This window comes from Streptomyces montanus (genome assembly GCF_005786655.1).
GTDB lineage: Bacteria > Actinomycetota > Actinomycetes > Streptomycetales > Streptomycetaceae > Streptomyces > Streptomyces sporangiiformans.
On sequence record NZ_VBZC01000004.1, the window covers coordinates 1 to 50,511 of the forward strand.

Sequence of the window (50,511 nt, forward strand, 5' to 3'; positions counted from 1 at the left end):
TCGCCCCAGACCCCGGACGTCGTATCTCGGCTGCGGGCCGGTTGTGGCCGGTTGCGCAGTTCCCCGCGCCCCTAAAAGCGTGGGTGCCCCCTTCTTTTCAGGGGCGCGGGGAACTGCGCGACCAGCCACCAACGACCCGCAGCCAACGTACGACCCGGGGGGCTTGGGGGGCGGAGCCCCCGTTTCGGGAAGGGGTGGGGTTGGGGAAAGAGAAACCGCCCACCGATAAGCTGCACCCATGGGTGATCTTGGCTTGGGGTTCGGCTACTTGGTGCAGGGGCAGCGGTGGGTGGCCCGGCACGGGAAGCAGTTCGGGGTCGGGCTGATTCCCGGACTGATCACCCTCGTGTTGTATGCCGCCGCACTGACCGCCCTGGCCCTGTGGGGCGCGGACTTCGTCACCTGGGCCACGCCGTTCGCCGACAGCTGGGACGACCCCTGGCTCGGCCTCTTCCGCGGGTTCCTGACGGTCGTCCTCTTCGCCCTCGCCCTGCTCCTCGCCGTGGTCACCTTCACCGCCGTGACCCTCCTCATCGGCCAGCCCTTCTACGAGAACCTCTCCGAGAAGGTCGACCGGGACGTCTCCCCGGACGGGACGGCGCCCGAGTCGGGACTGCCCCTGTGGCGGGAACTGCTGATCTCCGCGAGGGACAGCCTCCGGATCGTCGTCAGGGCCGCGGTGTGGGGCGTGCTGCTCTTCGGACTCGGGTTCATCCCGTTCGTCGGCCAGACCGTCGTCCCGGTGATCGGCTTCCTCGTCACCGGGTTCTTCCTCACCGAGGAGCTGACGGCCGTCGCGATGCAGCGCCGCCGTGTCGAACTCCGCGAACGCCTCACCCTGCTGCGCTCCCGCAAGACCCTGATCTGGGGCTTCGGCACACCCCTGGGTGTCGCCTTCCTCGTCCCGTTCGTCGCCGTCTTCCTGATGCCCGGCGCGGTCGCGGGTGCCACGCTGATGGCCCGCGACCTGCTGGGCGAGCAGACCGGAGAGGCTGAGGACGAGGGTCAGGTCCAGGACGACAGCGTCACTCGGTGACCTTCGAGGACGCGCCCGCGGCCACCGTCAGGATCGAGCGCACCTGCGCGATGATGTCCAGCCGGTTCTGGACGAACTGCGCGTCCGTGACCGTACCCGTCGCCGGGTCCGTGTTCCCCGTGCCGAACTGGAGCACCGGCGTGTGCACATGCCCGCCGGGCAGCGATCCGCGCAGGCCGAGCCGGTCACGCAGCAGCGTCGCACGGTACGCGATCTCGTTGGAGAGGTAGTTCCCGCCGCCTCCGGCCCGTGCCGTCGAGCCCGGAGTCGGGCCGTCGGGCCGTGTCACGGGCTCGGTGCCGCCCGCGGGGATCTCGGTCACCTCCGTGTTGTCGTACACCGGGAAGCGCCCCGTACTCGCGGCCACGATCTCCTTGTACGGCAACGTCGTCGACGTCCACTGCGGCTGCGAGCCCGGCTCGGTCACCGGGATGGTCCCGGTGACGGAGAGGTTCTCGTTGTCCGGGAAGCCGCCCCGCCACGCACCGTTGGTGCGCTCGACGTCGAAGCGGCCCACCCGTCCCTGGCTGACCGTCGTGAACAGATCCACGCGGGGCAGGTGCGGTCGCAGCGTGCGCTCCACCGTGCCGTCCGCGAAGTCCTGCCACCGCACCGGGAACACGGCCGTCTCGATGCGCGCGGGGCCATCCGCCGTCTCGATGACGGTGCCGTCGAGAGCGAGCGCCGTGGCACCGGAGGGGTTGGATATTCGGATGTCGCGGTCAAGCGTGAACGGGTCGAAGCCGGTGACGAGGATCCGCTTGACGCCTTTGCCGTGCGGGTAGCGAATGCCGTCCTGGCCCCGCGAGGTCCGCTCCAGTGAGGCGAGCAGCTTGGTGCGTCGGGCCTGTGTCAGGCCGAACTCCGGCTCCCACTGGCGCACCGCACGGGTCATACCGAGCCGCGACCAGTACAGCGGACGATCGTCGTCCCTGGCGAGGTCGCCACCTGCCGGGCCCCGGCCCTGGGCGCGGTCGACCGCGTGCCGCCACAGCCGCGCGCCGTGCCGCACGACCACCTGCTCGGCCTGCGCGTACGAGCGTGCCTCGCTCAGTGCCCGCGTGAACTCCGGCGCCACCCTGTCGAATCCGGAGCGGCGGAGGATCTCCTGGGGGGCCGCCTTGTCGAGGCGCTCTTCCTCCACGGTGAGCGCGGCCGAGGGCGACCCGGCCGCCATGGCGGGCGGCGCGGCGAGGCCTGCCAGCAGAGCCGCCAGCCCGAGGGTTCCGATCCGAACACGTAGGTGTGTCAAGGGAGTTCAGGTCCTTCCGTCACGCTGGGAACGCTGGTGTGGCCGAAGTATCGCGTGACGGGAGGGACGTACGCCATGGGACGCCATCGAACGTCACGGGACGTCAGGTACGTGCCCCCGGCGATCATGTGGCGGCAGTGGCTCAGTGATGTCGGGGCGTACGGACTCGGCGGCGAGCGCCGGGATCAGGAGGTGGTGAAGTTCGTAGCATGACCTTGGAGGTGCCGCGCCTGTTCAAGCCGGAGGCGCAGATCGAGGTCGAGGTCGTCGCCGCGGTCAGTCCTCGCTGACGCCAGGTGCTTCGCCGAGCAGCGTGAGGAAGTCCCGGAACGCCCCGGGCATGTCCACGTCCTCCGGCGCCAGCAGCCACTGGTACTGCAGCCCGTCCATCACCGCGACGAGCAGGGGAGCGGCCCGTTCCGGCGTGAGCCCGCTCGGCAGCCGTTCCCCGTACTCGGCGCGCAGCACCTGCGCCATGGTCGCGCGCACGGCCTCGTACCGCTGGGTGAAGAACTCGCGCGCCGGATGTTCCTCCGTGACGCTCTCGCCGAGCAGCGCCGAGAAGGTCTGCACGATGCCGGGTCGCATCGCGTTGTACTCGGTGAGCGAGGCGAGCAGATCGAGCCGCCATTGGGAGTCCGGCATCGCGTCCCACTTGTCGCGCTCGGCCAGCACGGCGACGAGCAGCGCCTCCTTGGTGGGGAAGTAGTGCAGCAGCCCCTGCTGGGTGAGCCCCACCCGCTCCGCGACCGCGGCCAGGCTCGCCCCCCGGTAGCCGCGCTCGGCGATCACCTCAAGGGCCGCCCGGAGAATCTCCGCACGCCGCTCCGCGCTTCTGATCGCCCTGGTCGTCATGACGTCACCGTACGACATGCGTGCGACGGCCAGAGGACCGTACGTCACGGAAATATAACCAAACCTACCGATCTACTGGTGAGCGATGCAGGATGGCGGGACGCAACGGACTTCAACGAGGAGGCACCGCGATGGCAGGAAGCTCTGCTCGCGCAGGGGGAACCCCCCTCACCCCGGCCGACCAGGCGCGCGAAGCGGTGGTCGAGGCCGCGCTCGGCGCACTCGACCTGGACGCCAAAGCGCGGCTGCTCGCGGGACAGAACATGTGGTCCCTGCCCGCACTGCCCGAGATCGGACTGAAGTCCCTGGTCATGTCCGACGGCCCGATCGGTGTACGGGGCGTGCGCTGGACCGCCGACGACCCGTCCATCGCACTGCCGTCCCCGACCGCGCTCGCCGCCACCTGGGACCCGGCCCTGGCCCGCCGCGCCGGCACACTCCTCGCGCAGGAGGCCCGCCGCAAGGGCGTCCACGTCCTCCTCGCGCCCACCGTCAACCTCCACCGCTCCCCGCTCGGCGGGCGCCACTTCGAGGCGTACAGCGAGGACCCGTATCTGACCGGGCGGATCGGTTCCGAGTACGTCAGCGGCGTACAGGAAGGCGGCGTCGGCACCACGGTCAAGCACTTCGTGGCGAACGACGCCGAGACCGAACGCTTCACGGTGAACAACGTGGTCTCCGAACGCGCCCTGCGCGAGCTCTACCTGGCCCCCTTCGAGACCATCGTCGCCGGCGCCCACCCCTGGGGCATCATGACCGCCTACAACTCGGTCAACGGCACGACGATGACCGAGCACCACCACCTCGTCAACGAAGTGCTGCGCGGCGAATGGGGCTTCGACGGCATCAACGTCTCCGACTGGACGGCCGCCCGGTCGACCACCGGCGCCGTCGAGGGCGGCCTGGACATCGCGATGCCCGGCCCGCGGACCGTGTACGGCGACGCGCTCGCGAGGGCCGTACGGGACGGCCAGGTCGAGGAGGCGAAGGTCGACGCGGCGGTACGGAACGTGCTGCGCCTCGCCGCCCGCGTCGGGATCCTGGAGGGCGCCGAACCGGTCGTGACCGAACTGCCCGGGAACATCGACGGCGAGGCGCTGGCCCGGGAGATCGCCCGCCGCTCCTTCGTCCTCGTCCGCAACGAAGGCGCCCTCCCGCTGCCCGCCGGGCACAAGGTGGCCCTCATCGGCGCCGCGGCCCGCGACGCCCGCGTCCTCGGCGGCGGCTCCGCCATCGTCTTCCCCGCCCGGATCGTCTCACCGCTCGACGGACTCACCGCCGCCCTGCCCGAAGGCACCCTGACCTACGCGCTCGGCGCCGACCCGAACGAGGAACTCGCCGTCGCCGACAAGGGGTTCGAGCTGCGCGCCGTCTGCCGGAACGCGGACGGCGACGTCATCGGCACCGGCTCCGCTCCAGGCGGCCACATCCAGTGGATGGGCGACGACCTGCCCGAGGGCGTCACCCATGCCACCCTGCACACGGTCGAGCTGACCGGCACCTACACCCCGCGCGTGAGCGGCCCTCACACCTTCGGCATCAAGGGCCTGGGCGCGTTCGCGCTCACGATCGGCGGCACGACGTACTTCGACGACGTCCAGCGCCCCGAGACCGACGACCGCTTCGAGGGGCTCTTCCGGGCTCCCACGCCCCACGCCCAGGTCGAACTGCTCGCGGGCGAGCCGGTCGACGTCTCCCTCACTCACGTCGTCTCCCTCCCCGAGAACATCCCCATGCCGGTCATCGGCTTCACGCTCGCCCACCAGGAACCGCAGCGCGACCCCGACGAGCTGATCGCCGAGGCCGTCGAGACCGCCCGCGCCGCCGACACCGCGGTCGTCGTGGTCGCCACCACCGAGCGCGTCGAGTCCGAGGGCTTCGACCGGTCGGACCTCCGGCTCCCCGGCCGCCAGGACGACCTGGTCCGCGCGGTCGCCGCCGCCAACCCGAACACCGTCGTGGTCGTGAACTCCGGCTCCCCGGTGGAACTCCCTTGGCGCGACGAGGTCGCCGCCGTGCTGCTCGGCTGGTTCCCCGGCCAGGAAGGCGGCGACGCCCTCGCCGATGTGCTCACCGGCGCGCACGAGCCGGGCGGCCGGCTGCCCACCACCTGGGGCACGTTCGAGGAGGCCCCGGTCACTCAGGTCACCCCGGCCGACGGCCGTCTCGACTACGGCGAGGGCGTGTTCATCGGCTACAGCGCCTGGGAGAAGGAGGGCAGGACGCCCTCGTACGCCTTCGGGCACGGACTCGGCTACACGGACTGGACGTACGACTCGATCGAGGTCGAGGGCACCACGGTCACCGTCCGCGTCACCAACTCCGGTGCGCGTGCGGGCCGCGAGGTCGTCCAGGTCTACCTCGCGCCGACGGACGCCGACGCCGAGCGGCCTGCCCGTCGGCTCGCCGGTTTCGCCGGTGTCGAGGCCGGCCCCGGCGAGAGCGCCGAGGTCACGGTCGAACTCCCGCGCCGCGCCTTCGAGATCTGGGACGAGACCTCGAACGCGTGGGCGTTCGTGAAGGGTGCGTACGAGGTGCAGGCCGGCTGCTCGATCGCGGACCGCCGCGTCACGGCGACGATCACCGTCTGACCGGGCGCCGGGACACTCGCGGCTTTTTCCGCCCCCGCCGCCCCTACCCGTCCCATCCCAAGGGGCTCCGCCCCTTCGACCCGGGGGGGGGTCTCGGGTGCGGGTTGGGCGTGGCTGGTCGCGCAGTTCCCCGCGCCCCTTTAGGGGCGCGGCCGAGCCACCCAGGGGCGGCGGGGGCGGAACGACTCGTCAGTCGGACGGCTTTGTCGCCGTGACCGCGCGGTACGCCATCTCCGCGAGCCGTGCCTGTCCGTTCTTGCTCGGGTGGAACCAGTCCCAGTGGCTCAACTGCGCGGTGCCGAAGCGGAAGTCGAAGACCGCCCCGCCGTCGAAGCGGCAACGCAGGTCCTTCTCGCACACCTCTTCCAGCACCTCGTTGTACGCCTCCACGCGGTCCTGCACCGTGTCGCGCCGTAGCTTCGCCGCCGAGTCCAGGGCGTCCGCGTCGCCCAGCATCGACGGACAGATGCCCAGCTTCCAGATCTGCTTGCCGAGCTCGTTGGTCCGCCCCTCGGACCACAGCCGCTTCAGGTCGGGCACGCTCGACACATACACCTGTGTCTTGGGCAGCGCCTCGCGCAGCGTGGTCATCGCGTCCTCGAACTGGGCGCGGAAGTCCGACACCGATGTCATCGCGGACACCGACGCACGGCAGGCGTCATTGGCGCCGGCCATCACCGTGACCAGCTCCGGCTTCCGCGTCGCCGCCTGTGCCATCTGGCCGGGCAGGTCGGCCATCCGGGAGCCGGACACCGCGTAGTTCCAACTGCGCCGGGCCGCCCCGGTCTTTCCGAGCAGCCGCACCGCGAGGCTGTTGACCTGCGCGTCACTGCCGGTCGCCCAGGACGACTCGGGGCAGTCGGCCAGGACCGAACACGCGTCGAAGCCACGCGTGATGGAGTCACCGACCGCCGCCAGCGAGCGAGGGCTGCGGTCCCAGGTGGGAGTGGGCTTCGGGGACGGTTTCGACGATGTGGAGCTGCCCTGCGGGCCTGGGGCGTTGCCGCCGCTCGCGTCGCACGCGGCCCACCCGGCGACACCCAGCAGCACCGCCGCCGCGGTCGCGACGACGGTGCGTGAACGGTGGCCGCGCTTCCACATCCCCAAGATCCCCTCGCTCGTCGTGCAACGGCAGGCACCCGCCGTGGCGTCCCCCTGGATGGCTGTGTTTGTCCGCCAGGACAACTCCCGAGCGCCCGGCTGGGTGCCCGGCACGCGTCCCGCCGGGTGAAACCTCCGGGTTTCCCGGCGCTTGGACCGACGGTACGTCACACTCCTTGCGCCGTCGCACGGTAGCCTCGCCCCGTGGCCGCCCTGCCACAGACGTTCCGCTAAGTTACAAGATGTCCCCCTTGCCCGGAGGTCCCAGTGACGACACGTGGAGTTCTCTACCTGCACTCCGCGCCGCGCGCGCTGTGCCCGCACGTCGAATGGGCCATCGCGGGTGTGCTCGGCACACGCGTCAACCTCGACTGGATCCGGCAGCCCGCCTCTCCGGGCACATGGCGGTCCGAGTTCTCCTGGCAGGGCGAGGCCGGCACCGCCTCCAAGCTCGCCTCCGCGCTGCGCGGCTGGCAGATGCTGCGCTTCGAGGTCACCGCCGAGCCGTGCGCCGCGGCCGAGGGCGAGCGCTACAGCTGCACCCCTGACCTGGGCATCTTCCACGCCGTGACGGGCATCCACGGCGACATCCTCATCCCCGAGGACCGGCTGCGCGCCGCCCTCGCCCGCTCCCAGAGCGGCGAGACGGACCTGGAGTCCGAACTCACCAAGCTGCTGGGCAAGCCCTGGGACGACGAGCTGGAGCCCTTCCGGTACGCGGGCGAGGGTGCTCCGGTGCGCTGGCTCCACCAGGTCGTCTGAAGCCGCCCACGCAACGACGAAGGCCCACCCGGTGTATCGGGTGGGCCTTCGTCGTAGGCGGTGTGCCGTCGTCGTAGACGCCGGTTCAGGCGCATCAAACAGTACGGAACGCCAGTACCACGTTGTGCCCGCCGAAGCCGAACGAGTCGTTCAGCGCGGCGATACGGCCCTCGACGGGAAGCTTGCGCGCCTCGCCGCGGACGACGTCGGCGTTGGCCTCGGCCTCCGGGTCCAGGTTCTCGACGTTGATGGTCGGCGGAGCCACCCGGTGGTACAGGGCGAGCACCGTCGCGACCGACTCCACGCCGCCCGCGCCACCGAGGAGGTGACCGGTCATCGACTTGGTGCCGGAGACCGCGAAGTGGTCGGTGTCGTCGCCGAAGACCTTGCGCAGCGCCTTCAGTTCGGCGATGTCGCCGGCCGGGGTCGAGGTGGCGTGCGCGTTGACGTGCACGATCTCGGCCGGGTCCAGATCGGTGTTGTCGAGCAGGTTCTGCAGCGCGTGCGAGATGCCCTGTCCCTCGGGCTCCGGCTGCACGATGTCGTGGCTGTCGGCGGAGATGCCCTGGCCGACCGCCTCCGCGTAGACGCGGGCACCGCGCCGGGCGGCGTGCTCGGCCGACTCCAGGACGATGACGCCGGCGCCCTCACCGAGGACGAAGCCGTCGCGCCCGGTGTCGTAGGGACGCGAGGCACCCTGCGGGTCGTCGTTGTTCTTGGACATCGCCATCATGTTGCCGAACGCGGCGATCGGCAGCGGGTGGATGGCCGCTTCCGTGCCACCGGCGACGACGACGTCGGCGCGGCCCGTGCGGATCATCTCGATCGCGTAGCCGATGGCCTCGGCGCCCGACGCGCAGGCGGAGACCGGGGTGTGCACGCCCGCGCGGGCGCCCACCGCCAAACCCACGTTGGCGGACGGGCCGTTCGGCATCAGCATCGGCACGGTGTGCGGGGAGACCCGGCGTACGCCCTTCTCCTTGAGCACGTCGTACTGGTCGAGCAGGGTGGTGACGCCGCCGATGCCGGAGGCGATGACCGCGCCCAGCCGACCCGGGTCGACGTCCGCGCCCTCGCCCGCCTTGTCGGTGTAACCGGCGTCCGCCCAGGCCTCCTTGGCCGCGATCAGCGCGAACTGCGCCGAGCGGTCCAGGCGGCGGGCCTGCGGGCGAGGGATGACCTCACCCGGCTCCACGGCGATCTGCGCCGCGATACGGACCGCCTGCTCGGCGGCCCAATCCTGCTCCAGAGGGCGGACACCGGAACGTCCGGCGATCAGGCCCTCCCAGGTCGAGGCCGCGTCGCCACCCAGCGGTGTGGTTGCGCCGATACCGGTGACGACCACGGTGCGATTGGTCGAGTTCACGGGAATTCTTTCTCCAACGGATACGAGGAGGACAACCCCCGCGGAGGCGGGGACAACGGCGCCACCGCCGGGTGGCGGGGACTGCAGCGCCCGGGCGGAGGGGTGCTCAGCCCTGGTGCTTGAGGATGTATTCGGTCGCGTCGCCGACGGTCTTGAGGTTCTTGACGTCGTCGTCCGGGATCTTCACGTCGAAGCGCTCTTCGGCGGCGACGACGACCTCGACCATGGACAGCGAGTCGACGTCCAGGTCGTCGGTGAAGGACTTGTCCAGCTGGACGTCCTCGGTGGGGATCCCGGCGATCTCGTTCACGATGTCGGCGAGTCCGGCGACGATCTCTTCCTGCGTGGCGGCCATGTGAGGCGCTCCTTTGTAGATATCCAGAGGGTGTGGCGCCCGCCGCGTCAGCGGCAGGTGTTGCAGGGCCCGCACCGGACCCGAAGATCCGGCACGGAGTGCCTAGGGGAGGGTAACGACCGTCGCGGCGTACACGAGACCCGCCCCGAAGCCGATGACGAGCGCGGTGTCGCCGCTCTTCGCCTCGCCGGTCGCCAGGAGCCGCTCCATCGCGAGCGGGATCGAGGCGGCCGAGGTGTTGCCGGTGGTGCGCACATCGCGGGCGACCGTGACGTGCTCCGGCAGTTTCAGCGTCTTCACCATCGAGTCGATGATCCGCTCGTTGGCCTGGTGGGGAATGAAGACGTCCAGGTCGTCCGCGGTGACTCCGGCCGCGTCCAGCGCCTGCTGGGCGACCTTCGCCATCTCGAACACGGCCCAGCGGAACACCGCCTGGCCCTCCTGCGTGATCGCAGGGAACTTGATCTCGCCCTTGGAGTCGAGGGGCAGTTGGGACACGTCGCCGATCCGGAAACGGTCCCACGGCACGGTCTGCTTGATCGTGCCGGCCTTGTCGCCCTCGGAACCCCAGACGGTCGGGCCGATGTGCGGCTCCGGGGAGGGGCCCACGACGACCGCGCCCGCGCCGTCGCCGAACAGGAAGGCCGTCGCGCGGTCCTCCAGGTCGGTCAGGTCGGACAGGCGCTCGACGCCGATGACGAGTACGTACTCCGCCGAGCCCTCGACGACCATGCCCTTGGCGAGTGTGAGGCCGTAGCCGAAGCCCGCGCAGCCCGCCGAGATGTCGAAGGCGGCGGCCTTGTCGGTGCCGAGCTTGTCGGCGATCTCGGTGGCCACGGCCGGAGTCTGGCTGAAGTGCGAGACGGTGGAGACGACCACGGCACCGATCTGCTCGGCCGTGATCCCGGCGTCGGCGATCGCCTTGCCGGAAGCCTCGATCGACATCGCGGCGACCGTCTCCTCGTCGGAGGCCCAGTGCCGGGTCTCGATGCCGGAGCGCGAGCGGATCCACTCGTCGGACGAGTCGATCGTCTCGAGGATCACCTCGTTCGGCACGACCCGGGTGGGGCGGTAGCCGCCCACGCCCAGGATCCGTGCGTACGGGGCGCCCTTGCTGGGCCTGATCTTCGACATGCTCTCGCGCTCCTTGTCAGGCGCCCGCCGCGTCAGCGGCAGGTGTCGACGCCTCGGCGATGAGCTCGCGGGCAGCGTCGAGATCGTCAGGGGTCTTGAGCGCCAGCGTCTTGACGCCGGGTAGCGCGCGCTTGGCGAGACCGGTCAGCGTGCCGCCGGGGCACACCTCGATGAGCGCGGTCACGCCCAGTTCCTTGAAGGTCTGCATGCACAGGTCCCAGCGGACCGGGTTGGCGACCTGCCCGACCAGCCGCGACAGCACCTCGGCGCCGGTCGCGACGGCCTGGCCGTCCTTGTTCGAGACATACGTGACGCGGGGGTCGGCCGGCGTCAGCTCGGCGGCGGCCGACCGGAGGGTGTCGACCGCGGGAGCCATGTGGTGCGTGTGGAAAGCGCCGGCGACCTTCAGGGCCACGACACGTCGTACGCCGTCGGGCTTCTCCGCCTCCAGCGCGGCCAGTTGCTCCATGGTGCCGGCGGCCACGATCTGGCCCGCCCCGTTCACGTTCGCCGGAGTCAGCTCCAGCTTCTCCAGGTGCGGCACGACCGTCTCCGGCTCGCCGCCGAGCAGCGCCGACATGCCGGTCTGCGTGATCGCGGCGGCGTCGGCCATGGCCAGGCCCCGCTTGCGGACCAGAGTCAGGGCGGCCGTGTCGTCGAGGACGCCCGCGAAGGCGGCGGCGGTGATCTCGCCGACGCTGTGGCCCGCGACGGCACCCGGTGCCACCTCGCCCAGGGCGGACGCGGACAGGATTCCGGCCGCGACGAGCAGCGGCTGCGCCACCGCCGTGTCACGGATCTCGTCCGCGTCGGCCTGCGTGCCGTAGTGGGCCAGGTCGAGTCCGATGGCGTCCGACCACGCGGCAAGGCGGTCGGCGGCACCGGGGAGTTCAAGCCAAGGGGTCAGGAAGCCGGGCGTCTGGGCGCCCTGGCCGGGAGCGACGAGTACGAGCACTCTCACACTCTCTCTTGTGGACGGCTTCGGCCGCCCGTGGGGACAAGGACGAAGAACAGGAAGGGGAATTGTAGGGCCCCGACAAAAACCTAGAGTTGAGGATCTCCATCGGCCAGACGCCCCAGGATCAGCGCGATTCGCAGCGTGAAGGCGGAGCGTACATCGGATGGCGACCAGCCGGTGACGTCAGTCACACGTCGAAGCCGGTAGCGCACGGTGTTGGGGTGAACGAAGAGCATCCTGGCGGCGCCTTCGAGACTGCTCGCCTGTTCCAGATAGACGCTCAGGGTCTCCAGGAGCGCGGACCCGGCTTCCTCCAGCGGTCTGTAGATCTCCTCCACCAACTGCTCGCGCGCCGAGGGGTCGCCGGCGATCGCGCGCTCCGGCAGCAGATCGTCCGCCAGCACCGGCCGCGGGGCGTCCTGCCAGGCGAAACACGCCTTCAGCCCGGCGGCCGCGGCCTGCGCGGACCGGGTCGCCGCCAGCAGGTCGGGCACCACCGGCCCGGCGACGACGGGCCCGGCGGCGTACGGCCCGATCAGCGACTTGGCGACCGCCAGCGGATTGTCACTGCCACCGGCGATGACGACGAGCCGGTCGCCGAGCACACCGGTCAGCACCTGGAGCTTGGCGTGTCGGGCGGCCCGGCGGATGGCCTCGACCGTCAGCTCACTGTCACCGTCGGGAGCCGTGCCCAGCACCACGCACACATGTTCCGGCGAATTCCAGCCAAGGGCGGCGGCACGCGACACGGCCCCCTCGTCGGCCTCACCGGACAGAACGGCATTGACGACCAGGGACTCCAGCCGGGCGTCCCAGGCGCCGCGTGCCTCGGCGGCCTGCGCGTACACCTGGGCGGTGGCGAAGGCGATCTCGCGGGCGTAGACGAGCAGTGCCTCGCGGAGTACCGATTCGTCACCGGGAGCCGCGACCTCGTCGATCGCGCTCTCCATCACCTCGATGGTCGTCCGTACCATCTCCACGGTCTGGCGCAGGGTGATCGCCCTGGTCAGCTCGCGGGGAGCGGTGCCGAAGACGTCGGTGGAGATGGCCTGAGGCGCGTCGGGATGCCGGAACCACTCGGTGAAAGCGGCGATACCGGCCTGGGCGACCAGACCGATCCAGGACCGGTTCTCCGGGGGCATCGCCCGGTACCACGGCAGCGTCTCGTCCATGCGCGCGATGGCCTGCGCGGCGAGACTTCCGGAGGACTTCTCCAGCCGTTTCAGGGTCGCGGAGTGTGCGTGGACGCTATGCGCTGGGCGTTCGGCGTTGCTGGCTTCGGGTTCGGGCACGGGACAAGACTGCCTTATCCGGACGGGCGTGTGCGGCGGCGGGTCTACCGTGGGCTCTGTGATGGACGTACGGCGCGCCGACGCGCGCTACCGCGGAGGCGACCGGGCGGCCGGGATCGAGTCCCTGCATGCCTTCTCCTTCGGGCCCCACTACGACCCGGACAACCTCCGTTTCGGCGCGGTCATCGCCTGCAACGAGGAGCGGCTCGCGCCCGGCGCCGGCTTCGACGAGCATCCGCACAGCCACACCGAGATCGTGACCTGGGTCGTCTCGGGCGAGCTGACGCATCGCGACTCGGCGGGCCACGAGTCGGTGGTCCGGCCCGGGGACGTGCAGCGCCTCAGCTCGGCGGGCGGCGTCCGCCACGTCGAACGCAACGACGCCGCCGAGCCGCTGGTCTTCGTCCAGATGTGGCTGGCGCCGCTGGAGCCGGGGGGCGATCCCGCGTACGAGATCGTCCATGGCATCGCCGACTCCACGCCGTACGCGGTGCCGGAGGCGGGGGCGATGCTGCATGTGCGGCGGTTGGGGGCGGGGGAGCGGACGGCTGTGCCGGACGGTTCGTTCGTGTACGTCCATGTCGTGCGCGGAGAAGTGTGGTTGGACGGTGTGCGTCTGGGCCCCGGTGACGCCGCACGGATCACGGACGCGAGGGACTTGGAGGCGGTGGCTCACTCTCCGGCGGAGCTGCTGCTGTGGGAGATGTCCGGGTAGGGGCGGCGGGGCTGGATTTTCGAGCCCGGGCCGGCATTGATCAGCCCGTCCGGCGTTTGAGGACGAGGCCGCAAGGCCGATAAGGGGGGTCTGGGGGCGCAGCCCCCAGGGATGGGACGGGTAGGGGCGGCGGGGGCGAGGAAACCCTGAGGCCGGACTCAGGCGCGGATCTCGGAGAGCACCGCGTCCGTGAACGGCGGCCACGCCTCGACCGCCCACGGCCCGAACGCCCGGTCCGTCAGGGCCACGCAGGCCGCGCCCGCGACCGGGTCGATCCACAGGAACGTACCGGACTGCCCGAAGTGCCCGAACGTCCGCGGCGAGGACGAACCCCCCGTCCAGTGAGGCGACTTGGCGTCACGGATCTCGAAACCGAGCCCCCAGTCGTTGGGGTTCTGGTGCCCGTACCCGGGCAGGACGCCCTTCGTCCCCGGGTACTGCACCGTCATCGCCTCGGCAACCGTCCGCGGATCGAGCAGCCGCGGCGCCTGCACCTCGGCCGCGAAGCGGACCAGGTCGTCGACGGTCGAGACACCGTCCTTGGCGGGGGACCCGTCCAGCGTCGTCGCCGTCATCCCGAGCGGTTCGAGCACCGCCTGCCGCAGATACTCCGCGAACGGAATCTCCGTCGCCTTCGCCACATGGTCCCCGAGCTGCTCGAACCCGGCGTTGGAGTACAGCCGCCGCAGCCCGGGCGCCGCCGTCACCCGGTGCTCGTCGAAGGCGAGCCCGCTGGTGTGCGCGAGGAGATGCCGGACGGTCGAGCCCTCGGGCCCGGCCGGTTCGTCGAGCTCGATCGCGCCCTCCTCGTACGCGACCAGCACCGCGTACGCCGCGAGCGGCTTGGTGACCGAGGCGAGCGCGAACCGCTGCCCGGTGGGCCCGTGCGCCCCGAGCAGCGTGCCGTCCGCGCGCACGACGGCCGCGGCCGCGTGGGGGACGGGCCAGTTCTCGATCAGCACCAGGCTCTGGAAGGGCAAGGACATGCATACGAGCCTATGCGGCTCAGAGCTTCAGCCGCATCGAGGGGTCCGGCTTGCGGACGAAGCCCAGGGACGCGTACAGCGGCTCGGCCTCGACGGAGGCGTTGAGGTCGACGTGCGGGACGCCCTTCTCCCGGAACCAGTCCAGGAGCGTGCGCATACAGGCGCGGGCGTAACCGCGGCGCCGCACGTCCGGGTCGGTGGCGACGCTGAACACGTACCCGACGGACCCGTGGGGGTTCCCGGCCCGCCCGATCCGGTACTCGATGGTCCCGGCCACCAGCGCCGCGAGCGCGCCGGGACGCGACGGGTGGTCGATCACGAAGGCGGCGAAGCCCCCGTCGGAATCGGCGAGTCGGCGGCGTACGGTCGGCAGGGACTCGGCGTGCCAGTCGGTGGACGCGTTCGAGGACGAGTCCGTCGTGAAGACCGAGTCGATCATCACCTGGCGCAACCGGAGCAGTTCCTCGGCGTCTTGGGGCGTGGCACGGCGTACGACACTCATGCGCCGCACGGTAGCGGCCGCCGCCGTGGTGGGTCGCAGGGATTTCTCACCAAATTCCCTTGCTTGGAGTGCGCTCCAAGGTTCTAGCGTTGAGGCCATGACGGTGATGGAGACCACGGCCGCGGCCGCTGAGGCCGGCACCAGGACCAGCGTCTGTTCCGCGCCCCCCGCCGGGCATCGGCGACCAGCGGGGCAGGACAAATACACGATCAGCGAGGTGGTGGCCTTCACCGGTCTGACGGCGCACACCCTGCGCTGGTACGAGCGGATCGGGCTGATGCCGCACATCGACCGCTCACACACCGGCCAGCGCCGCTACAGCAACCGCGACCTGGACTGGCTCGACCTGGTCGGCAAGCTCCGGCTGACCGGGATGCCGGTCGCCGACATGGTGCGGTACGCGGAGATGGTGCGCGAGGGCGACCACACCTACCAGGAGCGCTGCGAGCTGCTGGAGGCGACCCGGCGCGACGTACGGGCCCGGATCGCCGAACTCCAGGACACCCTCGCGGTACTGGACCACAAGATCAGCTTCTACGGGGACGCCGGGCGTGCACCGGCGTCGGAAAGGTCCTGATGACGGACAGCAAGATCAGCACAGTGGAGCTCGGCACGGGGGGCCCCGAGGTCGGCGTACAGGGCCTCGGCTGCATGGGCATGAGCTTCGCGTACGGCCCGACGGACGCCGACGAGGCGCGGGCCACCCTGGAGCGGGCGCTGGAACTCGGCGTCACGCTGTACGACACGGCGGACGTTTATGGATTCGGCGAGAACGAGAAATTCCTGTCGCCGTTCGTCAGGGCGCACCGTGACGAGGTCGTGCTCGCGACCAAGTTCGCCCTGTCCCTGGACCACGTGGACCCGACGAAGCGGACCATCCGCAACGACCGGCCGTACATCCGCCAGTGTGTCGAGGCCAGCCTTCAGCGCCTCGGCATCGACGTGATCGACCTGTACTACATGCACCGCCGTGATGTGAACGTCCCCATCGAGGAGACCGTCGGCGCGATGGCCGAGCTGGTCCGCGAGGGCAAGGTCAAGCATCTCGGGCTCAGCGAGGTCACGGGCGCGGAGCTGCGCGCGGCGCAGGCCGTGCACCCGATCGCGGCCCTGCAGTCGGAGTGGTCGCTGTTCAGCCGCGACATCGAGGACTCGGTGGTCCCCGCGGCCAGGGAGCTGGGGGTGGCCCTGGTGCCGTACTCGCCGCTCGGCCGTGGATTCCTGACGGGCTCCTTCGCCAACGCCGACAAGGACCTGACCACCGACGACTTCCGCCGGACGATGCCGCGCTTCACGGGCGACAACGCGGCGGCGAACGCGGAACTCCTGGAGCCGGTGCGGACGGTCGCCGAGGCGCACGGGGCGACGCCGGGGCAGGTCGCGCTGGCCTGGGCCCAGCAGCAGGCGCAGGTCCACGGTCTCGCGGTCGTCCCGATACCGGGCACCCGCAAGCGCACGCGCGTCGAGGAGAACGCGGCGGCGACCCGCCTTGTCCTCACCGACGAGGAACTGGCGCTCCTGGAGCCCATCGCCTCCAAGGTCGCCGGAGACCGCTACGCGGACATGAGGTTCACGTCGGCGGGCCGGGAGTAGAGCCGCGGAAGTGATGCGGAAGTAATCCGGCGGGGCTGTTCGCGGAGCGCTAGAGCTCCGCGAGCAGCTCCGCCTTCTTCGTCGTGAACTCCTCGTCCGTGACCAGCCCCGCCTGGTGCAGTTCGCCGAGGTGGCGGATGCGGTCGGCGATGTCGGCCGGATCGCGGCGCGGTGCCGTGGCGTGGGCGGGGCCGTCGCTCTTCGTGGCGGAACCGGCCGCGCGTACCGCCGCGAGGACCGAGGCCGCGAAGGGGAGCGACTCGTGGACCGGGCCGTAGCCGAGGCCGAAGACGACCGCGGCCGGGTCCTGGTCGGCCTGGGCGGGCTGGCTGGGGGCCGGGTCGCCGCGCAGCAGGCGCAGATGGCCCTCGAAGACCTCGGGGGAGCGCCACTCGACCCCGCTCAGCTCCGAGACGGCGAAACTCTGGTCGCCCGACTTCCACTTGGCGGACGAGGCGCCCGTCCAGAACCACCGGAAGGACACCTGCTTGCCGTCGAAGGACGCCTTCCCGTCGTACGCCTTGAACTGCAGCGGCGCTTCGGGCGGGGCCACCAGAAAGCGTTCGGCCGGGGCCGGGCCGTCGAGCGTGTCGTCGCGTACGAGCCGGGCCCGCAGCTCGTCCGCGTAGTACTCGGCGAGCGTCTCGCGCTCGCCGGGGAGCACGAGGCGGTAGGGATCGCAGTTTTCCTTGAGCTGCCCCGCGGCCGCCTCCATCAGCGGATCCGCGCCCGGTCTCGGTTCGGCCCGCAGAACGACCGTCCCGCGCTTGCCCGGGGACAGTGTCACCGCCGTGATCGCCTCGAGGGGGATGCGGCGCTCGCCGAGCGCCTGGAAGAGCTTCGGTGTACGAATCCCCCGTTCGAAGCGGATGAGCACGGAGTCGGACTCGAACTCCCAGGCGGCATGAAATCCGGCCAGTACGTCACCCATGCGGGCCATCGTATGCGGCATGAGCTTCCTAGTCCCTCCCCGTGCGGGCCGTCGTTTCTTCGTCCTCTACGCGCGTCCGGCTTCAGCCATGTCGGACAAACCCTTCGAGCACACGACATCCTCGTGTGCACAGCGCACAGCGCGGTATGCGCCAATACCGATCTCCGCGAAGTTCCGCAGGCTCTCCGTTCCCGGCACGAAATAACCTCCGTGGCCCTTCGCGCCCTGCGCGGACAGCACCCGCGCCCCGAAGGCCCGGGACATCGGGTCGGCGCCGTGACCGAGCCCGCCGACCTCCAGATACGGCACGTCCTGGACCCAGTCGTCGGAGTCGCGCATGGCCCACACGCGGGCGGAGGTCCGCAACTGCGCGGCCCTCTCCGCGCGCATCCCGGGGCTGCCCGCGACCGCTATGTCGGAGACCCGGGACGGCAGCGTGCGTGCGGCGACTCCGCAGAGCACGGAGCCGTAGCTGTGGCAGGCCAGCGCCACCGGTGTGCGGCCGGGCAGTGCCCGGACGAGGGCGTTGAGCCGGACCGCGCCGTCCTCGGCGCGCATCGCCGTGGCCGCGTCCATGCCGAGCCCGCTGGGCGCCGTGTAGTCGGCCCAGGCGATCACGGCCGTGCGCGTGCCCGCGTCGGTGCTCGCCGCACGTTCCGCCTGGTACAGCGACTTCGCCATGCCGACGGGCGCGGAGTACTCGCGGTCGGTGCGCTGGAAGTTGAGTACGTCGCTGTCGACACCCGGCACCACGACCGAAATGCGCTGCGCCGTGCCGAGGTCTCCGAAGACCTCGGCGACCCGGCCCGAGCCGTTCGGGTCGAAGGCGAGGATCTGGCGGCCGTCCTGCAGCAGGTCCTCGAAGCGATGCATACGACGACCCGCCTCGTGCTGCCCGGCGGGCGAGAGCCGGTCGTCGTGCATGCGTTTCCGCTCGACCTTGCGCGCCTGGTCGAGCGCGACACGGTTGGCGCGGTAGCGGAGTTTCACCGGCGCGCCGTTCATGTTGCCGACCGCGAGGGGAAAGCGGGTGGCGAGCCGCGTGCGCTGCTGGGCGTTGAGCGAGGCGAAGAAGCGCGCGAGCTGGGCGGGCTCGGCGTCCGCGTCCGGCAGCCGGCGTCCCCCGAGGTCACCGCGTTCCCAGGCGGAGAGGGAGGCTTCGAGCGGTGTCGCCGGCCCTCTGTGGTTACGGATCGCGGTCCAGCCGGTGGTCGCCAGCATGACGAAGACGACGGCCAGCGCGAGCAGTGCGCGCCAGACGTTGAGTTGGGGAGGGGAGTCGAAGGAAGTCACTGGGAGGACACACTAAGAGAACGAGAGTGTCTCGCGTTAACCGAGTGAGGGGGATCACGTTTCTCGTCGGGTAATTGGGGCAAAGCGGGCTCAGTGGGAGTTAAAGAGTCACGCTACGTGCACAATTGGAGTGCCCCATGTAGGCGGCGGGTGTGACTCGCCGTGCGATGAGGCTCACTCCGTGTGTATTTCGCTGCACATCGACTGCACTCCGGCTGCACCGCGGGTGTACTCCGGGTGCATTCCCTGTGTGCCCTCCGAGGGCGGTCACCCGCCGTGAGGTCTCCGCTCGTCAGTTCCCCGTATGCCAGTTCTCCGTGTGCCAGTTCTCCGTGTGCCGGTTCTCCGTGTGCCAGTTCTCCGTCAACGCGGGCCCCAGTTGGTCGAGATGCGTGGCTGTCAGTTCACGGATCGCCTCGACGCTGATGTCCTCGCCCGCGCCCCACAGTCGCCCGGTCACCCGCATCACACCGCTGAACGCGGCCACCGCCACGCGCGGCCGCGGATCGGCGTCCACGTCCAGGCCCTCGCGCGCGGCGATCAGTCGCGCCAGCTGCTCCTCCAGTTCGGCGGAGCGGCGCAGATGGGCGGCGATCAGTACAGGTGTCGACTCGATCAACTGGTAGGTGCGCATGTGCAGTTCGAGCGGGACCACGCTCTCGATGGTCTCGTTCAGGGTGTCCCAGCCCTCCAGGACGGCCCGGCGCAGTGCCTCCAACGGGCCTTCGTGGGGTGGGCGTTCACGCACCAGGTCGACGAAGTGCGCCTCCGCCATCTTCTGGATCGCGAAGGCGGCGTCCTCCTTGCCCGCGAAGTACCGGAAGAACGTGCGCTGCGACACCTCGACCGCGTCGGCGATCTCGTCGACAGTCGTCTGCTCGTAGCCCTGGGTCGTGAACAGCTCCAGGGCGGCCCTCACCAGCGCGTCCCGGGTGCGCTGCTTCTTGCGCTCGCGCAGCCCCGGCCGTGCCGCCGTGTCCATGAGCCCTTCCCTCCGAACCGTATGTCCCGACTCGTTTGTTCCCATTGTGTTTTTCAAGCTGTTTTATCCAGGTTGACCTATGTGTGAGTCACATGACAGTTACCGACTTGTGAATTGGTTTGTCAATTGTCAGTGGCTGTCATTAGCCTCGAACGCATGACTAGTCAGACCACTGTCGACACGACGGGCACGGGGGGCAAGGCGCCGATCGCCCCGTCGGAGCAGACACCGGACCGGGGGCTTCGGGGTCACCCCTGGCTCACCCTCATCACCGTGGCCGTCGGGGTCATGATGGTGGCCCTCGACGGCACCATCGTGGCCATCGCCAACCCGGCCATCCAGAAAGACCTGGGCGCCAGCTTCGCGGACGTCCAGTGGATCACCAACGGCTACTTCCTCGCGCTCGCGGTCACGCTGATCACGGCCGGCAAGCTCGGCGACCGGTTCGGCCACCGTCAGACCTTCCTCATCGGTGTCGTGGGCTTCGCCGCGGCCTCCGCGGCGATCGGGCTCTCCGACAGCATCGCGCTGGTGGTCGTCTTCCGCGTCTTCCAGGGCCTGTTCGGCGCGCTCCTCATGCCGGCCGCGCTCGGTCTGCTGCGGGCCACCTTCCCGGCCGAGAAGCTGAACATGGCCATCGGTATCTGGGGCATGGTGATCGGCGCCTCCACCGCCGGCGGCCCGATCCTCGGCGGCCTGCTCGTCCAGCACGTCAGCTGGCAGTCCGTGTTCTTCATCAACGTGCCGGTCGGCATCCTCGCGGTCGTCCTCGGCCTGGTGATCCTCACCGACCACCGTGCGCAGAACGCCCCGCGTTCCTTCGACGTGTTGGGCATCGGGCTGCTGTCCGGTGCCATGTTCTGCCTGGTCTGGGCGATCATCAAGGCTCCCGAGTGGGGCTGGGGCGACGGTATGACCTGGGCGTTCCTGGGTATATCCGTGCTCGGCTTCGGCCTGTTCGCGTTCTGGGAGACAAAGGTCAGGGAGCCGCTCGTCCCGCTGGGCCTGTTCCGCTCCGTACCGCTGTCGGCGGGCGTGGTGCTGATGGTCCTCATGGCCATCGCCTTCATGGGCGGCCTGTTCTTCGTCACCTTCTACCTGCAGAACGTGCACGGCATGAGTCCGGTCGACGCGGGCCTGCACCTGCTGCCGCTCACCGGCATGATGATCGTGGGCTCCCCCCTCGCGGGCGCCATGATCACCAAGACGGGGCCGCGCATCCCGCTCGCGGGCGGCATGGTCTGCACGGCCGTCGCGATGTACGGCATATCGACGCTGGAGACGAACACCGGCAGCGGGGTCATGTCGATCTGGTTCGCCCTCCTCGGCCTCGGCCTCGCGCCCGTCATGGTCGGCGCGACCGAAGTCATCGTGGGCAACGCGCCCATGGAGCTCTCCGGTGTCGCCGGCGGTCTCCAGCAGGCCGCGATGCAGATCGGCGGCAGCCTCGGTACGGCGGTCCTCGGCGCCGTGATGGCCTCCAAGGTCGACAGTGATCTCGCGGGCAACTGGGCGGACGCCAAGCTCCCGCCGCTCACCGAGGCCCAGCTCCACCAGGCCTCCGAGGCGGTCCAGGTCGGCGCCGCGCCGGTGCCGCCGGGAACTCCGGCCCCGATCGCCGAGAAGATCACGGGCGTCGCCCACGACACGTTCATCTCCGGCATGAGCCTGGCCAGCCTGGTCGCCGCCGGGGTCGCCGTCGTGGCGGTCCTCGTCGCCTTCCTCACCAAGCGGGGCGACAACGCGGACGCCGCAGGCGCGGGGGCGGGACACATCTAGCCCGTCAGGCGGCCGGCGGCTCCGTGCCGCCGGCCCGCCGGTTGCCGTGCCGCGTGGCTCAACCGGGCCCGCCACACCCACGTCTGAAGCCCCGTCGGGTCGCCTCGCCCCCGCGGGGCTTTCGCCTATCAGGGTGACGCCTGCCCGTACGACTTTCGTACGCGGCGCTCCGCCGGTCACAGTGAGGGCGCAACTGATCCGTACGCCACGGACGTCGGTGAGGCCGCGGCGCGCTGCCGGAGGGGGGCGGCGCGCGGCGGACCCCAGGCCCTGGGAAACGAGCCGCAGTTGTGGGAAAACCAACCGGAGGTCTGAAGCGAGGGAACCGGGGTACCCGCCGCATCGAGCCCGAACCGGCCGGCATCCGGCCGGCTCAGAGTTCCAGGGAGTTGATGATGGCGGGCTTCAGTCACACCACGCGCAGGCACCCCCGTTCACGGAGCCGGACGTGGCATCGGAGCGGGCCGGATCGCGCGACGCTCGGAATCATCGGAGCCATCTGCGCGGTCGCCGGGTTCTTCGTACTGGGGATCTTCCTCGGCCCGGTGGCCGTCGTCTGCGGGTGGCTCGCCATGGGGCGCAGTTGGAACGGCGCCCGTCCGGTACCGGCGCTGGTCGCCCTCGTACTGGGTGCGATCGACACCGTCCTGGCGCTCATGATGATCGTCGGGACAGCGGCTCCCGCGTACGGAATGTTCTGATTCGCGGGATGTGAGGGAAAGACCGCCCGGCGCCGGGGAACCCTGAAAGGTGCGCGGCCGGACGGAAGGGGCCTTCGGTACCACACGCCGAGGGCCCCTCCTCGTTGCTCCACGCTCTACGGCTCCTCCGCCGCTACCCCCGGACGGGGCGCCGGACGGGGCACCTTGCCCGATGCGCCCGTCAGGGCGGCCACCTCCGCGCGCAGGGCCCGTACCTCCTCCGCGAGGGCCTCGATCGCGGCCGTCTGCCGGCGCTCCTCCACGTCGTCCGACTCGAAGCGGGCGATGAACCAGGCCGCGATATTCGCGGTGACCACACCGAGCAGGGCGATCCCGGAGAGCATCAGCCCGACCGCGATCACGCGGCCGAGCCCGGTCGTCGGCGCGTGGTCGCCGTAGCCGACGGTCGTCATCGTGGTGAAGGACCACCACAACGCGTCGCCCATCGTCTTGATGTTGCCGTCCGGCGACTCCCGCTCGACGGACAGCACGGCGAGTGAGCCGAACATCAGCAGGGCCACCACGGCGCCCACGACATACGTGGTCAGCCGTATCTGTGTGGCCAGCCGGGCCCGTTGCCCGACGAGCAGCAGGGTGGAGACGAGCCGCAGCAGCCGCATCGGCTGGAGCAGTGGCAGCAGCACCGCGGCCAGGTCGAGCCAGCGCGTGCGGACGAACTCCCAGCGCCGCTTGGCAAGAGCGAGCCGTACGAGGTAGTCCAGGGCGAACACGCCCCACACCACCCACTCGGCCGCCGTGCACAGAGCCCTCACGTCCTGGCCGGCGGCGGGCCACACGATCGGTACCGCGTAGGCGACGGCGAACACCACCGCGAGCCCCAGCAGCGGCTGCTGCGTGCGCTGCTCCCAACGGACGCGTGCCGATCGTTCGTTCATGCCCGCATCGTAGAAAACGCGAGGGGGCGACGGGCCCGTGGCCCGCCGCCCCCACCCGGTATTTCCGGCACTGCGTGCCGGTGCCGGTGCTACGCGTCGCCATCCGCAGCTTGTGATCCGGCCTCGCGGGGCGCGCCCCGTGAGGGGCGCGGGGAACTGCGCGCCCAGCCCCCACGCACCCGCACGTCGTCACCCGGCCCTGGCGGAGCGTTTACGCGTCGCCGCCCGCCGCGCCCGGATCGGCCGCCGCGACGTCGAGGAGCTGGTAGCGGTCGATCGCCTGCTTCAGGGCCGAGCGGTCGACCTTGCCCTCGCGGGCCAGCTCGGTGAGGACCGCGACCACGATCGACTGCGCGTCGATGTGGAAGTAGCGCCGCGCCGCACCGCGTGTGTCCGCGAAGCCGAAGCCGTCCGCGCCCAGCGACTGGTACGTACCGGGCACCCAGCGCGCGATCTGGTCGGGAACGGACCGCATCCAGTCGGAAACGGCCACGAACGGGCCCTCGGCATCGGTCAGTTTCCGCGTCACATACGGGACGCGCTGCTCCTCCTCGGGGTGCAGGAGGTTGTGCTCCTCCACCTCGACGGCCTCGCGCCGCAGCTCGTTCCAGGAGGTCGCCGACCAGACGTCCGCCTTGACGTTCCACTCCTCGGCGAGGATCCGCTGCGCCTCGACGGCCCACGGCACCGCCACGCCGGACGCCATGATCTGCGCCGGGATGGAACCCGAAGTGCCCTGGCTGAAGCGGTGGATGCCCTTGAGGATGCCGTCCACGTCGACGCCCTCTGGCTCGGCCGGGTGCTGGATCGGCTCGTTGTAGACGGTGAGGTAGTAGAAGACGTCCTCGCCGTGCGGGTGTTCGTCGTCCGAGCCGTACATCCGGCGCAGACCGTCCTGCACGATGTGCGCGATCTCGAACCCGAAGGCCGGGTCGTACGCGACACAGCCCGGGTTCGTCGAGGCGAGCAGCTGTGAGTGGCCGTCCGCGTGCTGGAGGCCCTCACCGGTCAGCGTCGTACGGCCGGCGGTCGCACCCAGTACGAAACCGCGCGCCAGCTGGTCGGACATCTGCCAGAACTGGTCACCGGTGCGCTGGAAACCGAACATCGAATAGAAGACGTACACCGGGATCAGCGGTTCGCCGTGCGTCGCGTACGCCGAACCCGCCGCGATCAGCGAGGCCGTGCAGCCCGCCTCGGAGATGCCGTCGTGCAGCATCTGACCGGTGGGCGACTCCTTGTACGCGAGGAGCAGATCGCGGTCCACCGCCTCGTACTGCTGGCCCAGCGGGTTGTAGATCTTCGCGCTCGGGAAGAACGAGTCCATGCCGAACGTGCGGTACTCGTCGGGCGCGATCAGTACGAACCGCTTGCCGATCTCCTTGTCCCGCATGAGGTCCTTCAGCAGCCGTACGAATGCCATGGTCGTGGCGATCGACTGCTGACCGGAGCCCTTCTTCACGCTCGCGTACGTCTTGTCCGCGGGCAGCTCCAGCGGCTTCGAGCGCACCACACGGGTCGGGACGTAACCGCCCAGGCCCTTGCGGCGGTCGTGCATGTACTGGATCTCCTCCGAGTCGCGGCCCGGGTGGTAGTACGGCGGCAGGCCGTCCTCCAGCTCCTTGTCGGAGATCGGCAGGTGCAGCCGGTCGCGGAAGCCCTTGAGGTCGGCGACCGTCAGCTTCTTCATCTGGTGCGTGGCGTTGCGGCCCTCGAAGTTCGGGCCGAGCGTCCAGCCCTTGACGGTCTGCGCGAGGATCACGGTCGGCTGGCCGGTGTGCGCCTTGGCCGCCGCGTACGCCGCGTAGACCTTCTTGTGGTCGTGACCGCCGCGACCGAGGTGCAGGATCTGGTCGTCGGTCATGTTCTCGACCATCGCGCGCAGCCGGTGGTCGTCGCCGAAGAAGTGCTCACGGATGTACGCGCCGGTCTCGGTGGCGTACGTCTGGAACTGGCCGTCGGGCGTGGTGTTCAGCCTGTTGACGAGCACGCCGTCGCGGTCCTGGGCGAGCAGCGGGTCCCAGGTGCGGTCCCAGACCAGCTTGATCACGTTCCAGCCGGCGCCCCGGAACTGCGACTCCAGCTCCTGGATGATCTTGCCGTTGCCGCGTACGGGCCCGTCGAGCCGCTGCAGGTTGCAGTTGACGACGAAGGTCAGATTGTCGAGGCCCTCGCGCGCGGCGATCGACAGCTGCCCGAGCGACTCCGGCTCGTCCATCTCCCCGTCGCCGAGGAACGCCCAGACGTGGGACTTGGAGGTGTCCGCGATTCCGCGCGCCTCCATGTAGCGGTTCATCCGCGCCTGGAAGATCGCGCTCAGCGGGCCGAGGCCCATGGAGACCGTCGGGAACTCCCAGAAGTCCGGCATCAGCCGCGGGTGGGGATACGACGAAAGCCCGTGCGGGGCCTTGGACTTCTCCTGGCGGAACGCGTCGAGCCGCTGCTCGGAGAGGCGGTCCAGGAGGAACGCGCGGGCGTAGATGCCCGGCGAGGCGTGCCCCTGGAAGAAGACCTGGTCGCCGCCGTCGCCCTCCTCCTTGCCGCGGAAGAAGTGGTTGAAGCCCACGTCGTACAGCGAGGCGGAGGAGGCGAAGGTGGCGATGTGGCCGCCGACCCCGATGCCGGGCCGCTGGGCGCGCGAGACCATGACGGCCGCGTTCCAGCGGGTCGCGTTGAGGATCTTGCGCTCGATCTCCTCGTTGCCGGGGAAATACGGCTCGTCCTTGGTCGCGATGGTGTTGACGTAGTCCGTGCTGCGCATCTCGGGCACGGCCACGCGCTTCTCGCGGGCCCGTTCGATGAGGCGCAACATCAGATAGCGGGCCCGCTCGCGGCCGCGCTCGTCGACAGCGGCATCTAGGGAGTCGAGCCACTCCTGCGTCTCTTCGGGATCGAAGTCAGGTACCTGACTCGGAAGGCCGCCAATGATGATCGGGTTGCGATCGGGTCCGGAAGCCACGCTGTTCCTTCGCTTTCAGGGGGCCGTTCGTCTCGGTTTTCTTCTCTGTTTCCTGGGTGTCTGCACCGCTCCCCATCGTGTACCTCGGGAACGGAAACGTCATCTCTACCGAGGGGTAACCGAGGCGTTCGCCCTGTTCCCCCCGGGCAGGCCGGGTAAATCGCAACGATATGCCCGACCTGCGTCGCGTTCCGCAAACCCATTCGGTTCTCGTACCCTCGTAGCGTTCCGAAATCCACAAACCGGGCGGATTGCTGTGGTGTGCGTCACCTGTTGCTGTGATTCGCTGTCTGGAGTTGCGGCGACACGGCCAGGATCGTCACCGTTTCGGCGGTCTCGACGGCCGGGTACTTGCGCGATCCGTCCCGCCCGTGTGGACTACGGCCAATGCTTCGCGCACGCGCGTGGCTGAACATCTACCCATTCATGATCAGGAGGCACCCCGTGAGCGCGACCGCGGACCACGCGGAGGAGCGGACGAGCCTGGCCGCCAGGCTGGGATTCCAGCCCGAGCAGGTGGTCCAGGAGATCGGCTTCGACGACGACGTCGACCAGGAGCTCCGCGAGGCCATTGAGGCAGTCATCGGCAGCGAGCTCGTGGACGAGGAGTACGACGACGTCGCCGACGCCGTGGTGCTCTGGTTCCGTGACGACGACGGCGATCTGACAGATGCGCTGGTGGATGCCACCACGTACGTCGAAGAGGGCGGAGCCATCCTGCTGCTGACGCCGAAGACCGGCCGAGACGGCTATGTGGAGGCGAGCGACATCGCCGAAGCCGCTACGACCGCGGGTCTCTCCCAGACCAAGAGCATCAGCGTGGGCAAGGACTGGAGCGGCAGTCGGCTGGCCACGCCCAAGGCAGCCAAGTCCAAGCGGTAGCGATCCGCTGGGGCCGGCCGTATGCCCGGGGGCTTCGCCGCCCCCAGACCTCGTTTTCGGCCGGGACGGCCTTGTCCTCGCAAGACCGGAAGGGGCTCGCATCGCGCGGGCCCCTTCCGGCGTCTGAGCGGTGGGGCCGGGCTCGGGCCGTGGGGTGATCACTGCGTAGGCTGGGGCTCACCAGAACAGCCCAGGAGAACAGCCCCAGGGAAGGACGCAGGACTATGGCGATCGAGGTCGGCACCAAGGCCCCGGACTTCGAGCTCAAGGACAATCACGGCGCCACCGTGAAGCTCTCCGACTTCCGTGGCGAGAAGAACGTGGTGCTCCTCTTCTACCCGTTCGCTTTCACGGGCGTGTGCACCGGCGAACTCTGCGCTCTGCGCGACAACCTGCCGCAGTTCTCCGACCGTGAGACCCAGCTGCTCGCCGTCTCCAACGACTCCATCCACACCCTGCGCGTCTTCGCCGAGCAGGAGGGCCTGGAGTACCCGCTGCTGTCCGACTTCTGGCCGCACGGCGAGACCTCGCGCGCGTACGGCGTCTTCGACGAGGACAAGGGCTGCGCGGTGCGCGGCACCTTCGTCATCGACAAGGAGGGCGTCGTCCGCTGGACCGTCGTCAACGGCCTGCCGGACGCGCGTGACCTGAACGAGTACGTGAAGGCACTGGACACTCTGTGATTCTTCGGGCGCAGGGCCTGCGTGGACGGGGAACCCCTCACTAGGATCGACACGTTGATCCGATACCAACGCACTACGGGGCTCCCCGCCCCTGGACACCAATGGGAGGACTCGTGGGAGTCAGCCTCAGCAAGGGCGGCAACGTATCGCTTTCCAAGGAGGCGCCAGGCCTTACCGCGGTCATCGTCGGTCTGGGGTGGGACGTTCGCACCACCACCGGCACCGATTTCGACCTCGACGCCAGCGCCATCCTGACCAACACGGAGGGGAAGGTCAGCAGCGACCAGAACTTCGTGTTCTTCAACAACCTCAAGAGCCCGGACGGCTCGGTCGAGCACACCGGCGACAACATCACCGGTGAGGGCGAGGGGGACGACGAGCAGATCAAGGTCAACCTCGCCGCGGTCCCGGCCGACGTCGAGAAGATCGTGTTCCCGGTCTCGATCTACGACGCCGAGAACCGCCAGCAGTCGTTCGGCCAGGTGCGCAACGCGTTCATCCGCGTCGTGAACCAGGCGGGCGAGGCGGAGATCGCGCGGTACGACCTCTCCGAGGACGCCTCGACGGAGACCGCCATGGTCTTCGGTGAGCTGTACCGTCACGGCGCGGAGTGGAAGTTCCGCGCCATCGGCCAGGGATACGCCTCGGGCCTGCGCGGCATCGCGCAGGACTTCGGCGTCAACGTCTGAATCCTGGGCCCCGTCGTCACCTTCCCGTCAAGACGCCCGGAAGGTGACGACGGGAACTGGCCGCACCATCGCTTCCCGTCCGGCGCCGCACACATCGAGTGCGGCGCCGGACGCGCTCGACAACCGAAGGCTTGACCGGGGAGGACACAGGATCATGGGCGTAACGCTCGCCAAGGGGGGCAATGTCTCCCTCTCCAAGGCCGCACCGAACCTCACACAGGTGATGATCGGGCTCGGCTGGGATGCCCGCTCCACCACCGGAGCCCCGTTCGACCTCGATGCCAGCGCCCTGCTGTGCAACTCGGGGCGGGTGCTCGGTGACGAGTGGTTCATCTTCTACAACCAGCTCAAGAGCCCGGACGGCTCGGTCGAACACACAGGGGACAATCTCACCGGTGAGGGCGAGGGTGACGACGAGTCGATCCTGATCGACCTCGCCAAGGTGCCCGCCAACGTCGACAAGATCATCTTCCCCGTCTCCATCCACGAGGCCGACAACCGCGGACAGACCTTCGGCCAGGTCAGCAATGCCTTCATCCGTGTCGTCAACCAGGCCGACGGCCAGGAACTCGCGCGCTACGACCTCTCCGAGGACGCCTCCACCGAAACGGCAATGATCTTCGGCGAGGTCTACCGCTACGGCGGCGAATGGAAGTTCCGGGCCGTGGGGCAGGGGTACGCGTCAGGCCTCCGAGGCATCGCTCTAGACTTCGGAGTCAATGTTTCGTAAAGCCGAGTACGGCGGGGGGTGACCCTCACCGGACTTCGTCCGGGGGTAGCCCCCCAACACACGATGGGGTAGCCAGTGGTCCTGAAAACCTTCGGCTGGTCGTTCGCGGTCACCGCGCTCGGCTTGGTCGCGGCGGTGCTCTACGGGGGGTGGACGGGCTTCGGCGTCGTGGCGATCCTGTCCGTCCTCGAGATCTCGCTGTCCTTCGACAACGCGGTGGTCAACGCCGGGATCCTGAAGAAGATGAATGCCTTCTGGCAGAAGATCTTCCTCACGATCGGTGTCCTGATCGCCGTCTTCGGCATGCGACTGGTCTTCCCCGTCGTGATCGTCGCCATCAGCGCCAAGATCGGCCCGATCGAGGCCGTCGACCTGGCGCTGTCCGACAAGAACCAGTACAAGGAACTGGTCACCGACGCCCACCCGGCGATCGCCGCCTTCGGTGGCATGTTCCTGCTGATGATCTTCCTCGACTTCATCTTCGAGGACCGCGACATCAAGTGGCTGGCCTGGCTTGAGCGCCCGCTGGCCAAGCTCGGCAAGGTCGACATGCTGTCGGCCTGCATCGCGCTGATCGTCCTGCTGATCACCTCGATGACCCTGGCGACCGAGGCCCACCTGCACTCCGGCCCCGCGGACAAGGCCCAAACGGTCCTGATCTCCGGTGTAGCGGGGCTGATCACCTACATGGTGGTGGGCGGCCTCTCCGGCTACTTCGAGAACAAACTCGAGGAAGAGGAGGAGCGCGAGCACGAGGAGGAGGAACAAGCCAAGGCCAAGGGCAAGGAGGTCTCGGCCGTCAAGCTCGCCGGCCAGGCCGCGTTCTTCATGTTCCTCTACCTCGAGGTCCTGGACGCCTCCTTCTCCTTCGACGGCGTCATCGGCGCCTTCGCCATCACCAACGACATCGTCCTGATGGCGCTCGGCCTCGGTATCGGCGCCATGTACGTCCGGTCGCTCACCGTCTACCTGGTCCGCCAGGGCACCCTCGACGACTACGTCTACCTGGAGCACGGCGCGCACTACGCCATCGGCGCCCTCGCCGTGATCCTGCTCGTCACGATCAAGTACGAGATCCACGAGGTCATCACCGGCCTCGTCGGTGTCGCCCTGATCGGCTGGTCGTTCTGGTCCTCCGTACGCCGCAACCGGGCACTGGCGGCCGCCGAGGGAAAAGCTGACACCTCGGACGACAACAAGGCCGAGGTCCAGTCCGGGGTGTGACATCGCTCCGCGTGAGGAACGCTCTGTAGCGGGGCGGCCGTCGAGGGGTTCCTCGGGGCCGCCCCGTCGACTTGTCGAGGAGAACGGGTAAGCGTGGGGGCGGAATGAGCTTCTGGGACGATCTGTGGCGCGGGCAGTCGACGCAGTTCGATTCGGGCAGCGCGGCGACCAACGCCATAGCGCTGACCAAACGGCACCAGGCGGTCTCGCTCACCAAACAGAGCGCGGCCACCGGCAACCTGCGCATCAACCTGTCCTGGCGGATGCGGACCTCCGACATAGGCGGCGGGCGGCGCGGCAGCCTGCTGCGCCACCCCTTCCAGGCCTTCAAGCCCGACGTCGTGCAGGCACACACCCAGAGCATGGTCAACGTCGACCTCGACCTGGGCTGCCTGTACGAGCTCTCGGACGGAACCAAGGGCGTCGTCCAGCCGCTGGGCGGCTTCTACGGCGAGCTCAACTCGGCGCCGTACGTCAAACTCAGTGGCGACGACCGCTTCGGCTCGGGCTCGGGTGAGACGATCTTCGTCAATCTCGACCACCGCGACGACATCAAGCGGCTCCTGGTCTTCGTCTACATCTACGACCAGACACCCGCATTCGACCGTACGCACGCCCACGTCACGCTGTACCCGAGCAACGGCCCCCGGATCGAGGTGGGTCTCGACGAGCGCCACCCGCAGGCCCGGTCCTGCGCGGTGGTCATGATCGAGAACGTCAAGAACGAGCTCATGGTGCGCCGCGAGGTGAAGTTCGTGTACGGCTTCCAGGCCGAACTCGACCGGCTCTACGGCTGGGGGCTCCAGTGGGGCCGCGGCTACAAGTCGAAGGCCGACCGCTGAGCACCGCCCTTACGGGGCAGTGCTCACCGCAGGAACTGCGGCCCCTGCGGCGGCAGCCTGAACTCCGGTTCGGGCAGTGCCGCGACCGGCTGCGGATAGCCGTACGCGGGCTGCGCGGCCACGGCCGCCGCGGCGGCGGGCTGGGGCGGCGCGGTCTGCGGATAGCCGTAGGCGGGCTGGCTGGTCGGCTGCGGATACCCGTACGCCGGCTGGGCGGCGGGCTGCCGCGCCGGCTCCGTGGGAAACTCCGCGGGAAAGCCGTAGGCGGGCTGCTGGGGCACCGCGGTGGGCTGCTCCGGCGGCAGTGGCAGCGAGCCGCCGGGAGCCGCACCCTCGGGAGCCGCGGCCTCGGACTCGTCCACCGAGATCCCGAAGTCGCTCGCCAGCCCCTCCAGACCGTTCGAATAGCCCTCGCCGAGCGCCCGGAACTTCCAGCCGTCCCCACGCCGGTACAGCTCGCCGCAGATCAGCGCGGTCTCCTCGCCGGTCTCCGGCTTGATGTCGAAGTACGCCAGCGGTTCGGCGTCCGCGAGCGCGGCGTCGTACAGCAGGATCCTCAGCGCGCGGACCCGGTCGAAGGTGACGCCGTCGGCCGAAGCGACAAGGAGAATTCGCCCCACACCATTGTCAACGGCCGCCAGATCCGACTGAATCGTGTCCGTGAGACCCTCGGCGACGCGTTTCTTGCCGAGCCGCCAGACCTTGCCCGAGGGGTGCCGGGGCTGGTTGTAGAAGACGAAGTCCTCGTCGGATCGCACGCGACCGTCGGGCCCGAGGAGCAGCGCCGAGGCGTCCACGTCCGGGACACCCTGCCCCGGCGCCCATCGCAGCACGGCGCGCACCGCGGCGGCGTCCAGCGGGACGTTCGACCCCTTCAGCATCGCGTGCGTCATGCGATCATCCTGCCTTCTCGGTCCTGGTCACGACAACGCGGGGGTGCCCCGACACACTCGGCCGGATGTGTGCATGGGCGACATGGTTCGGTTTTTCCGCGTTACCTGAACTTCATGCCCAGTGGGAACTCTTGACATGGATCTCTACGTACTATTACCGGCCACATATTGTCAGCCGCCTAGCCGACTCGGGGGAGTCTTATGCGTCATTTCGGGCACATCGCCCCGGAGGTGCGGCAGCGCCTGTTCCACCAGGAGCCCTGCGTGTTCACCGCGGACTCCCCGGCCGCGGTCCTCTCCGTGGCCCTCGGTGCCACCCTCTACAGCCCCGCGACCAGGACACGGCTGGCCGAGGACATCGTCAAGCAGACCGGGCGCGGGGTCGTCTCGATGGTGCTGTGCCTGGAGGACTCCATCGACGACGCGGACGTCGCCGAAGCCGAGGAGAACCTGATCCGGCAGTTCCGTGACCTGGCCGAACGCTGCCCGGAGACCGAGCTGCCCCTGCTGTTCATCCGCGTCCGCACCCCCGAGCAGATCCCGAGCCTCGTCGCACGGCTCGGCTCCTCGGCACGGCTGCTGTCCGGATTCGTACTGCCGAAGTTCACCGAGGAGCGGGGCGTGCCCTTCCTTGAGGCACTCACCGCGGCCGAGGCCGCGAGCGGACGGCGTCTGTTCGCCATGCCCGTCCTCGAATCGCCCGACCTGCTGTACATGGAGTCGCGCGCTGGGACCCTCGAGGGGATATTCCGCGCCGTGGACAAGTACCGTGACAGAGTGCTCGCGCTCAGGCTCGGCGTCACCGACTTCTGCTCCTCCTACGGGCTGCGCAGGGCTCCCGACATGACCGCGTACGACGTGCAGATCGTGGCCTCCGTGATCGCCGACGTGGTGAACGTACTCGCGCGGGCCGACGGCACCGGGTTCACGGTCACCGGGCCCGTGTGGGAGTACTTCCGCGTCCAGGAGCGCATGTTCAAGCCGCAGCTGCGCCGCAGCCCCTTCACCCCCGAGGCCGAGGACCTGCGCAACGCGCTGATCGAGCACGACATGGACGGCCTGCTGCGCGAGATCGCTCTGGACCGGGCCAACGGACTGCAGGGCAAGACCTGCATCCACCCCTCGCACGTGCTGCCCGTGCACGCCCTGTCCGTGGTCAGCCACGAGGAGTTCAGCGACGCCCAGGACATCCTGCGGCCCGAGCGCGGCGGCGGGGGCGTCCTGCGGTCCGCGTACACGAACAAGATGAACGAGGTGAAGCCGCACCGCGCCTGGGCCGAGCGCACCCTGCAGCGTGCCGAGGTCTTCGGCGTCGCCAACGAGGACACCGGCTTCGTGGAGCTGCTCGCCGCCGGGCTGCCCGGCTGAACACAAGGACTTGATGAAGGCCGAACACAGGGACTCGATGAAGAACGTGGTGTGGAGCGGGAACTGGGTCGCCGAGCGGCTCGGGGTCGAACTCGTCGGCGACGAGGAGCTGCGCGACCTCCTGGGGCTCGCGCTGCGGCGCAATCCCAAGCGCGCGCATCTGCTCGTCTCGAACGTGCTGGGCAAGCATGTGCCGCAGAGCCCGCTCAGGGTCTGGCAGACCGGGTACGAGCTGGGCCGCCGCGTACGTGATCTGCTCGGCGTCCCCGGGGCCCGCCGGGCCGTGGTGCTCGGGTACGCCGAGACGGCCACGGGCCTCGGCCACTCCGTCGCGGACGGCCTGGGCCTCGCGCCCTACCTGCACTCCACGCGGCGCCCCGTCGAGGGCGTCGAGCGGGCGGGCGGCTTCGAGGAGTCCCACTCCCACGCCACCTCGCATCTGCTGCTGCCGGAGAAGCCCGGGCTGCTCGCGGGCGACGGGGCGCTGGTGCTCGTGGACGACGAGTTCTCCACGGGCAACACCGTGCTCAACACGATCCGCGCGCTGCACGAGCGCTACCCGCGCGAGCACTACGTGATCGTGGCGCTCGTCGACATGCGCTCCCCGGCGGACCGGGGCCGCCTCGACGAGTTCGCCCGCGAGATCGGCGCTCGCGTGGACCTGGTGGCGGCCGCCTCGGGCACCGTGCGACTGCCCGACGGCATACTCGCCAAGGGCCAGGCCCTGGTCGCCGAGCACGAGCGCGAGCACGAACAGGCGCACGAGAACGGCACGGCGGCCTCGGCCCCCGTACCGCTTCCTCAGCCCGGCACGATCGCCCGCGTGCAGCTCGGCTGGCCGCGAGGGCTGCCCGACGGCGGACGGCACGGCTTCACTCCCGAGCACCGCGCACAGCTGGAGGGCGCCCTGCCTGCGATGGCCGCGCGGCTCGCGGACGCCCTGCCGGAAGACGCCCGCCGCATCCTCGTCCTCGGCTTCGAGGAGCTGATGTACGCGCCGCTGCGGCTCGGCGTCGCGCTGGAGAAGCTGAAGCCGGACGGCACCGAGGTCCGCTACTCGACGACGACCCGTTCCCCGGTGCTCGCCCTCGACGACCCCGGCTACGCGATACGCAGCCGCCTCGTCTTCCCCGCCCACGACACCCCCGGCGACGGCCCCGGCGAGCGCTACGCCTACAACGTCGCGGGCGCCGGCTTCGACGCCGTCGTCGCCGTGGTCGACTCGGTGGCCGACACCGCCGAACTGCACGCCCCCGACGGCCTGCTGGCGCGGCTCGCCGCACACACCCCGAGCGTGCTGCTCGCCGTCGTCCCCTCGTACGTTCCCGCGTCCGCGTCGTACGTCCCAGCGTGCGCGCCCGCCGAGCCGAACTCCTCCGAAAGGCCCTCGATGCTGCCCGAGCCCCTCCGCGGCCCCGACTTCTCCTCGTACGCCCCGGACGAGGTCGGCTGGCTGCTGCAGGACCTCTCGGACACGCGGCTGGAGGCACCGACCGAGGAGCGCGAGGAGGCGATCCAGAGCGGTGGCGCGCACTACGCGGAGTCGCTGCCGGTGGAGTACCAGCCGAGCGCCCAGTACCAGGAACTGTTCCGCGCCGCGCTGGACGCCTCGGCCGCGCGCATCGCCCAGGCCGTGGGCGCGGTCACGGAGACGGTGCTGGCGGAGCGGTCACCGCGACCCGTCCTCGTGTCGCTCGCCCGCGCGGGCACCCCCATCGGCATCCTGATGCGCCGCTGGGCCAGGATCCGGCACGGGCTGGACCTCCCGCACTACGCCGTCTCCATCGTGCGCGGACGCGGCATCGACGCGAACGCGCTGCGCTGGCTGGCCGCCCACCACGACCCGGCCGACGTCGTGTTCCTGGACGGCTGGACGGGCAAGGGCGCCATCACCCGCGAACTCGCCCAGGCCATCGAGGAGTTCGAGGCCTCCGACGGCATCACCGGCTTCGACCCGGAGATCGCCGTGCTCGCCGACCCCGGCTCGTGCGTTCGCACCTACGGCACCCGCGAGGACTTCCTCATCCCCTCCGCCTGCCTCAACTCGACTGTGTCCGGGCTCATCTCACGTACCGTGCTGCGCGCGGACCTGGTCGGGGAGCACGATTTCCACGGCGCGAAGTTCTACCGCGAGCTCGCGGACGCGGATGCCTCCGCCGACTTCCTGGACGCCGTGTCCGACCGCTTCGGCGAGGTCGGCGAGGCGGTCGGCACCCAGGTCAAGGAGCTGCTCTCGACGGACCGCAGCCCCACCTGGGAGGGCTGGGCGGCGGTCGAGAGGATCAGCGAGGAGTACGGGATCAATGACGTGAACCTCGTCAAGCCCGGCGTCGGTGAGACGACCCGCGTGCTGCTGCGCCGCGTCCCGTGGCGGATCCTCGCCCGCGCGGGAGCGGGCGCCGACCTGGACCACGTACGCCTGCTCGCCGAGCAGCGGGGCGTGCCCGTCGAGGAGGTGGCCGAACTCCCGTACACCTGCGTCGGGTTGATCCACCCCAAGTACACCCGCGGAGCGACCGGCGCCGACGGCAGGGCGGTGACGGTCTGATGACGGTACTCGTGGCAAGCGACCTCGATCGCACGCTCATCTACTCCGCCGCCGCCCTGGCGCTGACCATGCCGGACGAGCGGGCGCCCCGGCTGCTCTGCGTCGAGGTGCACGAGAGCAAGCCGCTGTCGTACATGACCGAGACCGCGGCCGGACTGCTCACCGAACTCGGCGAGGCGGCCGTCTTCGTGCCGACCACGACCCGCACCCGCAAGCAGTACCAGCGCATCCAACTGCCGGGCCCGGCCCCGAAGTACGCGATCTGCGCCAACGGCGGCCACCTCCTCGTGGACGGTGTCGCCGATGTCCAGTGGCATGCCGGGGTGACCGAGCGCCTCGCCCGCGAGTGCGCCTCACTGGCCGAGGTGCGCGCGCACATGACGGCCACCGCCGACCCGGCCTGGGTGCGCAAGCACCGCGTCGCCGAGGACCTCTTCGCGTACGACGTCGTCGAACGGGCTCTGCTCCCCGAGGACTGGGTGAAGGAACTGGCCGTGTGGGCCGAGAACCGCGGCTGGACGGTCTCCCTCCAGGGCCGCAAGATCTACGCCGTACCGCAGCCGCTCACCAAGAGCGCCGCGATGCGCGAGATCGCCCGTCGCACCGGAGCCGAGCTCACCCTCGCGGCCGGCGACTCGCTGCTCGACGCCGACCTGCTTCTCGCCGCGGACCGCGGCTGGCGACCGGGCCACGGGGAGCTCGCCGACGCAGGGTGGGTGGCACCCACGACCACCGCTCTTCCGGAACGGGGTGTCGCCGCCGGCGAGCGGATTCTGCGGGAGTTCCTGCGGGCGGCCCGGTAGGGCCTGTCCGGCGGACCAGACCCCGCGGCCCGGCATGATCCGCCGGACAGGCCCTAGGCCTGAACATCCGCGAGCCCGCCTCTCGAGGCTGGGTCGAGGCGGCTGGGTTCAGCCGCAGCAGCCGCCACCGCAGCAGCCGCCGCCACCGCCGCCTGCCCGGGGGGCGGGCGCGGGCGCCGAGGCCGAGCCCCCGACCGCGACCGTCGACAGGAGCTTCACCGTGTCGTCGTGGCCGGCGGGGCAGGCCGTGGGGGCGGAGGACTCGGCCATGGGGCGGCTCATCTCGAAGGTGTCGCCGCAGGTCCGACAGCGGTATTCGTAGCGAGGCATGCGCACAGGTTACCGGGCGGGGCCCTTCTTGCCCTGGGACAGCGCCCTGGCGCGCAGGGCCGACCTGCGGCGACGCTCGCGTTCAGCCTGTTCGGGGTGGCGGGCCTGCCAGTAGGGGTTGTCGTGCGGCAGGGCCGAGGTGACGCGGCCGTACATGCCGAAGATCATCAGGAGCAGGCCGACGACAAAGCTGAACAGCACGTTCTGCATGTGGAACGCGAGGATATTGAGATCCGTGTCCAGGAGGGCGAGGTTCACGAACCCGCTGAGGATGAAGAGGACGCCGAAGACCATGTTGAGCGTCGAGGCGAAGTTTCCGCCGATGACCATGCCGACGAAGAGCAGCAGCCCGACGCAGATCGAGAGCACGCTGAGCGCGCCGTTGGTGTTGAGCCCGGCGACCCTGTCACCGCCCGTGTCGAAGAAGCCGACCTTGTCGACCAGACCCAGGATGCCGAAGGCGAGCAGCACGAGACCCATCAGACCCGCGCCGATCCGGTAGACCGTACTGAGGCGGTGGTCGACGGGCAGATGCTCGTCGAGTCTCATCCGCATGCTGGGGCTCTTCCTCCAGAACCCTTCCCTGAGGACTGTTCCTTCAGGATCCGCCCGCCCCGGCCCGATCGCCAGCCCTGGCGTCTCAGCCGTCCCCGGCGTCTCCGCCGACCCCGGCATGGCCGCCGGCCGTTTACGCTCCGGCCCCGCGCTCCTCGCGGATCTGCGTCACCACGCGGGACACGGTCCGCCGTACGGCCTCCGTCTCGGTGAGGAAGTGCCAATAGTCGGGGTGGCGCCCCTCCAACGTGCCGATCGCGCGCTCCAGGCGGGCCACCGAGTCGTCGAGGGGGCGGGCGTGGCGCGGGTCGGGTGTGCTGCGGCCGGCCATCGCCAGGCGCTGGGCGTCGCGGATCGCGAAGCGGGTGCGGTCGATCTCCTGCTGGGGGTCCTTCGACACCTCGTTCAGCCGCCGCAGCCGGTCGCCGGCCGCGGACACGGCCTCGTCGGTCGTGTTCAGCAGCGCCCGCACCGTCGACAGCAGTGAGGTCGCGTCCGGCCAGCGCTGCTCGTCACGGGCCGACCGGGCCTCGGTCAGCTTCTGCTCGGCCTGCCGTACGGTCTCCGCGGCCTGGTCCGGTACGTGCTGCAGGTCCTGCCAGCAGGCAATCGTGAACCGGCGCCGCAGCTCGCTGAGCACCGGCTCGACCTGTCCGGAGCGAGTGGTGAGGGCCTGGGCACGGGTGCGCAGCGAGACGAGGCGGCGGTCGATCTCGGCGGCCCGCTCCGGCAGCCGCTCGGCCTCCGCACGCACCGCCTCGGCATCGCGCGCGACCCGGTCGGCACGCTCCAGCGTCTCCGGCACGCCGTGCTGCCCCGCGCCCTGGTTGAGCCTGGTCAGCTCGGGGCCGAGGGCGGCGAGCCGGGCGGCCAGATCGTCGGCCTTGAGTCCCGATCCCCGTACCGCGTCGAGTGCGTTCGACGCGGCGAGCAGGGCCTGGCGGGCGCGCTCGACGGCCGGGGCGAGCCGGGCCAGCTGGGTCTCGGCCTTGCCGAGCAGCGGGCCGAGCCCCTCGGCGAACCGGTCCAGCTCCTGCTTGACGCGGCCCAAGTCGTCCTTGGCCTTGGTCAGCTCCGTGCGCGCCTGGGCGGCGACGGAGGCCTCCAGGTCGTCGCGGTCGAGGTCATGGGCGTCGACCGCGTTGATGTAGACGTGGCTGACCTCGTCGATACGACGGCCCAGCGCGTCGAAGTCGGAGACCGCGCGCCGGGCCGCGGGGGAGCCGTCGACGGCCGTGATGGTCTCGATCGAGATCCGAAGATCGCGCTGCGCGGTGTCGAGTTCGTAGAACGCGGCCGCGGCGGCGTCCTTCGCTGCCTGCGCCTCGGCCCGCTGGCTCTCGGAGCGTCCGCCGAACCACCGCCGTGTGCCGCCGCCGGCGAAGGCGGCGGGCAGGGTGAGCGTGAGCAGCGGGAGCGGGAGGAGTACCAGGGTCAGCAGGTCACGAGCGACTCCGCGCGGCCTTACGGACCTCGCGGGCGCGAAACCGGCACGTTGGCGAGGTAGTTCTTGTGCGCATGGCACAAACGGCGTGTACGGCTGCGAAGGTGTCGCCGTCACATCCCTCTCCCGTGCTGTGGTCCGCCCTGCCCGGTGTCATTCTCCCACCAGGTAAGGACGAACACACGGGCCGGTTAGTTCGCCGTACGCACCGTGACTTTCCCGTCCTGCGTGTGGGCGGACACCACGTGCGAGCTGCGCTCGTCCCGAGGCACGGACACCTCCACGCCGCCGTCGTCGGTCTCGGTCGTCACGCGGTACGTCGCGTCCGGCAGCCCGATGGTGATGGAACCGTCCTGGCTGCGCGAGGCGATCCGGTCCGGTACGGCGGCGAGGCCGAGCCGTACGGCGCCGTCCTGTGTGTTCACGTCCACGCGCCGGGAGTCGACCTCGGTCGCGGTGACCGAGCCGTCGGAGGTGTGCAGCTTCAGGGGTCCGCTGGAGTCCTCGACGTGGACGGAACCGTCTTCCGTCCGGATGTCGAGGGGCTTCTCGAAGCCCCGGGCCCGCACACTGCCGTCCTGCTCCTTCACCGTGACCGCGATGCCGCGAGGCACCTCGATCCGGTGCTTGGCCGAGCAGTCGGCGATCACTCCGGAGCACTTCAACCGGAGCGTGAGCGTGTCGTCCTTCATCGCCCAGGTCACCTTGGGGTCGCCGCCGACGACGACGCTGCCCTCGAACCACCGGGTGACCTCGACCTTGTCGACGTCCGCGGGGACCAGTTCGAGCGCGGAGTCGTCGGAGTCGACCGTCAGCGTGCGGCCGCTGAGCGCGAACGACCGCTGCTCGGGTTCGTCGTCGTCCCCGGCACTGGCGCCGCATCCGGCGGCGAGCAGCGTGACGGCGGCGACGGCCGCCACGGCCGCGCCGGAACGCCGAACCTGAGCGGACCGGCGAACACGACTGGAACGGCGTATATGACTGGTCACGGTGGGTTCCCCCTGTCTCGGGCGCCCCCGACCGTACGGATGGCTGGGACGCTCTTCGACCGTACGGAGACGGGGCGCGCGGCGGGATCCGGAGCACTCCCGAATGAGGGGTGGGGTAAACCCCCGTATCCGTTGTCGGCGGCGCTGGGCGCCTCACTTGGGGCCGATAGGGTTTGCGGGGCACTGCCCCGGGCAATGTAGGCTGTCGACTCGTCCCGGGCACGTAGCTCAGTGGTAGAGCGCCGCCCTTACAAGGCGGATGTCGGCGGTTCGAAACCGTCCGTGCCCACCAGTTCCAGGACGTGAAAGGCCCAGATCGGCGGGTGTGCACCCGGAGACCTGGGCCTTGGTCTTTCTCGGCCGGTCGGTGGCGGGCGTGCCTCTTGAGCCGTGCCACCCAAGAGGAGGGGCTATGCCTGCCGAGGGGCGGTTCCGGGCGAACGGGTGGCGAGGGCGCGAGGTGGAGATACCGCGCCTCGAGGGGCAGCGAGGGCCCGCGCTCCTGGAGTTCAAGGGTGGTTTGACCACCTCGTTCAAGGTGTCCGCGCTGTACCGGTCGGCGACCCGGAAGATTTACGGCGATGAGCTGCTGTATTCCTACGGGCCGAGGGCGCGAAGGGTGCTGCTGCCCGCGCGGTACAACCGGGTGGAGATCCGCCGTGTGAAGCCGAGTCGCACCTCGGGGACCGGATTCTCCCGCTGGCACCTGCGGACGTTGGAGGTCGCCGACCTGCCGAAACTGGCGGACACGCTGGTCGGCAAGCACGAGACGCTCGTGTACTTCGACGGCAGCGCCCGCGTGTCGTTCGCCTGGCTGGGAGACACCGAATACGGAGAGCTCCACTTCACGCCCGAAGGCGGGGGCGAAGCCAGAGAGCTGACCCGGCGCGGCCAGATCCGCGGCACGGTCGTGATTCCGGGTGAAGGCTTCCTGGCCGTCCGCCACTCCGATCAGTGGACGCTGGAGAGGCGGTAGCGACCGTCACGCCGGCTCCTCGTCCCCACGAGGTCCTTCTTCCGTCTTGTGTGCGTGCTTGAGGCTCATCCGTGCGTCCACCTTCTCCACGGTCGCGACCTCGGCCCAGAAGCGGTGGCAGGTCACGAAGACCGCCAGCTCGCGTTCGCGCTCTCGGAGCTTCTCCACCTCGGCCTGTTCGTCGGCGGACCAGCCGGGCGACGCGGGGCGCTCCACCTTGCGCCAGCCGGCGTCGTCGCTGAAGCCGTCGAGCGGCTCGACCGACCAGGGGAGCCGCTTCAGCAGGGCCAGAAGCTCGGCCCGGACCTGATGCAGCTCCTCCTGACCAGCCAGGAGGTCACTCGGGAAGTCATAGGTCGCAGCCACGCGGCAATGCTACGCCTGTTCGAATTTGGGATGCGAGTTTCTCGGGGGGACAAAAGAATTTCCGGGGCGGTTGTCGATCCCGTCGTCGCCCGCTCGACGCCTGGGTGAGAGGCGGGGAGAGACCCCGTCCGTTCGATCGAGGAGTCACCATGCCGCGTTTTCTGACGATGGTCCGTATCGACGAGCAGAGCATGCCCGCCGAGGGGCCGGGGCCCGAGTTCGAGGAGCGCATGGGCGCGCTGCTCGAGGAGATCACCAAGGCCGGGGTCATGCTGGACACGGCCGGGCTCACGCCGACCGCGGAGGGCACCCGGGTCACCTGGTCCGGGGGCCGGTTCAGTCAGGTCGACGGGCCGTTCACCGAGTCCAAGGAAGTGATCGGCGGCTACGCCATCACCCAGTGCAAGGACAAGGCCGAGGCCCTGGAGTGGACGAAGCGGTTCCTGCAGATCCACCCGGAGGAGTGGACCGTCACGGTCGAGGTCCGCGAGATCGCCGAGGGCTGACCCGTCGCGGTGAAAGCCGGGTCGCGCCGAACACCGGGTCACTGAAGAACGGGTCGCGCTGCGACGCCCGCCCGAGGGGGAGGCGGTTCTCCCTCGGGCGGCGACCCGGGTGGTCCTGTTGCCGGTCCTCACCGAACTGCCGGCCTTGACATCGTACGGAAGGCGCAGGCGCGCACCTACAGCCGTATCGACGCCCCCGGCTCCAACAGGTGCAGCCGGTCGGCGAGTTCGGCCTCGGTGAAGGCCTTGGTGAGGGTGGGGCCGTCCTCGGTGAAGTGGCCCCAGTGTTCGAAGTGCAGGGGCACGACATGGCGGGCGCCGAGGATCTCGGTGGCCTCGGCGGCCTGTTCGCTGGTGAGGGTGAGCGGGCCGTCCGGCACCAGCGGGGTGCGGGCCGCGCCCGCGAACAGCACCGCCACGTCGAACGGGCCGAGTCGGTCCGCTGTCGCGCGGACGACGTCCAGCGACGCGTTGTCCCCGCTGATGTACACCTTGGGCAGGCCCTCGCCCGACAGCACGAAGCCGGTGACCTCGCCGACGAGGGGCTCGGAGCCGTCGGGGCCGTGCAGCGCGGGGACGGCGGTGATACGGAGCGAACCGCCGTCCGGGCGGGGGAGTTCGACGTGCTCCCACGAGGGCAGCGCCCGCACCGGCGCGCCGACGCGCTCGTACGCCGACGCCGTGGACAGCACCAGCGGGGCGCCCGCGAGGTACGTACGGCCCGAGGCGTCGAGGTTGTCGGGGTGCTGGTCGTGCGAGAGCAGGACCGCGTCGACCGCGCCGATGTCCGGGGCGGCGACCGCCGGACCGGCCGTCTTCACCAGTTTCCGCGAGCCGATCGGATACTCGCCGGGCTCATCGAAGGTCGGGTCCGTCAGCAGGCGTAAGCCGCCGAGGCCGACGACCGCCGTGGGACCGCCCACGTACAGGATGTCCAGTGTGGTCATGTCCTCCACAAGACGAGGGCCGGGCACCTCTATTCCCCGACGAACGAACCCCGTAGAACGAATCCCAGTCACACGAATCCCCGTTACACGAATCCCGGTCACGCGCGAGACTGGACGTATGTGCCGCAGCATCAAGACCCTTCGCCCGCCCGTACTCCCCGAAGAGGCCACCGAGGAGGACATCCGCGCCGCCGCGCTCCAGTACGTCCGCAAGGTCTCCGGCTTCCGCGCCCCGGCCGCCCACAACCGCGAGGTGTTCGACCGGGCGGTCGAAGCGATCACGCAGGCGACGGCCGACCTGCTGGACGGTCTCGAGGTGCGGGGTCAGGGGCAGGCGGCTGCCCGCCGGGCGGGCTGACCCAGCAGGCCACAGGCGGCCGGCCCGTCACGCCTTGCCCCGCCTCGCCCCGCGAGGGTCACGCTCCCGAGCCGGTCATGCCCCGTAGGGTCACGCCTCCGCCGGCGGTCGTCGTATCAGGTACGCCGCTCCCGCGCCCGCCGCGAACAGCGCCCCGAGCGAAACGGCCGTGGCGAGCCATGTCGCGCCCAGCCACTGGCCGCCGAAGTAGCCGAGGGCGACGCTGTACGCGGCCCAGGCCAGGCCGGCGAGGACGGACCAGGGCAGGAACTCGCGGACGCGGCGGTGCGCGGCGCCCGCGCCCAGCGAGACGACCGAGCGGCCCGCGGGCGCGAAGCGGGCAATGACGACGAGGGCGCCGCCGCCGCGCGAGAGAGCCGCGCCGAGACGTTCCTGCGCGCCGGTCAGGCGGCGGGAGCGGGCGATGGCACGGTCCAGTCGCTTGCCGCCGCGCCAGGCCAGCCGGTACGCGACCAGGTCACCGAGGACCGACGCGGTGGCCGCGGAGAGGACCAGCGACAGGATGTCGGGCACATGGCCTTCGGGCACCTGGCCGGTCGCCGCACCGGTGCCCGCCGCGGCGGCCGTCGCCGCAGTGATGACCAGGATTCCGCTCGGCAGCACCGGCAGGAACACATCGAACAGGACGGACAAGGCCACCACGGCGTAGATCCATGGGCTGCCGGTCAGCGCCCCCACACTCTCAAGCACCACATCTCCCTGTGTCTCCCCCGTAGGCCCGACCCGTGCCGTGATGCCGCGATGTCGCGGGGGAGCGGCAGGGGCGGCCTGTGACAGCCATACAGCGTACGCCGCGGGTCAGAGGGGAGATCCACAGGGGGATCGTCTGATTGGCACACCATATTCACCAAGACGACGGCACCCGCCCCCGGTTGCGCATGGGGGCGGGTGTCATGACACAGCGTCAGGCAGCGACGGGCTCCGAGCTGCGCTCGCCGGCGGTGGCCGAAGACGTGCGGCGCGAGAAGAGCTGGTCGACGCCGAGCGCGCCCGAGCCGGTGAAGACCAACAGGAACATCGACCAGCAGTACATGGCCGCGCCCTCGCCCTGGTTCTCGATCGGCCACAGGCCCTGGGGCTGGTGGACCTTGAAGTACGCGTACGCCATCGCGCCCGAGGCGATGAACGCCGCGAAGCGCGTGCCGAGGCCGAGCAGGACCAGGGCGCCGCCGACGAGCTCGATGACAGCCGCGTACCAGTTCGGCCAGGCGCCCGTCTCGACAGTGGCGCCCTTGCCGTCCATGCCGCCGAGGACACCGAAGAGCGATACGGCTCCGTGGCAGGTGAAGAGCAGGCCGATGACGATGCGGAACAGGCCGATGGCGTACGGCTGGGCGCTGTTGAGCCGTCCGGTCATTTGGGGGGAACTCCTTCGGTCGCGTGCGGCCCTGGGGGCCGCCGTTGGGGACGTAAACCGAGCGAGTGACGAGGTTAGGTGACGCTAATCAATGGTTGCAAGTTCAACATTCGGCCAATGTTCGGCCTCCGGCTTCGTCGTAGCTACGGCCGTCCGCAGCGCCGCTCGCGCCACCGCATCCGTGTCCGAAAGCGTGACCGAATCCACGCCCGGCCTGGCCCCGGCAGCCGTCACCCAGTGCACGCCCTCCGTGGGCACGCCGAGCACGAACCGCCTTGGGTGCGGGCGCCCCTGACGGTCAATCAGATGATACGGCCGCGGGGTTACGTCGAGCCCTCCGGTTTCGTAACCGTCCACCGTGTGCGGACGGCACCGGCCCGTCTTCAGCAGCCCGGCGAGCAGGTCGTCGGCGGTCCGCCGCAGGTCCGGCTCCGGCAGCCGTGCCTCGACGAGTGTGGTCGCCCGCACGATCGAGCCGGGCACGTCGGGGGAGTACGCCACCCACGCCCCGTCCTCGGTCCGCACCTCCAGCCGCGGGCCGAGCACCTCCAGGACGCCCGCCTCGATCAGCGCGACCATCTCCTCGATACGGCGCCGGGGCGGGCCGATCGACAGGAACGCGTTGAGCGGCGTGTACCAGCGGTCCAGGTGGTCCCGGCGCGAGGCGCCCGCCAGCCCGCTGTGGTCGACGATCTGCCGCACCTCGTTGCGCAGGTCGCGCAGGACGTCGAGGGCCGCCTTGAGCGGGCCGTCGACGTTGCCGAGAGCGGCCTGCGCGGCGTCCTCGCGCAGATACGCGAGCAGCCAGCTCCGGAAGTCGCCGGGGCCTTCGAAGACCTGTCCCCCGTGCGGGCGCGAAATCCGGTCCCAGGACCAGCGCTCGGCGTCCGGGATGCCGAACTCGTCGAGGATGAAGGCCTCTTGGGGTGCACCGTGGGGCACGGCGAGGAAGCGCTCACGGAAGCTCTGCCGCCCCGCGCCGGCCCGCATCGCCGGGTTGCCCCGCCGGCCCGGCTCCTGGGCGCGCCCCAGCAGCGTCTCGTAGTAGACCGTTTCCACCTCCTTCGCCACCAACGGCCATATCTCGGCGAGGAAGTCCGGGGCGTCACCGGAGTCCGCGCGTTTGCGGAAGAGGGAGATGACGTCCGGAGTGAGGACCAGGGGAGTGTGCCGGCCGTACGGGCCCTTCGCGTTGTCGCCGCGGGCCTGGTACGGGATGCCGCGGCGCGAACCCGCGTACAGGCGGGGCTCGCGGCCCGAGGCCGCATAGCGCAGGCCGCCCTGTGCCGTAGGGAGGAAGCGGCCGCCGCGGGCCGTTGTCAGCAGGGCCATGTGGTCGAAGAAGTTGAGGCCCAGGCCGCGCAGCAGGACGGGTTCGCCGGGGGCGAGCGGGGCGAGGTCGAGGTCGGCCGGGTTGGCGGGCGGGATGTGGCGCAGTCCGTGACGGTCGGCGTACTCCGTGAGGTGCTGCTGTGTCTGGTCCGCGACCGTGGGCAGGTGGCCCTGGGCGAGGATCACGGCGGCCAGGTCCGACAGGGTGCGGCCGTCGTCGAGTACGAGCGTCTGGTGGCCGTCGGCCGCGTCGTCGAGGCGTATCGCGCGCGCCCTGTGCACCTCGACCCGTATCGAGGGCGGCGCCCCGCGCACGACCTCGGCGAACACCCACTCCAGGTACTGGCCGTACCGCGCGCGAGTCGGGTACGCGTCCGGGGCCAGCTCGCCGTCGGCCCAGGCGTGCAGGCTCGGTCCCGGGCGTATCGGTCCCGCGCACTCCACGCTGTCGTCGGTGAAGAGGGTCACCTGGGAGGCCACGGTGTTCATCAGCAGCTCGGCCGGCTGGTCGGTCCGCCAGACGCGGCCGGGGCCCGGTGGCGACGGATCGACGACATGGACCGTCAGACGCGTCCCGGGCGTGAGGAGCTCGGGGGCGGAGGCGCAGAGGCGTTCCACGACGCTCGTGCCACGCGGGCCGGCGCCGACCAGGGCGACGGAGACCTCGGCGGAATCGGCGGTCGCCGCTGGTTCCGCGGTCGCTGCAGACAAAGGGGGGACTCCCGGGCGTGTGGGGCGCTGGGTAGCAAACCGTCCGCCGGAAGCGGATGGTCCGCCTCATCATGCCGTCGCGCGGCACGGGAGCCGAGCCCCTGACCGGATCATCGACGCCAAGTGTGGGATGCATCACGAGCATCACGGGCAACATGCGTGATAGGCGGGCAACCTGCGGAATAGGCGTATGCACCAGACGTATGCCGTATGCGATCGGTGGATCGGCGGCCTGACGCCCCCGGCGGCTGTCGTCGCGGGCAGGGGTGCGTGAGTTCGGGGGCTCGGCGACCGCCGTGACCGGCAGGGCTACGTGAGCTCGGACTCGACGACCGTCCTCAGTCGGGCGCTCCCGCCCCGCTCCTCCCGTGCCTGGTCGAGCCGTAGCCGTGCCGAACGGCCGCGCAGCGTCAGCGTCATCAGCTGGTTGCCGAACCAGGGGCCGCCCGTCCGGCGCCAGTCGACCGGCGGGCGCGGGCAGCCGCCGTGGCCGGCGAAGCGGCGGCCCAGGGCCCGGCCCACCCTGCTCCAGCCGAAGTGGAAACCGAGTTTGATGGACATCGGGATGGAGTTGTGGACCGGCGAGCAGGTCAGCTGCAGCACACGGGCGTCGGGCCCCGGCGAGCCCTTCGGCCACGACGGTTCGGCGATGTACGCGTGATGCACGTCCCCGGACAGCACGCACACCGTCGCCGGCGCCCCGGGCCCCGAACCGGCCTCGGCGATCAGCTCCGCCAGCGCGTCGAACGACGTCGGGAAAGCCGCCCAGTGCTCCAAGTCGGCCCGGCGCCGCAGGTCCTCACCCCACCGTGCCCACCGCGCACCTCGCTCGCCCCGGCACAGCGCGGCGTTCCACGCCTCGGCGTCGTGTACGAGGTGGGGGAGCAGCCAGGGGAGCGAGGAGCCGAGCAGAAGGTGGTCATAGGGGGCGTCTGCAGAGCGGGGAGCGCGAGGCACGTGGGGAGCAGTCGTGCGCGTGGAGCCCTGCCCCTCCGCTCGCCCCTCTCCTCGCGCCTCGCCTCGCCCCTCCAGTGCCTGCTCGCGCAGCCACGCCATCTCGCTCGGGGCGAGCATGGCGCGGTTGTCCTCGTCGAGGACGCGGGCCGCGCGGGTGTCGACCATGAGCAGGCGTACGCGGCCGAAGTCGCGGCGGTAGCTCCAGCGGACCGAGGCGGGGTCGGCGTCGGCCTCGGCGGCGAAGGCGCGCAGGACGTCCGTGCCGTCGGGGGTCGCGCGCACGGCGGCGTACAGGGGGTCGGCGGCGAGGCGCTCCGGCGCGAGGTTGCCGAGGTGCTGGTAGACCCAGTACGACATCAGGCCGCTCACTACGCGCTCGCGCCACCAGGGCGTGGCCCGCATGTCGGCGAGCCAGGCGGCGCTGGTGTTCCAGTCGTCTATGACGTCGTGGTCGTCGAAGATCATGCAGCTGGGCACGGTGGAGAGCAGCCAGCGGATCTCGGGGTCGAGCCACGATTCGTAGTAGAGGCGCGTGTACTCCTCGTAGTCCGCGACCTCGGCGCCCGGCGGTTCCGTCAGCCCGCGCCGGGCCTCCAGCCAGCGGCGCGTGGCCTTGGACACCTCGTCCGCGTACACCTGGTCGCCCAGCAGCAGCAGTACGTCCGGGCGTTCGCCGTCCGGGTCCCCGGCGATACGGGCCGCGAGGGTGTCCAGCGCGTCGGGGCCTACCGGGTCCTTCTCGTCCGCGGGCGGCGCGGCCCAGCGGCAGGAGCCGAAGGCGACGCGGACGCTCTCGTGGTCGTCCGCCGGGGCGTGTATCGCCGAGGGCGGGAAGGGGGAGCCGGGCAGCGGCCAGACGGTCGTCCCGTCGAGCAGCACTTCGTACGTCGTCGTCGTGCCCGGCGAGAGGCCCGTCACCGTGATCAGGGCGTAGTGGTGGCCCGCGACCTGGAACGTGCGGGTCTCGCCGCGTGCGCCGTCCGCGCAGCGCACCTCGGCGGCGCACGGACGGCTCGCCTCGACCCAGACGGTCGCGGACGAGCCGTCGACGTATCTCAGAAGTGGTCCCAGCCGCAGCCTCGCCACGTGATCACCTTCCTCCGTCGCCCCGTACGGTACGGAACGACGGAGGTGATTGGGGAGGTCCCGGTGCGACCAATGATCGGCCGGTGCCGTCGAACGCCGGTCAGCAGCCGTTCAGCACCGAGGTCAGCTTGCTCTTCTCCGCGGAGTCGACCGAGAGGTTGTAGTAGTACTTCACCTGGACCCAGGCGCGGACGTATGTGCAGGCGTACGCGGTCCGGGACGGCATCCAGGTGGCCGGGTCCTGGTCGCCCTTCGCCTGGTTCACGTTGTCCGTGACGGCGATGAGCTGCGGGCGGGTCAGGTCGTTGGCGAAGGCCTGGCGCCGGGAGGTGGTCCAGCTGTCGGCGCCGGAGTCCCACGCCTCGGCCAGCGGGACGAGGTGGTCGATGTCCAGGTCGGCGGCGGCGGACCAGGTCGCGCCGTCGTAGACCGAGTACCAACTGCCGCTGGTGGCCGAGCAGGAGGAGTTGGTGACGACGTTCGTGCCGTCGCGCTTCAGAACCGTCTCACGGGTGTTGCAGGCCCCGCTGATGGTGATCCAGTGCGGGAACAGATCGCGGTCGTAGCCGGTGCGGTCCTCGGCAGCCACGGTGAGCGAGGCGAGGTAGGTGCGGGCGGTGGCGGCGCTGACCGGGGTGGGCAGGGCGGCGGAGGCGGTCGGACCGTTGAAGAGCCCGACCATGGCTATCAGACCGCTGGCGGCGGCTAGTATGCTGAGCCGTCGACGCGCGTAGACCTTGGGCATGCGAACTCCCTGGGGATGTGGGGAAGTTGACGGTGCGAGCGAATATTTGCGGCACCGTGTTTCCAGGAGGTGTGCGTCAGGTGAGAAATTAGTGACGTGCTCATGACAGGACAAGAGCTGGGGCGGGGCTTTTGAGCTCGCGCCTGCCTTTGCGTGGGTTTATCCGGGCGTTCATGCCGAGGTGATCTTTGCGTCGGCTGCGCGGGGTTGTGTCGGGCCGCATCGGGCGGGATCCGGGCTTCTGGGGAATTGGTTGCCGTGAGTGGTAGCGGTGTCGGGTCCTTGTTTTGTACCGTGTGGGAACAAAGTGGCTCCCGCCCGCTTCCCCTGACCGGTGGGCGGGGCCACCTTGTCCTCCGGGGGCTGTGCGCCCCTCTTCCACGCTTGGAGCATGCCGATGACGGCCACGACCGTGCTGACCGCCCGTGCCCTGCTGCTGGACATGGACGGCACCCTCGTCAACTCCGATGCCGTCGTCGAGCGCATCTGGCACCGCTGGGCCGAGCGGCACGGGCTCGACGGAGCCGAGGTCTTGAAGGTTGTCCACGGGCGGCAGGGGCACGCGTCGATGGCGCTGCTGCTGCCTGGCCGGCCGAAGGAACGGAACCTCGAGGACAACGCGCGCATGCTCGCCGAGGAGACCGTCGACATGGATGGCGTCGTCGCGATTCCGGGAGCTCCGGAGTTCCTGGCCGCGCTCGTCGACCATGGCCTGCCGCATGCGCTCGTGACGTCAGCGGACGTGGCGCTGTCCACCGCGCGGATGCGTGCCGCGGGGCTGGCGCTGCCCGCTGTACGGGTGACCGCCGAGTCCGTCGGCGCCAGCAAGCCGGATCCGGAGGGTTTCCTGAAGGGGGCGGCCGAGTTGGGTGTGGCGCCCGAGGACTGCGTGGTCTTCGAGGACTCGGGGGCTGGGATCGCGGCGGGGCGCTCCGCGGGGATGCGGGTGGTGGGGGTCGGGTCTCGGGCCGGGTTCCACGGGCCCGACGCACTGGTGCGGGACCTTACGCAGGTGCGGGTCGAGGCTTTGGGTGACGGCACGATCCGCTTGCACATCGGGTAGGGCCCGTCGTTGTTGTGGCGCCTGCTGCTGAGTTGGTTGGTGGGTGGGTCGGGGGCGGGGGGCGGGG

48 protein-coding genes and 1 tRNA gene are annotated in these 50,511 nt (G+C 70.3%); 22 read left to right on the forward strand and 27 right to left on the reverse strand.

Annotation, left to right across the window (positions count from 1 at the left end):
- Positions 1-238: 238 nt before the first annotated feature.
- A complete protein-coding gene (locus tag FE633_RS03975) occupies positions 239-1,036 on the forward strand; it encodes an EI24 domain-containing protein (protein ID WP_138043671.1) in 798 nt (265 codons plus the stop codon).
- Here FE633_RS03975 and FE633_RS03980 read toward each other — a convergent pair.
- Together FE633_RS03980 and FE633_RS03990 are read right to left on the reverse strand one after the other, a co-directional pair.
- A complete protein-coding gene (locus FE633_RS03980; protein WP_138043672.1) occupies positions 1,026-2,288 on the reverse strand; it encodes a pyroglutamyl-peptidase I in 1,263 nt (420 codons plus the stop codon). The two genes, FE633_RS03975 and FE633_RS03980, sit on opposite strands and share 11 nt — an antisense overlap.
- Positions 2,289-2,564: 276 nt before the next feature.
- The gene (locus FE633_RS03990; RefSeq protein ID WP_138043863.1) at positions 2,565-3,161 is read right to left on the reverse strand and encodes a TetR/AcrR family transcriptional regulator; all 597 of its coding nucleotides are present in this window, start codon (positions 3,159-3,161) and stop codon (positions 2,565-2,567) included.
- A gap of 113 nt (positions 3,162-3,274) precedes the next feature.
- Between FE633_RS03990 and FE633_RS03995 the strand changes: the two genes are divergently transcribed.
- Complete coding sequence (locus FE633_RS03995; RefSeq protein ID WP_138043673.1) at positions 3,275-5,734, forward strand: glycoside hydrolase family 3 protein; 2,460 nt, start codon at positions 3,275-3,277, stop codon at positions 5,732-5,734.
- Between the two features lie 189 nt (positions 5,735-5,923).
- Here the strand turns inward: FE633_RS03995 and FE633_RS04000 are convergent, their stop codons facing one another.
- Positions 5,924-6,835 carry an SGNH/GDSL hydrolase family protein gene (locus tag FE633_RS04000; protein ID WP_138043674.1) on the reverse strand — a complete coding sequence of 304 codons (912 nt, stop codon included), beginning with the start codon at positions 6,833-6,835 and terminating at the stop codon, positions 5,924-5,926.
- Positions 6,836-7,102: 267 nt separating this feature from the next.
- Between FE633_RS04000 and FE633_RS04005 the strand changes: the two genes are divergently transcribed.
- Entirely contained in the window at positions 7,103-7,597 is a 495-nt protein-coding gene (locus tag FE633_RS04005; RefSeq protein ID WP_138043675.1) for a DUF3145 domain-containing protein, read from the forward strand.
- Between the two features lie 94 nt (positions 7,598-7,691).
- On the opposite strand, the gene FE633_RS04010 is transcribed toward FE633_RS04005, so the two are convergent.
- The 5 genes from FE633_RS04010 to fasR form a co-directional block, all read right to left on the reverse strand.
- Positions 7,692-8,963 (reverse strand): beta-ketoacyl-[acyl-carrier-protein] synthase family protein, encoded by a 1,272-nt coding sequence (locus FE633_RS04010; RefSeq protein ID WP_138043676.1) that lies wholly within the window; start codon positions 8,961-8,963, stop codon positions 7,692-7,694.
- Positions 8,964-9,069: 106 nt separating this feature from the next.
- On the reverse strand, positions 9,070-9,318 hold the full coding sequence (locus FE633_RS04015; protein ID WP_119106693.1) for an acyl carrier protein: 249 nt from the start codon (positions 9,316-9,318) through the stop codon (positions 9,070-9,072).
- 102 nt (positions 9,319-9,420) lie between these two features.
- Positions 9,421-10,452: a ketoacyl-ACP synthase III gene (locus tag FE633_RS04020; RefSeq protein WP_138043677.1), complete on the reverse strand. Its 1,032-nt coding sequence runs from the start codon at positions 10,450-10,452 to the stop codon at positions 9,421-9,423.
- Between the two features lie 16 nt (positions 10,453-10,468).
- Positions 10,469-11,407, reverse strand: a complete 939-nt coding sequence (locus FE633_RS04025; RefSeq protein ID WP_138043678.1) for an ACP S-malonyltransferase — start codon at positions 11,405-11,407, stop codon at positions 10,469-10,471.
- An 89-nt stretch (positions 11,408-11,496) separates the two neighbouring features.
- On the reverse strand, positions 11,497-12,702 hold the full coding sequence (gene fasR, locus FE633_RS04030) for a fatty acid biosynthesis transcriptional regulator FasR (RefSeq protein WP_138043679.1): 1,206 nt from the start codon (positions 12,700-12,702) through the stop codon (positions 11,497-11,499).
- 61 nt (positions 12,703-12,763) lie between these two features.
- On the opposite strand from fasR, the gene FE633_RS04035 reads away from it, so the two are divergent.
- Entirely contained in the window at positions 12,764-13,417 is a 654-nt protein-coding gene (locus tag FE633_RS04035; protein ID WP_138043864.1) for a pirin family protein, read from the forward strand.
- A gap of 158 nt (positions 13,418-13,575) precedes the next feature.
- On the opposite strand, the gene FE633_RS04040 is transcribed toward FE633_RS04035, so the two are convergent.
- Entirely contained in the window at positions 13,576-14,397 is an 822-nt protein-coding gene (locus FE633_RS04040; protein ID WP_138043865.1) for a serine hydrolase domain-containing protein, read from the reverse strand.
- A 25-nt stretch (positions 14,398-14,422) separates the two neighbouring features.
- Positions 14,423-14,905 (reverse strand): GNAT family N-acetyltransferase, encoded by a 483-nt coding sequence (locus tag FE633_RS04045; RefSeq protein ID WP_138043680.1) that lies wholly within the window; start codon positions 14,903-14,905, stop codon positions 14,423-14,425.
- A 97-nt stretch (positions 14,906-15,002) separates the two neighbouring features.
- Between FE633_RS04045 and FE633_RS04050 the strand changes: the two genes are divergently transcribed.
- Together FE633_RS04050 and FE633_RS04055 are read left to right on the forward strand one after the other, a co-directional pair.
- Positions 15,003-15,482: a MerR family transcriptional regulator gene (locus FE633_RS04050; RefSeq protein WP_138043681.1), complete on the forward strand. Its 480-nt coding sequence runs from the start codon at positions 15,003-15,005 to the stop codon at positions 15,480-15,482.
- Positions 15,482-16,498, forward strand: coding sequence for an aldo/keto reductase (locus FE633_RS04055; protein WP_138043682.1), 1,017 nt, complete (start codon positions 15,482-15,484; stop codon positions 16,496-16,498). Before FE633_RS04050 ends, FE633_RS04055 begins: the two co-directional genes overlap by 1 nt.
- 49 nt (positions 16,499-16,547) lie before the next feature.
- On the opposite strand, the gene FE633_RS04060 is transcribed toward FE633_RS04055, so the two are convergent.
- From FE633_RS04060 to FE633_RS04070, 3 genes are all read right to left on the reverse strand, one after another.
- Positions 16,548-17,429 (reverse strand): DUF4429 domain-containing protein, encoded by an 882-nt coding sequence (locus FE633_RS04060; protein ID WP_171059788.1) that lies wholly within the window; start codon positions 17,427-17,429, stop codon positions 16,548-16,550.
- A gap of 66 nt (positions 17,430-17,495) precedes the next feature.
- Complete coding sequence (locus tag FE633_RS04065; protein ID WP_138043683.1) at positions 17,496-18,722, reverse strand: alpha/beta hydrolase; 1,227 nt, start codon at positions 18,720-18,722, stop codon at positions 17,496-17,498.
- Between the two features lie 292 nt (positions 18,723-19,014).
- A complete protein-coding gene (locus FE633_RS04070; RefSeq protein WP_138043684.1) occupies positions 19,015-19,704 on the reverse strand; it encodes a TetR family transcriptional regulator in 690 nt (229 codons plus the stop codon).
- A 156-nt stretch (positions 19,705-19,860) separates the two neighbouring features.
- Between FE633_RS04070 and FE633_RS04075 the strand changes: the two genes are divergently transcribed.
- Entirely contained in the window at positions 19,861-21,483 is a 1,623-nt protein-coding gene (locus tag FE633_RS04075; RefSeq protein WP_138043685.1) for an MFS transporter, read from the forward strand.
- Positions 21,484-21,875: 392 nt separating this feature from the next.
- Positions 21,876-22,184: a small hydrophobic protein gene (locus tag FE633_RS04080; RefSeq protein ID WP_138043686.1), complete on the forward strand. Its 309-nt coding sequence runs from the start codon at positions 21,876-21,878 to the stop codon at positions 22,182-22,184.
- Positions 22,185-22,300: 116 nt separating this feature from the next.
- On the opposite strand, the gene FE633_RS04085 is transcribed toward FE633_RS04080, so the two are convergent.
- Together FE633_RS04085 and aceE are read right to left on the reverse strand one after the other, a co-directional pair.
- Positions 22,301-23,080, reverse strand: coding sequence for a potassium channel family protein (locus tag FE633_RS04085; protein WP_138043687.1), 780 nt, complete (start codon positions 23,078-23,080; stop codon positions 22,301-22,303).
- Positions 23,081-23,291: 211 nt separating this feature from the next.
- Positions 23,292-26,039 carry a pyruvate dehydrogenase (acetyl-transferring), homodimeric type gene (aceE, locus tag FE633_RS04090; RefSeq protein WP_138043688.1) on the reverse strand — a complete coding sequence of 916 codons (2,748 nt, stop codon included), beginning with the start codon at positions 26,037-26,039 and terminating at the stop codon, positions 23,292-23,294.
- Between the two features lie 444 nt (positions 26,040-26,483).
- Here aceE and FE633_RS04095 point away from each other — a divergent pair, with 444 nt between their 5' ends.
- From FE633_RS04095 to FE633_RS04120, 6 genes are all read left to right on the forward strand, one after another.
- The gene (locus FE633_RS04095; RefSeq protein ID WP_181359325.1) at positions 26,484-26,921 is read left to right on the forward strand and encodes a DUF3052 domain-containing protein; all 438 of its coding nucleotides are present in this window, start codon (positions 26,484-26,486) and stop codon (positions 26,919-26,921) included.
- A gap of 224 nt (positions 26,922-27,145) precedes the next feature.
- Positions 27,146-27,604: a peroxiredoxin gene (locus FE633_RS04100; RefSeq protein WP_119104409.1), complete on the forward strand. Its 459-nt coding sequence runs from the start codon at positions 27,146-27,148 to the stop codon at positions 27,602-27,604.
- Between the two features lie 113 nt (positions 27,605-27,717).
- Positions 27,718-28,293, forward strand: coding sequence for a TerD family protein (locus FE633_RS04105; RefSeq protein WP_138043689.1), 576 nt, complete (start codon positions 27,718-27,720; stop codon positions 28,291-28,293).
- Between the two features lie 154 nt (positions 28,294-28,447).
- On the forward strand, positions 28,448-29,023 hold the full coding sequence (locus tag FE633_RS04110) for a TerD family protein (protein WP_138043690.1): 576 nt from the start codon (positions 28,448-28,450) through the stop codon (positions 29,021-29,023).
- 75 nt (positions 29,024-29,098) lie between these two features.
- On the forward strand, positions 29,099-30,247 hold the full coding sequence (locus FE633_RS04115; protein ID WP_138043691.1) for a DUF475 domain-containing protein: 1,149 nt from the start codon (positions 29,099-29,101) through the stop codon (positions 30,245-30,247).
- Between the two features lie 104 nt (positions 30,248-30,351).
- On the forward strand, positions 30,352-31,089 hold the full coding sequence (locus tag FE633_RS04120; RefSeq protein ID WP_138043692.1) for a TerD family protein: 738 nt from the start codon (positions 30,352-30,354) through the stop codon (positions 31,087-31,089).
- 23 nt (positions 31,090-31,112) lie between these two features.
- On the opposite strand, the gene FE633_RS04125 is transcribed toward FE633_RS04120, so the two are convergent.
- Positions 31,113-31,982, reverse strand: coding sequence for a TerD family protein (locus FE633_RS04125; RefSeq protein WP_138043693.1), 870 nt, complete (start codon positions 31,980-31,982; stop codon positions 31,113-31,115).
- 201 nt (positions 31,983-32,183) lie between these two features.
- Between FE633_RS04125 and FE633_RS04130 the strand changes: the two genes are divergently transcribed.
- From FE633_RS04130 to FE633_RS04140, 3 genes are read left to right on the forward strand one after another with little or no spacing between them, the layout of a single operon-like run.
- Positions 32,184-33,350: an HpcH/HpaI aldolase/citrate lyase family protein gene (locus tag FE633_RS04130; protein WP_138043694.1), complete on the forward strand. Its 1,167-nt coding sequence runs from the start codon at positions 32,184-32,186 to the stop codon at positions 33,348-33,350.
- A 13-nt stretch (positions 33,351-33,363) separates the two neighbouring features.
- Complete coding sequence (locus FE633_RS04135) at positions 33,364-35,898, forward strand: phosphoribosyltransferase (protein ID WP_138043695.1); 2,535 nt, start codon at positions 33,364-33,366, stop codon at positions 35,896-35,898.
- Positions 35,898-36,701 carry an HAD family hydrolase gene (locus tag FE633_RS04140; protein WP_138043696.1) on the forward strand — a complete coding sequence of 268 codons (804 nt, stop codon included), beginning with the start codon at positions 35,898-35,900 and terminating at the stop codon, positions 36,699-36,701. Before FE633_RS04135 ends, FE633_RS04140 begins: the two co-directional genes overlap by 1 nt.
- A gap of 108 nt (positions 36,702-36,809) precedes the next feature.
- Here FE633_RS04140 and FE633_RS04145 read toward each other — a convergent pair whose 3' ends face one another.
- The 4 genes from FE633_RS04145 to FE633_RS04160 all read right to left on the reverse strand — a co-directional run bounded on the left by FE633_RS04145 (position 36,810) and on the right by FE633_RS04160 (position 39,950).
- The gene (locus FE633_RS04145; protein ID WP_138043697.1) at positions 36,810-37,031 is read right to left on the reverse strand and encodes an FmdB family zinc ribbon protein; all 222 of its coding nucleotides are present in this window, start codon (positions 37,029-37,031) and stop codon (positions 36,810-36,812) included.
- Between the two features lie 9 nt (positions 37,032-37,040).
- Positions 37,041-37,586 (reverse strand): DUF4383 domain-containing protein, encoded by a 546-nt coding sequence (locus FE633_RS04150; RefSeq protein ID WP_138043698.1) that lies wholly within the window; start codon positions 37,584-37,586, stop codon positions 37,041-37,043.
- A 133-nt stretch (positions 37,587-37,719) separates the two neighbouring features.
- Positions 37,720-39,147 (reverse strand): hypothetical protein, encoded by a 1,428-nt coding sequence (locus FE633_RS04155; RefSeq protein WP_138043699.1) that lies wholly within the window; start codon positions 39,145-39,147, stop codon positions 37,720-37,722.
- Between the two features lie 74 nt (positions 39,148-39,221).
- Positions 39,222-39,950 (reverse strand): DUF4097 family beta strand repeat-containing protein, encoded by a 729-nt coding sequence (locus FE633_RS04160; protein WP_246113401.1) that lies wholly within the window; start codon positions 39,948-39,950, stop codon positions 39,222-39,224.
- Positions 39,951-40,236: 286 nt separating this feature from the next.
- Here FE633_RS04160 and FE633_RS04165 point away from each other — a divergent pair.
- A tRNA-Val gene (locus FE633_RS04165) sits at positions 40,237-40,311 on the forward strand.
- A 120-nt stretch (positions 40,312-40,431) separates the two neighbouring features.
- Complete coding sequence (locus tag FE633_RS04170; protein WP_138043700.1) at positions 40,432-40,995, forward strand: hypothetical protein; 564 nt, start codon at positions 40,432-40,434, stop codon at positions 40,993-40,995.
- 6 nt (positions 40,996-41,001) lie between these two features.
- On the opposite strand, the gene FE633_RS04175 is transcribed toward FE633_RS04170, so the two are convergent.
- Positions 41,002-41,361 carry a hypothetical protein gene (locus FE633_RS04175; RefSeq protein ID WP_138043701.1) on the reverse strand — a complete coding sequence of 120 codons (360 nt, stop codon included), beginning with the start codon at positions 41,359-41,361 and terminating at the stop codon, positions 41,002-41,004.
- 149 nt (positions 41,362-41,510) lie between these two features.
- Between FE633_RS04175 and FE633_RS04180 the strand changes: the two genes are divergently transcribed.
- A complete protein-coding gene (locus FE633_RS04180) occupies positions 41,511-41,867 on the forward strand; it encodes a YciI family protein (protein ID WP_119104421.1) in 357 nt (118 codons plus the stop codon).
- A 176-nt stretch (positions 41,868-42,043) separates the two neighbouring features.
- Here the strand turns inward: FE633_RS04180 and FE633_RS04185 are convergent, their stop codons facing one another.
- Positions 42,044-42,814 (reverse strand): MBL fold metallo-hydrolase, encoded by a 771-nt coding sequence (locus FE633_RS04185; RefSeq protein ID WP_138043702.1) that lies wholly within the window; start codon positions 42,812-42,814, stop codon positions 42,044-42,046.
- A gap of 118 nt (positions 42,815-42,932) precedes the next feature.
- On the opposite strand from FE633_RS04185, the gene FE633_RS04190 reads away from it, so the two are divergent.
- Positions 42,933-43,172 carry a DUF2277 domain-containing protein gene (locus FE633_RS04190; protein WP_138043703.1) on the forward strand — a complete coding sequence of 80 codons (240 nt, stop codon included), beginning with the start codon at positions 42,933-42,935 and terminating at the stop codon, positions 43,170-43,172.
- 90 nt (positions 43,173-43,262) lie between these two features.
- On the opposite strand, the gene FE633_RS04195 is transcribed toward FE633_RS04190, so the two are convergent.
- The 5 genes from FE633_RS04195 to FE633_RS04215 form a co-directional block, all read right to left on the reverse strand.
- Positions 43,263-43,883 carry a DedA family protein gene (locus tag FE633_RS04195; protein ID WP_171059790.1) on the reverse strand — a complete coding sequence of 207 codons (621 nt, stop codon included), beginning with the start codon at positions 43,881-43,883 and terminating at the stop codon, positions 43,263-43,265.
- Between the two features lie 214 nt (positions 43,884-44,097).
- Positions 44,098-44,550 carry a DoxX family protein gene (locus FE633_RS04200; RefSeq protein WP_138043705.1) on the reverse strand — a complete coding sequence of 151 codons (453 nt, stop codon included), beginning with the start codon at positions 44,548-44,550 and terminating at the stop codon, positions 44,098-44,100.
- An 84-nt stretch (positions 44,551-44,634) separates the two neighbouring features.
- Positions 44,635-46,593 (reverse strand): FAD/NAD(P)-binding protein, encoded by a 1,959-nt coding sequence (locus FE633_RS04205; protein WP_138043706.1) that lies wholly within the window; start codon positions 46,591-46,593, stop codon positions 44,635-44,637.
- A 309-nt stretch (positions 46,594-46,902) separates the two neighbouring features.
- Complete coding sequence (locus FE633_RS04210) at positions 46,903-48,636, reverse strand: alkaline phosphatase D family protein (RefSeq protein ID WP_138043707.1); 1,734 nt, start codon at positions 48,634-48,636, stop codon at positions 46,903-46,905.
- Between the two features lie 100 nt (positions 48,637-48,736).
- Entirely contained in the window at positions 48,737-49,381 is a 645-nt protein-coding gene (locus tag FE633_RS04215) for an HNH endonuclease family protein (RefSeq protein WP_138043708.1), read from the reverse strand.
- 397 nt (positions 49,382-49,778) lie between these two features.
- On the opposite strand from FE633_RS04215, the gene FE633_RS04220 reads away from it, so the two are divergent.
- Positions 49,779-50,444 carry an HAD family hydrolase gene (locus FE633_RS04220; protein WP_171059791.1) on the forward strand — a complete coding sequence of 222 codons (666 nt, stop codon included), beginning with the start codon at positions 49,779-49,781 and terminating at the stop codon, positions 50,442-50,444.
- Positions 50,445-50,511 lie beyond the last annotated feature (67 nt).

What these genes read in the sequence shown, in the direction of transcription:
- FE633_RS03975 (WP_138043671.1), top strand. Translation starts at nt 239, where the DNA reads ATGGGTGATCTTGGCTTGGGGTTCGGCTACTTGGTGCAGGGGCAGCGG.
- FE633_RS03990 (WP_138043863.1), bottom strand. Translation starts at nt 3,161, where the DNA reads ATGTCGTACGGTGACGTCATGACGACCAGGGCGATCAGAAGCGCGGAG.
- FE633_RS03995 (WP_138043673.1), top strand. Translation starts at nt 3,275, where the DNA reads ATGGCAGGAAGCTCTGCTCGCGCAGGGGGAACCCCCCTCACCCCGGCC.
- FE633_RS04000 (WP_138043674.1), bottom strand. Translation starts at nt 6,835, where the DNA reads ATGTGGAAGCGCGGCCACCGTTCACGCACCGTCGTCGCGACCGCGGCG.
- FE633_RS04015 (WP_119106693.1), bottom strand. Translation starts at nt 9,318, where the DNA reads ATGGCCGCCACGCAGGAAGAGATCGTCGCCGGACTCGCCGACATCGTG.
- FE633_RS04020 (WP_138043677.1), bottom strand. Translation starts at nt 10,452, where the DNA reads ATGTCGAAGATCAGGCCCAGCAAGGGCGCCCCGTACGCACGGATCCTG.
- FE633_RS04035 (WP_138043864.1), top strand. Translation starts at nt 12,764, where the DNA reads ATGGACGTACGGCGCGCCGACGCGCGCTACCGCGGAGGCGACCGGGCG.
- FE633_RS04045 (WP_138043680.1), bottom strand. Translation starts at nt 14,905, where the DNA reads ATGAGTGTCGTACGCCGTGCCACGCCCCAAGACGCCGAGGAACTGCTC.
- FE633_RS04050 (WP_138043681.1), top strand. Translation starts at nt 15,003, where the DNA reads ATGACGGTGATGGAGACCACGGCCGCGGCCGCTGAGGCCGGCACCAGG.
- FE633_RS04055 (WP_138043682.1), top strand. Translation starts at nt 15,482, where the DNA reads ATGACGGACAGCAAGATCAGCACAGTGGAGCTCGGCACGGGGGGCCCC.
- FE633_RS04060 (WP_171059788.1), bottom strand. Translation starts at nt 17,429, where the DNA reads ATGGGTGACGTACTGGCCGGATTTCATGCCGCCTGGGAGTTCGAGTCC.
- FE633_RS04070 (WP_138043684.1), bottom strand. Translation starts at nt 19,704, where the DNA reads ATGGACACGGCGGCACGGCCGGGGCTGCGCGAGCGCAAGAAGCAGCGC.
- FE633_RS04075 (WP_138043685.1), top strand. Translation starts at nt 19,861, where the DNA reads ATGACTAGTCAGACCACTGTCGACACGACGGGCACGGGGGGCAAGGCG.
- FE633_RS04080 (WP_138043686.1), top strand. Translation starts at nt 21,876, where the DNA reads ATGATGGCGGGCTTCAGTCACACCACGCGCAGGCACCCCCGTTCACGG.
- FE633_RS04085 (WP_138043687.1), bottom strand. Translation starts at nt 23,080, where the DNA reads ATGAACGAACGATCGGCACGCGTCCGTTGGGAGCAGCGCACGCAGCAG.
- FE633_RS04100 (WP_119104409.1), top strand. Translation starts at nt 27,146, where the DNA reads ATGGCGATCGAGGTCGGCACCAAGGCCCCGGACTTCGAGCTCAAGGAC.
- FE633_RS04110 (WP_138043690.1), top strand. Translation starts at nt 28,448, where the DNA reads ATGGGCGTAACGCTCGCCAAGGGGGGCAATGTCTCCCTCTCCAAGGCC.
- FE633_RS04120 (WP_138043692.1), top strand. Translation starts at nt 30,352, where the DNA reads ATGAGCTTCTGGGACGATCTGTGGCGCGGGCAGTCGACGCAGTTCGAT.
- FE633_RS04125 (WP_138043693.1), bottom strand. Translation starts at nt 31,982, where the DNA reads ATGACGCACGCGATGCTGAAGGGGTCGAACGTCCCGCTGGACGCCGCC.
- FE633_RS04130 (WP_138043694.1), top strand. Translation starts at nt 32,184, where the DNA reads ATGCGTCATTTCGGGCACATCGCCCCGGAGGTGCGGCAGCGCCTGTTC.
- FE633_RS04135 (WP_138043695.1), top strand. Translation starts at nt 33,364, where the DNA reads ATGAAGGCCGAACACAGGGACTCGATGAAGAACGTGGTGTGGAGCGGG.
- FE633_RS04140 (WP_138043696.1), top strand. Translation starts at nt 35,898, where the DNA reads ATGACGGTACTCGTGGCAAGCGACCTCGATCGCACGCTCATCTACTCC.
- FE633_RS04145 (WP_138043697.1), bottom strand. Translation starts at nt 37,031, where the DNA reads ATGCCTCGCTACGAATACCGCTGTCGGACCTGCGGCGACACCTTCGAG.
- FE633_RS04150 (WP_138043698.1), bottom strand. Translation starts at nt 37,586, where the DNA reads ATGCGGATGAGACTCGACGAGCATCTGCCCGTCGACCACCGCCTCAGT.
- FE633_RS04170 (WP_138043700.1), top strand. Translation starts at nt 40,432, where the DNA reads ATGCCTGCCGAGGGGCGGTTCCGGGCGAACGGGTGGCGAGGGCGCGAG.
- FE633_RS04180 (WP_119104421.1), top strand. Translation starts at nt 41,511, where the DNA reads ATGCCGCGTTTTCTGACGATGGTCCGTATCGACGAGCAGAGCATGCCC.
- FE633_RS04185 (WP_138043702.1), bottom strand. Translation starts at nt 42,814, where the DNA reads ATGACCACACTGGACATCCTGTACGTGGGCGGTCCCACGGCGGTCGTC.
- FE633_RS04190 (WP_138043703.1), top strand. Translation starts at nt 42,933, where the DNA reads ATGTGCCGCAGCATCAAGACCCTTCGCCCGCCCGTACTCCCCGAAGAG.
- FE633_RS04200 (WP_138043705.1), bottom strand. Translation starts at nt 44,550, where the DNA reads ATGACCGGACGGCTCAACAGCGCCCAGCCGTACGCCATCGGCCTGTTC.
- FE633_RS04215 (WP_138043708.1), bottom strand. Translation starts at nt 49,381, where the DNA reads ATGCCCAAGGTCTACGCGCGTCGACGGCTCAGCATACTAGCCGCCGCC.
- FE633_RS04220 (WP_171059791.1), top strand. Translation starts at nt 49,779, where the DNA reads ATGACGGCCACGACCGTGCTGACCGCCCGTGCCCTGCTGCTGGACATG.